The organism is Vibrio sp. RE88, from assembly GCF_013113835.1.
In the GTDB taxonomy this organism is placed as follows: Bacteria; Pseudomonadota; Gammaproteobacteria; order Enterobacterales; family Vibrionaceae; genus Vibrio.
Window position 1 is genome coordinate 288,358 of sequence record NZ_VTYQ01000007.1, and the last position, 57,212, is coordinate 345,569.

Genomic DNA, 57,212 nt, shown 5'->3' on the forward strand with positions numbered 1-57,212 from the left:
TGTAGAGGCTCCAGCATCAGCTTAAGGTGTTTTTCTCCCACCAGTTTCTGATGTAGCACTTTAAACTCGCCATCAAACAAGGGCTCAGGGAACGCTTGCCCCCATGGTCCACCAGCACGAAGCATCTCTGCGATGTGCATTGAAAACTCTTCCGGCTTCAATTCACCGTCAGACAAAATCACACCTTTGAGTGCGGCGTCGTCCAGCTCTTGTTTCACAGCCTCATCAAACAACTGAGCAAATCGTTCGAAGTTTTTTTCCATGATCGTCAGGCCAGCAGCCATGGCGTGACCACCAAACTTGAGGATCAGACCGGGATTTTGAGTATCAATACGATCGAGAGTGTCACGCATATGCAGGCCCGGAATCGAACGACATGAGCCCTTAATGCTCCCTTCGCCACCATCCGCGAAGGCAATCACAGGGCGATGGAATTTTTCTTTGATTCGAGATGCCAAAATGCCGATCACCCCTTGGTGCCAGTCACGCTGAAAAAGCACCAGCCCATGAGGCATATCCTTGTCACCAAACTGAAGACGCTCACAGAAAGCCATCGCTTCCTGCTTCATGCCTTCTTCAATTTCTTTACGCGTTTGGTTCAGGCCGTCCAGCTCACTCGCCATACGACGTGCAGCATGAATGTTGTTGGCCATCAAAAGCTCAACACCAAACGACATATCATCTAAACGACCAGCCGCGTTGATACGCGGCCCTAGTGCAAAACCGAAATCGGCAGCGACTAGTCGACGCGCATCTCGCTTTGCGACTTCAATCAATGCTTGAATGCCAGGTCGTGCTTTGCCAGCACGAATACGCTGCAGACCTTGGTGAACCAGAATGCGATTGTTTTCATCCAGAGGTACAACATCAGCAACCGTACCCAAAGCAACCAAATCGATCAGCTCCATCAGTTTAGGCTCTGCCATGCCCTGCTCGGCAAACCATCCCTGCTTTCTCATATGAACGCACAACGCCATCATGAGATAAAATGCCACTCCTACTCCAGCCAACGCTTTCGAAGGAAAAGCACACTCTTCGAGATTTGGGTTGACCATCGCATCGACGTTGGGTAACTCATGGCCCGGCAGGTGGTGGTCAGTAACTAATACTTTTAGCCCCTGCTCCTTGGCGTATCGCACACCATCAATTGAAGAAACGCCGTTATCGACCGTCATGATCACTTCAGCGCCAATCTCAATTGCCTGATCAACGACTTCAGGGCTAAGACCATAACCATCTTCAAAACGATTCGGCACCAAATAATCGACGTTATTGGAGCCTAGCATGCGTAATGCAATCACAGACAAGGCCGAACTGGTTGCCCCATCGGCGTCGAAATCTCCGACAACGATAATGCGTTTATTACCCTGAATAGCTTCAAATAGCAGTTCGACCGCGGCGTCAATCCCGTGCAGTTTTTGATAAGAATGCAAGGCACGAGCCGTCGTTTCTAACTGCTGAGCACTGGTGATACCACGTGAGATATAAATACGCTTAAGAAGTGGAGCAATGTCGGTGGATAGCAGACTGAGATCAACCTCAGGCCGGCGTTGGATTTCGATCATAGATTGGATTGAGCCTTGTTCTTGGGCAGGACGCCTGAATAGCGAACAAGTTAACAGATGAGAATCTTATATCAACCTAATTCATGACATAGGATTCTCATCACAAGATCGCTTGTCAGGCGCTCAAAACGTAACTCTGGAGATTAAGTTACGATTTTTGTGTTTGTTGCAGGCGTTGCAGCATCTGCTCTGGTGGTAAGTAGCCACCAACCATTTCACCGTTTGGTAGGAAAATCGCTGGCGTACCGCTGATACCTAACTCACGTCCAAGCGCGTAATGCTCTTTGATGATTTCCTGATACTTGGCGAAATCTTTGCTCTTCTCAGGGAATTCACGTTTTACCTTGCCGTTATGCATGGCAGCTTGTGGATCATCCGAACCCCAAATCGTTGCCATTTGATCCGCAACAGAACCCGTTGCGCCCTGACGTGGGTAAGCCATGTAACGAATAGTAATACCCAAGTCGTTGTAGTCTTTCATTTGGCTATGAAGACGCACACAGTAACCACAAGTAATATCCGTGAAAACAGTGATAACGTATTTCTCGTCTTTGGCCTTAAACTCGATCATGCTGTCTTTGAAGGTTTCAATTTTAGCCGCATTGATCGGTGCCTGACGCTTCGCCAACACATCTTCATACTGACCATTACCATCAAGCTTATAAAGTGTACCCGCTAAAAAGTATTCACCGTCTGGCGAAGCGAAAAGAATTCCGCCACTAGTCTGCACTTCGACTAAGCCATCGATCTCTGCAGGAACGACTTGTTTCACTTCCAATCCTAGCTTGCCAAAACGCTCTTCAAGCTGAGCTTTATCAAATTTTACTTCCGCTGCAGATACTGCCTGTGCTGCCACGAGCAGTGGTAACGTAAGTAGAGTCATTCGGCGTAGTACGCTCATTCAATTCACCTTATTTTTTAATATGATAAGAGATAATCCCTTATGCTCTTGGATGATGTTCACTGTGTAGCTGTTTTAGCCGTTCTGTCGCTACATGAGTATAAATTTGTGTCGTCGACAAGTCGCTGTGCCCGAGTAGCATCTGCACTACACGCAGATCGGCGCCGTAGTTGAGCAAGTGCGTCGCAAAAGCATGGCGCAATACGTGAGGCGACAACATCTCGGTATCGATACCAGCCAAAACCGCATAATGCTTGATACGGTACCAGAATGTCTGTCGCGTCATCTGGCGCGCTCTTTTACTCGGAAAGACGACATCGGATGTAGTTTCCCCAAGTAACTCAGACCTGCCTTGTTGGATAAAAGTTTCAATCCAATCAACCGCATTTTCGCCCATTGGCACCAAACGCTCTTTGCCGCCTTTACCTGTCACACGGACAACGCCCTGACGAAGGCTGACGTTTTCCATCGTCAAGCTGACCAACTCAGTCACACGCAAGCCTGTCGCATAGAGTAATTCCAACATGGCTTTATCACGCAGTTCCATCGCATCGTTTGGATCCGGTGCATTCAGTAGCGCTTCAACCTGCTCTTCGCTCAGGTCTTTGGGTAGCCTCTTAGGCAACTTAGGGCTGACCAATAAAGCACTAGGATCATCCGCTCGCACTTTTTCTCGATGCAGATACTGAAACAAGCGACGAATCGCAGACAGCATACGGGCTCGTGAGGTCTGCTTGTAACCCTGATCCATTAACCAACTTTGGTAGTCCTGTAAACCAGACAAGCTAATAAAATCGAGCCTGTAGTTATTTTCAGTCATCCACCGGAGTAGTTTGGATAGATCATTGCGATAAGATGCCAGCGTATTTTCCGACAACCCTCGCTCCAACCACATCGCATCCAGAAACTGCTCCACCATCCCCTGATCGGGCGACATCACTTCTGACACAGTAGTCCTCAACTTTATGATATGCGCTCAATGTAAGTGCCACGTAGCAATAAAGCCATAAAAATTGCCATTCGATATGGATATTCGCTGCAAAGCTCGCCATTTTGTGTTTAGAATTCGCTATTGATTCAAAATAATGAAAAAGAAAGTGATGAAAATTGGTCTGTTTTACGGTTCTACGACTTGCTACACAGAAATGGCAGCGGAGAAAATGCGTGCCATCATAGGTGAAGAGTTGGTGGATATCCGCAATGTCAAAGAAACGCCTCTGGCAGAGATGGCTGATTATGACTTTCTGATTTTAGGCATTTCAACTTGGGATTTCGGCGAAATTCAAGAAGACTGGAATGAGATATGGGATCAAATCGATGGTGTATCGCTAAATGGCAAAACCGTCGCATTGTACGGCTTAGGCGATCAAGAAGGCTATGGCGAATGGTATCTGGATGCAATGGGTATGTTGCACGACGAACTGAAGAAGACAGGTGCTAACCTGATTGGTTACTGGCCAAACGATGAAAGCTACGAGTTTGAAGCATCAAAGGCGCTGACCGAAGATGGTAGCCAATTTGTCGGTCTCGCTCTGGACGAAGATTCTCAGTATGAACTGAGCGACGAGCGTATCGCGACTTGGGTTGAACAAGTCTTGGTGGAATATCAGGAAACGCTATAAAAGCGGGATGCAGGAATGGGCTTCGCTCTACGGTTAACTGGATGAGCTAAAGTTGATCCACTTTGATTGAGCACTCAACTCCAGTTTTCCTGCAGCTCGTTCCCGAAGGACGCAGTTCGTTGTTATTGCTAAGAACGTAGCGCGTTTCGATACCTCACCCAATCAAACACCAAACCCGGATCAGTTTTACGCAGTGGAGCAATATATTGATGACCTGTGATTCTGGGTAAGGTGATTTTAGGGTAATGCTCTTGTATCGATTGGGTCAGTTCAGTGAGGGCTTGATATTGCTCATCGGTATACGCAACGTAGTCACAGCCTTCCAATTCAATACCAATTGAATAGTCGTTGCACTTTTCTCGACCTGCAAAACTTGAAACACCCGCATGCCACGCCCTTGCTGTAAACGGCACAAACTGCACCACCTCACCATCACGCCTTATCAGACAATGCGCAGAAACGCCCATCTGATGAATAACCTTAAAAAACGGATGCTCTTCAGCGTTCAGTTGCCCCGTAAAAAACTGCTCAATGTAAGGCCCGCCGAATTGGCCTGGTGGCAAGCTGATGTTATGTACCACCAGCAAGGAGATATCCGTTACATCGGTTCGTTGATCAAAAAAGGGAGACGGAACATGTCTGGCACCTTGATACCAACCGCTTTCATCAATCATGTTTGTCTCCTTTTGCTTACTAAGCTCTTGATTTTAGACTTTCAATGGTGAAATACCAGAATAATGGCTGAATTTCCCTCGCAGTCATCGTATCATGCGCACCTTATGTTCAACTGCCTATTAGATTTGCAATGAAAGAAACCCACAATAGCCAAGAACGTCTTGAATATTTGAAGCAGCATTTACCTCTGGAAATCTCTCGCTCCGTTACCGAAACCATAAAAGAAGATCTCGGTGGTACTTTAGATCCAGCCGCTGATATCACCGCAAGTCTAATCCCCGCTGATGCTCGCAACGAAGCCACCATCATTACCCGTGAACACGGCGTATTTTGTGGTCAAGCTTGGGCTGATGAGGTATTCAAGCAACTGGGTGGTGAAGTAAAGATTGAATGGCACGTGCAAGATGGCGATACAGTTGAACCTAATCAGGTACTTTGTCACCTTTCTGGTCCTTCACGCGCGTTACTAACCGGCGAACGTAATGCGATGAACTTTATCCAAACCTTATCAGGTTGTGCCACTATTACTGCAGAGTACGCAAAGCATCTCGAAGGCACAAATTGTCGACTATTGGACACCCGTAAAACCATCCCAGGCCTACGTAGCGCACTAAAGTACGCAGTTGCGTGTGGCGGTGGTTTCAATCACCGTATCGGTGTTTTCGATGCCTATCTAATTAAAGAAAATCACATTATTGCCAACGGCGGCATCGCTCAAACGATTAAGAACGCTAAGCAGTTGAACCCGGGTAAACCTGTTGAAGTTGAAACAGAAAGCTTAGAAGAACTGACTGAGGCCATTGAGGCCGGTGCTGACATCATCATGCTTGATAACTTCACTACCGACATGATGCGTGAAGCGGTAAGAATTAATGCTGGTCGCGCTGCGCTAGAAAACTCAGGTAATGTCACTCTAGAAACCCTGCGTGAATACGCTGAAACGGGGGTCGACTACATTTCTGTTGGCGCTCTCACCAAGCACGTCAAAGCCATGGACTTGTCGATGCGCTTTAAATAGTCCAATGAAATAGAGAAAAAGGGAGGCGATGCCTCTCTTTTTTCGTTTTGAAAGCCGTCCCTCTCCCGAGCATAAAGTGTCTCAGATCGACTTCACGTGAAACTCGCATGTGAAATACTAACTAATCACCACTTACCTACTCGACTCCCCACTTCACCAAAGTATTCTCAATCTTTCTCTAACAATTACTCTTCAGCGACTCAAATCGAACAGCGTTGGAGAGCAACATGACTTTATCCAGAGTCAATACACCACGAGGATTTACCCTGATAGAACTAATGATCGTTGTAGCGATCATCGGCATATTGTCTGCTTTTGCCGTACCTGCCTACCAAAACTACACCATGCGTGCCCATGCAAGCGATATGCTAAGTACCACTTCTTCAATGAAGACCGCTGTGGGGATATGCTTGTCAAATAATGCTTCAGCCGCTAGCTGCACTTCGGGCAGTAACGGCATACCCTCTCAGCAAAACTTCAACGGTTTCTACGTTTCAGCTCAGGCAAGCGGAGCTATTAGCATCATCAAAGCCGCATTGTCTGGAGCGAAAGGATCACTGCCGAGTAACGCCAGCGTAAGTCTGACTCCTGATGCTTCCAACAGCGGGCTATCGTGGACTGTTAGTTGCAGCGGCACAGACAGCCAAAACTGGTGCCCGAGTCACTAGCCATGAGTGAACTGCCCTTTTTGCTGAAAAAAGCAAATAAAATTAGTGAAGAACAAGCCCTGCAAGCAATATCAGCTACAGAAACCCGACAAATTGATGCGTATTCTGCTCTGCTAGAGATTAGTGACCTGACATCCAAACAGCTGACAGCAGCTATCAGTGAACTCTATGCTCTCCCCATCATGTCGTTAGATGACTTCGATTATCGAGCTTGTTGCGAGCAGGTCGGCCTTGGCGACTTAATTCGCAGCCACACGGCACTGCCACTAGAGGTAGAGCGACAACATCTTACTCTAGCGCTCGCCGATCCTTCCATTTCTGAGATAGAACAGGAATTTCGTTTTGCAACTGGCCTAGCAATCAAACTCGTATTGGCCGAGTTACCGACTTTAGCCCGCGCGATAAACAACCTATATGGAGCTCAAAGCGCCAGCGACGCTCTAGGCTACAAAGAGCTTAGCGTCCTAGACCTTGAACAGTTAGTCGAAACTGAAGAACATGAATTAATAGACAGTGAGGATCTCAATCACGATAGCTCGCCAATCAGTCGCTATATCCAGCAGATACTGCTGGATGCAGTACGTAAGCAAGCTTCTGATATCCATTTTGAACCTCATGAATCATGGTTTCGCGTCCGGTTTCGTTGTGATGGCTTGCTTGTTGAAGTGCAGCGACCTCCTCAGCAACTATGCCAAAGGTTAACCGCCAGACTCAAAATCCTCGCTAAGCTGGACATCGCCGAGCGCAGACTCCCGCAAGATGGTCGTATCACTCTCAATGTGACTCAAACTGATTCTATCGACATACGTGTATCGACTCTGCCTACCATATGGGGTGAAAAAATTGTCCTTAGATTGCTCGACAACAGAATGACCAGCTTTGACTTAAGCAGCCTTGGCTACAATCACATTCAAAGCGAAAGCTATCGTCAGGCGCTGACCAAGCCTCAGGGACTCATTCTGATCACTGGCCCCACGGGAAGCGGTAAGACTCTGTCTTTATACAGTGGACTTAACATCATCAATCAGAATGAGATTAACATCGCGACGGCAGAAGATCCCGTAGAGATTCACCTAACTGGAATCAATCAGGTGCAAATTCAACCTCAAATCGGCTTTGATTTCGCTCAGGCACTCAGAGCCTTTCTACGTCAGGACCCCGATGTGGTTATGGTGGGTGAAATTCGCGATCAAGAAACTGCCGAGATAGCCACCAAAGCGGCTCAAACAGGCCATTTAGTCCTTTCAACACTCCATACCAACTCAGCAGCAGAAGCTATTCTTCGCCTCCAGAATATGGGAATAGAAGCTTTCAACCTTGCTGCTTCTCTTAGCCTCATCATTGCCCAGCGTTTGATCAGGTGCCTATGCCCTCAATGCAAGCACCCAACAAAAAACCAGACTGCCTACTACGAGGCTTCTTCTGAAGGTTGTCAGGACTGCAACCAAGGCTACTCAGGACGAACTGGTATTTATGAGGTACTCACCGTAACACCTGAAATTGCACAAGCCGTCAATGAAGGCTCCACTGCACTCCAAATTGAGGACTTAGCGATACAACAAGGCATGCAAACATTACAGCACGCGGGCTTAGAAAAATTGGCCCAAGGTATCACCAGTCAGGCAGAACTGCAGCGCGTGCTGTTCTAGTAATCTACATGCAAGCCAAATTGAGACTGTATCAATGGCAAGGTATCAACACATCAGGTGCTCGAGTTAGAGGGAAGATACTGGCAGTGTGTGAAGCGCAGGTGATTGACCAACTTAATGAACGCAACGTTCAAGTACGCCTAATTCATCATCGTTCTCCTTCCAGCTATCAGCAAATCAAACACCGTATCAAAGCCCGTGACATCACCCGATTCACACGTCAGTGGTCAACGATGCTGATGTCCGGCTTGAACATTACTGCATCGCTTAAACTGATTGCGAAAAACACTTATTGCGCTGAAATGAAATCTGTCCTGTGGCAGATTCAACAACAACTCCAGTCTGGTCAATCTGTTTCGCAGTCGCTCAAGCAATCATCTCGATATTTTGATGATCTTTATCTGGATATTGTTCGAGTGGGAGAACAGACAGGGCGCCTTTCCGAATCCCTAGAACGGATTGCGAGTTATCGAGAAAAGTCACAACAGCTCAAGGCCAAAGTCCTGCGTGCCGCTATATACCCCAGCATAGTGGTCATGACGGCGTTAATTGTCGCATTCTTAATGCTCACCCAAGTTATTCCTGAATTTGAGAGCATGTTTGTTGGATACGGGGCACAGCTGCCTTGGTTCACTCAGCAAGTGCTGGCCTTATCTCAGACAACGCAACATCACAGCATCCACCTCACGATAGGCCTTATTCTCACGGCTCTGAGTATTACGCTTGGTTATCGCTGTTCGCGTCGATTTCGCTTTTGGCTTGATGAAATCAAAACCCACCTGCCGATTATTGGCAATGTCATAGTGAAAGCTTCGTTAGCTCGCTTCAGTCATACGCTTGCCATTAGCCTGAACTCTGGCTTACCCATCATTTCGTGCTTAAATACCGCGGCACGTACCACAGATAACCGTCACTATCAGCGAATTATCGAACAAGTCACACAGCAGGTAAGTACTGGGGTTGCCCTGAATACGGCAATGCGCCAGTCAGGCCACATCCCTGAGCTTCTATTGCAAATGATCATGATAGGGGAAGAGTCCGGCCAGCTTGATAAGATGCTCAACCAAATCGCCAATCAATATGAAGCAGACGTTGAATCCGTCATCGAGAACCTAGGCAAAGCTATCGAGCCCATACTCATCCTGCTACTTGGCGGGTTAGTGGGAAGTTTGGTGATCGCTATGTATCTGCCTATCTTTAACTTAATGAACATTATGGGATAGTATATCCGCCATTACTCAAATATGACGTGCACAACCAGCTGAATCATTTATGGATCTGTTTAATTATTACCCGTGGTTGTTTCCCACACTTGCTACTATTTTGGGCCTGATCATTGGCAGCTTTCTTAACGTAGTGATCCACCGTTTACCTCAAATGATGGAACGGGAATGGCGACATGAGTGTGCTGAAAGCTTCCCAGAATACGGTATCGAGCCTCCACACGGCACCTATAACCTCAGTGTTCCTCGCTCCACCTGCCCAAGCTGTAAAACGCAAATCCGTAACCTCGACAACATCCCGGTGGTGAGCTGGCTGCTTTTACGTGGTAAATGTCGTGCCTGCCAAGCAAAAATAAGCCCTCGCTACCCGCTGATCGAGCTGCTTTCAGGCGCAATGAGCTTTGCTATCGCTTATCAGTTTGAACTGAACGTCTTTAGCATCGCCCTGCTGTTTTTTACCTTTGTCCTGATTGCGGCAACATTCATTGATTTTGATACCATGCTGCTGCCAGACCAGCTTACCTTTCCGCTCATTTGGTCGGGTATTGCTCTTGCCTTATTCGGCTTCAGCCCAGTTTCCCTGCAAGACTCTGTTGTTGGCGCCATGGCTGGTTATTTGTGCTTATGGTCTGTCTACTGGGGCTTCAAGCTGCTCACTGGTAAAGAAGGCATGGGCTATGGGGATTTCAAACTTCTTGCCGCACTCGGGGCTTGGTTAGGTTGGCAGTACTTGCCAGTTGTCGTGTTACTCTCCTCATTAGTAGGTCTAGTCTTTGGCATCATTCAGCTGCGACTACAAAAGCAAGGGATTGATAAGGCTTTTCCATTCGGCCCTTATCTCGCCATCGCCGGATGGGTCAGTGCGATGTGGGGAGAAAGCATCATAAATTGGTACTTCACACAAATTTTGGGGATCTGATATGCCTTTTGTTGTCGGATTGACTGGCGGTATTGCCAGCGGAAAAACCACCGTCGCCAACCTTTTTCACAGCCAGTTTGGCATCGACATTGTTGACGCTGATGTCGTGGCTAGAGAAGTGGTTGAACCCGGAAGCGAAGGGTTAAAAGCCATTGAGACGCGTTGGGGGTCGGATATCTTACTGCCAGACGGAACATTAAACCGAGCTAAGCTTAGAGAAGTCATCTTTACCAATGAAGAAGAAAAAGCTTGGATCAATGGATTGCTTCACCCCATGATTCGCAAAAAAATGCAGGCTGATATCGCTAAGGTTACGTCGCCTTACGGTTTGCTGGTGATTCCGTTAATGGTCGAAAATAACCTGCAGAGCTTGGCAGATCGAGTCTTGGTCGTTGATGTAGACAAGCAAACCCAAATGCAGAGAACGGTGGAAAGAGACGGTGTTCCTCTGGAACAAGTAGAGTCAATCTTAGCTGCGCAAGCTAGCCGCACACAACGACTGGCAATCGCAGACGATGTGATTAAAAATAATGCAACAAACCAAGAACTTTTGCCTCAAATCACAGAATTACATCAAAAGTACCTAGAAATATGTAGGGAAAATCGGTGAGAATAAAGGAAGAAGAATCTAAGGCCGCATGTAATGACAACGCACTTTTTTGAACATCCATTAAATGAGAAAACTCGCATATATTTACGCGTTGAAGCTTTGCTGAATCAGTTAAGTGTTTCTTCTCAATTTAGTGATGACATGCAGCACTTGTTGTTCTTTCGTTCCCTGTTTGATCTGTTAGAAATCTTCGAACAAATACAGTTAAAAAGTGAACTGGCCAAAGACATTGAAAAACAGCGCTTAACCTATCGCTCATGGCTTGATGTCGAAGGGGTCGATCAGGACATGCTAAGTAACATCCTAGCTGAAGTCGATAATGTGCACAGCAAGTTGATGGCGGCAGAGCGTTTTGGTCAAAGCCTTAAAGAAGATCGTTTTCTCAGTGCTATACGCCAAAGGTTTAACTTACCCGGTGGATCATGCTGCTTTGACCTACCAGCCCTTCACCATTGGCTGCACTTACCTGTAGAGCAAAAAACCAGAGACACTAACCTCTGGTTGGATACACTTCAGCCCCTGACAGACGCTCTCAAGCTTTGGTTACGCCTAACTCGAGAAACAGGTCACTTCCAACCACAAGAAGCCACCGCGGGCTTCTACCAAAGTGATGCTGAGGAGGCCAATATTCTGCGCCTCGAAATTCCAATGCAATACGGTGTGTTCCCTATGATTTCCGGCCATAAGAATCGTTTTGCGATTAAATTCATCAACTTTGCTTCGGGACAGGCTTCCGTCGATAACATTCAGTTCCGTCTGGCAGTATGTAGCTAGCTGAGATAGCGCTATACTCGACCTGAGTTAAACATTTTCAGAGATAATCCCATGTCCAAAATTACCATCGTACCTTGCCCAAAATGCGGTACAGACGTCGAGTGGGGAGAACAAAGCCCTTACCGTCCATTCTGCAGTAAACAATGCCAAATGATCGACTTTGGTGAATGGGCCGATGAAGAGAACAGTATTCCAGGCGCACCGGATATGTCCGATTCTGATGGATGGTCTGAAGAGCAATATTAATTGAGGCGTACCATTTACGCAGGAATAGAGGGCCGATGTGAGAACATCGGCTCTTTTATTATCTAACGTAACGCTCAGGTTGTTTTATCAAGCGACTTGTAGCTCAGGACGTAGATATTTTTCTTTCTAACCTAGAAAGAGGGGTTGAGTTTGGCAGTAAATGAGCGCCGATAACAACGGTAGATAGGAAGTTATAAGCAACGAATAAAAAAGCGGAGGCCTTAAGGCCTCCGCTAATATTATGAGAACGCTAGTTATAGCATTACTTCTTAGCAAGCTTCTCTTTAATACGAGCTGACTTACCAGAACGCTCACGTAGGTAGTACAGTTTGGCACGACGTACTGCACCGCGGCGTTTAACTTCAATGCTATCAACCATTGGAGAGTGAGTTTGGAACGTACGCTCTACACCTTCACCGTTAGAAATCTTACGTACAGTGAATGCAGAATGTAGACCACGGTTACGAACACCGATTACAACGCCTTCAAAAGCCTGTAGACGCTCACGGTCACCTTCTTTTACCTTAACTTGAACAACAACTGTGTCACCAGGTGCAAAGTTAGGTAGGTCTTTTTTCATTTGCTCTTCTTCAAGAGCCTTGATGATGTTACTCATTTTCAATATTCCTAGAATAAACTGATACTAAATTTAATAGGTTACTTCGCGTTATGTTCTTTAATGAACTCAGCGAGTAATAATTCCTGTTCGTCAGTCAGAGCTAGGTTTTCCAGGAGCTCTGGTCTTCTTATCCAGGTACGGCCTAACGACTGCTTGAGTCGCCAGCGACGAATGTCCTTGTGGTTACCGGATTTCAGTACCGTCGGTACCTCTTCTCCATCTAACACTTCCGGACGCGTATAGTGCGGACAGTCCAATAAACCATTGGCAAAAGAATCTTCTTCTGCTGACGCAAAATCTCCCAGTACCCCCGGTATAAACCGAGATACCGAGTCGATTAGCGTCATGGCCGGAATCTCTCCACCCGTCATCACGAAATCTCCGATTGACCATTCTTCGTCAACCTCAGATTGGATGATACGCTCATCTACCCCTTCGTAGCGGCCGCAAATCAGAAGTAAATTCTCATTTGTTGCCAGCTCTTCCACCCCTTGCTGGTCGAGTTTACGACCTTGAGGTGATAGGTAAATAACTTTCGTCTTACCCGGTGAGGCTTGTTTAGCGGTATGGATAGCATCGCGCAAAGGCTGAACCATCATAAGCATACCTGGGCCACCACCGTAAGGTCTGTCATCGACAGTTCGATGCTTGTCGTGAGTGAAATCACGAGGATTCCAAGTCTCAATCGACAAGAGACCTTTCTTAACCGCTTGACCTGTTACTCCAAAATCAGTAACAGAACGGAACATTTCAGGAAATAGGCTAATTACGCCAACCCACATGTTTATCTCGCTCTGATAATTTGGAGTTTAGAATCCAGGATCCCAGTCAACTTCGATCCGTTGAGCTTCACGATCAATCAACTTGATCACTTGCTCTTCAAGGAACGGAATTAATCGTTCCTTTTGCCCAAAAGCATCTTTCAAATTTGCTTTAACCACCAAAACATCGTTGGAACCCGTTTCAAGCATGTCAGAGACAGTGCCTAAGTCATAACCTTTATCAGTTACAACCTGCATTCCAATCAAATCACGCCAGTAGAACTCATCTTCTGGCAATTCTGGCAGTACCGCAGGGTCAATTGCGATTTCAAAGTTAGTCAGTAATTGCGCGTCTTCGCGCACATCCAGACCTTCCAGCTTTACCACCAAACCTTTGTTATGGCGCTTCCAGCTTTCTACTTTTCGCTCAACCCACTCACCTTTTTGGTTAATAAACCAAGGTGCGTAATCAAATATGCTTTCGGTATTGTCTGTGTAGGAAAAAACTTTAAGCCAGCCACGAATGCCGTAAGTAGCACCAAACTTACCTACAACAATCTTCTCGCTGCTCATTGTTTCATTACCTTTCATCGACATAAGCTAATTACTACTTCTTAAATTAAGAATTAAGCCGCTTTTTGAGCGTCTTTAACTAGCTTAGCTACGCGGTCAGATAGAGATGCGCCTTGACCAACCCAGTGGTTAACGCGATCTAGGTCTAGACGTAGACCTTCTTCTTGACCTTTAGCCGTTGGGTTGAAGAAACCAACTTTCTCGATGAAACGGCCAGTTGCAGCATTGCGGCTGTCCGCTACTACGATTTGATAAAATGGACGCTTCTTAGCGCCGTGACGTGCCAAACGAATGGTTACCATGTCGTCCTCTTTGCTTTCTCAAAAATAAAATTAACCCCAGGAACTGCTTAATGAAAAACAGTTTGGGGTCTCGTGCCAAAATAAAGCTCCGGAATTTTACTCTTATTCCGGAGCAATGCAAGGTATTTAGCTACTTTTTCACCAACATAAAACGAGATCTAAGTTTGTGACCTAGCTAACACCTTGAAATTTTTATCGCAGGGGAATTTTAACGCCCAAATGGGTTGAAGCCACCGCCTCCACCCATACCGCCCATGCCACCCATCATGCCTTGCATGTTGCGCATCATGCCTTTCATTCCACCCTTCTGCATTTTCTTCATCATCTTCTGCATCTGAGTGAATTGCTTGAGCAGGCGGTTAACATCCTGAACCTGAGTACCAGAACCCGCAGCAATACGTTTCTTACGCGAGCCTTTAATCAACTCAGGACGTTGGCGTTCTTTCATGGTCATGGAATTGATGATGGCTTCCATTTGCTTAAACATCTTGTCGTCGACTTTGTCTTTGACGTTGTCTGGCAAATTGCTCATGCCTGGCAGCTTATCCATCATGCCCATCATGCCGCCCATGTTCTGCATCTGACCAAGTTGTTCACGGAAGTCTTCAAGGTCGAAGCCTTTCTTCTCTTTAAACTTCTTCGCCAGCTTCTCTGCTTTCTCAGTATCAACATTACGTTGTAGATCTTCGATAAGCGACAGTACGTCCCCCATACCAAGAATACGTGAAGCAACGCGATCAGGGTGGAATGGTTCTAGTGCATCGGTTTTCTCACCGACACCCAAGAATTTAATTGGTTTACCTGTGATATGACGAACCGAAAGTGCTGCACCACCACGTGCATCACCATCGACCTTGGTTAGGATCACACCCGTCAGTGGTAACGCATCGCCAAACGCTTTCGCTGTGTTTGCGGCATCCTGACCTGTCATTGCATCGACAACAAACAGAGTTTCAACAGGATCAATTGCAGAGTGAAGCTCTTGGATCTCACCCATCATCTGCTCATCAATCGCTAGGCGACCCGCTGTATCGACAAGAAGAACGTCATAGAATTTCTTCTTCGCATGGTCTATTGCAGCATTGGCAATATCAATCGGCTTTTGATCAGGCGAAGATGGGAAGAAATCGACACCAATGTCTGAAGCCAGCGTTTCTAGCTGTTTGATCGCCGCTGGGCGATAAACGTCCGCAGAGACAACTAAGACTTTTTTCTTGTCTCTCTCTTTTAACAGCTTAGAAAGCTTGCCAACCGAGGTAGTTTTACCCGCACCTTGCAAACCTGCCATAAGGATCACAGCTGGCGGCTGTGCCGCAAGGTTTAAAGCCTCATTGGATTCACCCATTACGGCTTCAAGTTCAGATTGAACAATCTTAATGAACTCTTGGCCAGGCGTTAGAGACTTAGATACCTCTACACCTACAGCACCTTCTTTTACGCGTTTAACAAAATCACGTACAACCGGAAGAGCTACGTCGGCTTCAAGCAGCGCCATGCGCACTTCACGCAAAGTGTCTTTTATATTGTCTTCGGTCAAACGACCTTTACCGCTGATATTCTTCAGCGTTTTGGATAATCGATCCGTTAAATTCTCAAACATCTTAGTCTCTTTACCTGAGCGACTCACAGTGTAGTCGCCCTAAAATGACGACAAATTATTGTGAGTATACCTTAGCCAGTCCTCGCTTTGCACTGCCGTGATAACATTTGATCTCTCCCGTGACACAAATCAGGGAGATAAGTCATAGCCCAAGCTGTTGATGCAAGGTATAATTTGTTAAAAATCCACCAGATCTTAGAGAAGAATGGACAACTTAATCGCCGTTGCTGCTGCAATACTCTATTTCTTAGCAATAGCAACCATAGTACCGGGGCTTGTACATCAAACAGGGATCCGAGCAAAAACTGTCTTGATCAGTGCTTTCTTAGCGCTCGCTTTTCATGCCTGGTTATTAAGTGATTTGATTATTGAAGGATCAGGGCAGAATTTGAGTATCCTCAATGTCGCTTCCTTGATCAGTTTTATTATTTCTCTGGTTTTAAGTCTGGCGATGCTACGAACACGACTGTGGTTTCTTCTGCCCGTGGTATATAGCTTTGCGGCAATCAACTTATCTGCAGCCGCTTTCTTACCCAGTACGTTTATTACTCATTTAGAGCAAGATCCAAAACTGCTGATCCACATTTCTCTGGCACTTTTCTCATACTCAACGCTGACCATTGGTGCTCTTTATGCTCTGCAACTGGCTTGGTTAGATCACAAATTAAAAACCAAAAAAGCCTTAGTGATTAACCCGAACCTACCACCATTGCTGATGGTCGAGCGACAACTCTTTAAGATCATCTTGGTTGGCAACCTGCTGCTAACCGGCACCTTGCTCACTGGCTTTATTTTTGTGCAAGATATGTTTGCTCAAGGAAAAGCGCACAAAGGCATCTTGTCCTTTATTGCCTGGGTGGTGTACTCCATTCTGCTCTGGGGTCACTATCAGAAAGGATGGCGGGGTCGGAAAGTGACTTGGTTTGCCGTTGCCGGAGCGACTTTGCTAACACTGGCTTATTTTGGCAGCCGCTTTGTTCGCGAGATCATTCTTAACTAATTGATATTCAAAGGTGCATAGACTGCACCTTTCTTTTACAATACTTCGCCCGATACCTGAGATTGACTTAGCGCTTTTGTTAGGTCATAAATTAATCAAACATCAAAAGGAAAAGATAAGTTTTGGACGACATATCAACGGGTCTCTTGTTTGCGCTACTCGCGTGTCTGATTGTTATTTCAGGATATTTCTCAGGTTCAGAAACCGGCATGATGGCTCTGAATCGCTACCGTCTCAAACACCTTGCGAATAATGGGCATAAAGGCGCTAAACGCGTCGAAAAGCTATTGGATCGCCCAGATCGTTTGATTGGTTTGATTCTCATTGGCAATAACCTCGTCAATATTCTCGCCTCAGCAATCGCGACTATTCTCGGAATGCGCTTATACGGTGATATCGGGGTTGCCATTGCAACGGGTGCGCTAACAATGGTGATCCTCGTTTTCGCAGAGGTAACACCAAAAACGCTGGCAGCACTCTACCCCGAGCGCGTTTCCTACGCGAGCAGTATCCTTCTCAGCATCTTGATGAAGTTACTGTCACCACTAGTGATGCTGGTTAACTTCATTACTAATGGCTTTATACGCTTGCTTGGCATTCGGGCTAATCACGGTGGTGATGATCATCTTAGTTCAGAAGAACTGCGTACAGTCGTTAACGAAGCCGGTAGCCTGATCCCAAGACGCCACCAGGATATGTTGATTTCCATCCTTGACCTTGAGCATGTCACCGTTAATGACATCATGGTGCCGAGAAACGAAATCACAGGCATCGATATTAATGATGACTGGAAGTCTATTGTCCGCCAGCTGACCCACTCTCCTCATGGTCGCGTCGTGTTATACCGCGACCAGATTGACGAAGTCGTCGGTATGCTGCGCTTACGTGAATCTTACCGACTGATGCTGGAAAAAAACGAGTTTAACAAAGAGACTCTACTCAGAGCCGCAGACGAAGTTTACTTTATTCCAGAAGGCACTCCGCTCAATATTCAGCTGTTGAAGTTTCAACGTAATAAAGAACGTATCGGACTTATCGTCAACGAATACGGTGACATCATAGGCTTGATTACACTGGAAGATATTCTTGAAGAGATTGTTGGCGAATTCACCACTTCGATTGCACCAAGTTTATCCGAAGAAATCACCCCACAAGGTGATGGCAGTTTCTTAATTGAGGGCAGTGCAAATATTCGCGATATCAACAAAGGGTTAATGTGGAAGCTACCAACTGACGGTCCTCGCACATTGAATGGTTTGATCCTTGAGCATTTAGAGGATATTCCTGAAAGCCACCTGAGCGTTCAAGTGTCAGGGCACCCAATGGAAATCGTCGAGTTAGAAGAGAACCGTATTAAGCTGGTCAAGGTGTTTCCAAGTAACGCCAAAGAAAGTTAATAAATAGCAGAACATAAAATAATAAAGCCTTGGCAATGCCAAGGCTTTTTTCTTTACTTAAGAAGTACTTACTCTTCGTTCATGCTGAACAGGCTTTCCATATTCAGACCCTGTTTGATCAGGATCTCTCTTAAACGGCGTAGGCCTTCAACCTGAATCTGACGAACACGTTCACGAGTTAGGTTAATTTCACGTCCTACTTCTTCCAGTGTTGACGGCTCGTAACCCAACAATCCAAAACGACGTGCTAAGACTTCTTTCTGCTTAGGATTCAGTTCATCCAGCCAATGGATCAATGAAGACTTGATATCATCGTCTTGAGTCGACACTTCAGGATCTGAGTTGTTCACATCTGGAATGATATCCAGCAGTGCTTTTTCACCATCACCACCGATAGGGGTATCTACAGAACTAATTCGTTCGTTGAGGCGTAGCATCTTGCTGACATCGTCGACTGGCTTGTCGAGTTGCGTAGCAATCTCTTCTGCCGTTGGTTCGTGGTCCAGCTTCTGTGATAGCTCACGAGCAGTACGCAGATAGATGTTCAGCTCTTTGACCACATGAATCGGCAAACGTATGGTGCGAGTTTGATTCATCAAAGCACGTTCAATCGTTTGGCGGATCCACCAAGTAGCATAGGTCGAGAATCGGAACCCTCTCTCTGGGTCAAACTTTTCAACCGCGCGAATCAAGCCCAAGTTGCCTTCTTCAATCAGATCAAGCAGAGCAAGCCCACGGTTGCTGTATCGACGGGAAATTTTCACCACTAAGCGAAGATTACTTTCAATCATACGTTTACGCGCAGCTTCGTCACCTCTTAGGGCACGGCGGGCGTACAAAACTTCTTCTTCTGCGGTGAGTAGTGGAGAGAAACCAATTTCTCCCAAGTAAAGTTGAGTGGCATCCAAGCTTTTCGTGGAAGCGTCAAACTCCTCTTTGACGTCCTCTGCTTGAGTGCGGTTGGCGGTAGTGAGTCCATTTGCCTGAACTGATTCCATTGTTGGTTCAAGTTCGAACTCTTCGACTTTCGTTGCTGTATTGCTGATACTCATAGCGCCTCCCCCTGGCGAGCTAGCAAGACATTACTACTTCTAATGTCGCTATTTACCTATTAAGTATTAGGGTAAGTAGCGTTTTGGATTCACTGACTTACCTTGATAGCGAATTTCAAAGTGTAGACGAACACTGTTGGTTCCAGAACTGCCCATCGTTGCGATTTTCTGGCCTGCTTTTACACTTTGTCCTTCGTGTACGAGCAACCGTTCATTATGCGCATAAGCACTGAGGTAGTTATCGTTATGTTTGATAATCACGAGATTACCATAACCGCGCAGCGCGTTACCCGAATAAACAACGGTGCCATTAGCTGTAGACGTTATCGGCTGACCTCGCTGTCCTGCAATGTCGATGCCTTTATTCCCTTGATCTCCAGCTGAGAAGTTTTTGATTACCCTCCCTTTGGTTGGCCATAACCATTTAGAGATTTTCTCATTCTTTGGTTTAGAGCTACTGACCGATTTGTTAACGTTTTGTTTACTTTTAGAACCAACATACTCCTTTGATTTTGATTGATCAACCTTCTTAACTGGATCTTTTTTAACCGATTTTTGTTTATTTTGCGCGCTTTGCGCGCTAATTGCTTGATTCGAGTTTTTACTCGATTTTACAGATGGTGTTGATGCCGCTGCGACAACAACAGGTGCAGATACCGCACCCGCGCCTGTACCACCGTACGCTGGTGGGTTATATGCAGGTTGCCAAAGTTTTAGTTTTTGACCAGGAAAGATGGTGTATGGCGCCGTTAAGCCATTGTAACGAATGATATCTTTTACATCTTTATCTGTGACGTACGCAATAAAGTAAAGCGTGTCACCTTTCTTGACCTGATAGTAACTGCCTCGATAGCTGCCACGTGAGATAGAGCTGTAGTCTTTGTTAAGACCTGAAACTGGCGCGGGGGAATGAGCAGCACATCCAATCAGTATGCTACTTAAGGCCACAACAGGAATAAACTTAGACCAACACTTCATAGTTAAGCAAGTTCACCAGCGATCAGGGGAACAAAACGTACATCTTCGATAATTTGGGATAAAAACTCATCGCCCTGACGGGTAATTTTCAGTAACTGCTGGACACCCTCACCGACTGGAATCACCAGAATACCTCCTTCCGAGAGCTGTTCAAGCAATACAGGAGGAACGGAAGCTGCTGCAGCGGTGACAATAATTGCGTCAAATGGTCCTTTCACGGCCCAGCCCTGCCACCCATCTCCATGTTTCGTCGACACATTGTAAATATCCAACTGCTTAAGGCGGCGCTTTGCTTCCCACTGGAGAGACTTGATGCGCTCTATCGAGTAAACATGTTCCACCAGCTGAGCCAGTACAGCCGTCTGATAACCAGAGCCCGTCCCCACCTCTAAGACTTTGCTTGTCGAGCGAAGTTCAAGCATTTCCGTCATCTTAGCAACAATATAGGGCTGAGAGATGGTCTGCCCCTGACCGATGGGTAACGCGTTGTTGTCATACGCTTGATGTACCATCGCCTGAGAAACAAACCGTTCTCGCGGCAAAGCATAAATTGCCTTGATCACGTTTTGATCCTGAATGCCGCTGGCGACCAGAAAGTCGATCAATCTATCGGCATGTGGATTCGTCATTCTTACTTGTCCTTCAACCAGTTATCCATACTGCGTAACGACTCATGAGCCGTCAGGTCTACTTGTAGCGGAGTCAGTGAAACAAAGCCCTGCTCGATGGCATAGAAATCCGTACCTTCTCCAGCGTCTTGCTCCTTGCCCGGAGGCCCTAACCAATAAATATCATGACCTCGAGGATCTTGCTGCTTGATCATCGCTTCCGCGTGATGGCGCGCACCTAACCGGGTGACACTGATACCTTTCAGCGCATCTGATGGCAGATCGGGAATATTGATATTTAATAATCGATTGGTTGGTATCGGAGTCGCAAGGTGCTGCTCGACAATATCTCTTGCGATATGAGCAGCCGTTGCAAAGTGAGTTTTACCAACCAAAGAAAAGGCTATCGACTGAACCCCAAGGAAATGCCCTTCCATTGCAGCGGCCACCGTACCGGAATAAAGCACATCATCGCCCAAGTTGGCACCGTGATTAATGCCCGTCAGAACCAAATCCGGAAGGTCATCTTTCATTAACTCATTTAGTGCAAAGTGCACACAATCGGTAGGTGTTCCCTGAACAGAATATATACCTGCCGATAACTCTTTGACACGCAGAGGCTGTTCAAGCGTGAGTGAGTTTGATGCACCAGAGCGATTTCGGTCAGGCGCCACAATGGTAATCTCGGCAAGATCGCCCAATGCTTCAGCCAGAGCATGAATCCCTTCAGCATGCACTCCATCATCGTTACTTAATAATATTTTCAGTGCTTTCTCACTCATTCGTAGCTGCGCTCCACTTCCTGTTCCTGAATCAACTCACGAATGATTGCGGTGGCGAAGCAGCCGGCATCCAAAGAGAATCGCAGTGTGATCGCGTCCTGCTCAACACTCCAAGAGAGACCCTGAGGTTTTAGCGCGACAGGACGGCGGTCATGACGCATACGATTTCCGCGAATCAGGGCCATCAAGTCAGGCTCCGCATCCAGGTGGGGCTGTTCCAAAGCCAGCGCCTTCTCTGTAGTAGGCAGAGCATTGTCACCCGCCATCGCTGCCGTTATCTGAGCATCGCCTTGCTTAACGGTCTCGTTAAGTTTTGTCAGTGCTTCTGATTCAGCAATGACAACCCCTTCAGAAGCTTGAATACAATCACCTTCAACAACCAGATTAAACACGTCTTGTTCAATGCGTTGTGACACTATATTGTTGAAGATCCACGAGCGTGCTGCCGAAAGATACAAGCTTCTTTTATTTTGGTTTCGAGTGCGCACATTCTCACGGCCCCAACGTCTTGCTTCATTGAGATTGTTACCGTTGTTCCCGAAACGCTGACTTCCAAAATAATTTGGAACACCGTGTTGGCGGATGGATTCCAGTCGCACAACTACATCTTCGACATCACTTACTTCTGTCAACGTGATGATAAAATCGTTTCCGATTGAGTCACCTGGGCGTAATTTTTTGTTGTGGCGGCTGGTTTCAACAATCTCAATACTTGGATGTTGACTGAGAAACGCTCTGAAATCAGGAGTATCCCCTTTAGGCAGGTGAACACTTAGCCACTGCTCAGTCACAGCATGACGATCTTTTAAACCAGCCCAGCTGACATCTTTCGATTTCACGCCGCAGGCTTTCGCCAGCTCATTCGCAACGAAGCTGGTGTTCTCTCCCGTCTTACGGATGCGCACCATCAGATGCTCTCCTTCGCCCGTAAAGGCAAAGCCAAGATCCTCGTTAACCTGAAAATGCTGCGGCTGGGCTTTCAACTTCCCCGTGGCTTGAGGTTTTCCATTCAAATAGGCAAGTGAAGATAGAATGTCAGTCATAATGTTACCGTTACCCCTTTAAGCGATAGTCACCAAGGCGTAGTTTTTATTGTTGTTTTATAAGTAATACGACCGCTTCGGTCGCAATACCTTCTTTGCGGCCAGTGAAACCAAGGCGCTCAGTCGTTGTCGCTTTGACATTCACATTGCCAATATCCGTTTCAAGATCTTGTGCAATCACTTCACACATCGCCGTGATATGCGGGGCCATTTTGGGTGCTTGAGCCATAATGGTGACGTCCGCATTTCCCAGTATATACCCTTGTTCTTTCACTCTGCGGTACACGTCGCGCAGCAAATCCCGGCTGTCCGCCCCTTTCCATTCATCATCGGTATCAGGAAAGTGACGACCAATATCACCCGCTGCAATGGCTCCGAGTAACGCGTCACATAGAGCATGCAGAGCAACATCTCCATCTGAGTGAGCGATCAGCCCCTGCTCATACGGTACAGAAACACCACCTATAATTACCGGACCTTCGCCACCAAATTTGTGAACGTCGAAGCCGTGACCAATACGAATCATGATTTATCCTTTATTACGATTAAGATAAAACTCTGCGAGCGCTAAATCTTCGGGCTGAGTAATTTTTATATTATCCGCCGAACCCTGTACCAGAGCTGGAGATTGCCCAGACCACTCCATCGCAGACGCTTCGTCAGTAATCGTAATACCTTTCAAAAGCGCCTCACTCAAGGCCGTGGTCAGCTGCTCAGTTTTAAACATTTGTGGAGTCAGTGCGTGCCACAGTGCTTCTCTATCTACAGTATGATCAATATTTTGACCTCTGTTTGCTCTTTTCATTGTGTCTCTGACGGGCGAAGCAAGAATACCTCCAACCTCATGCTGTAGTGACACCTCAATAAGCTTATCTAAATCTCGCTGTTTTACACATGGTCTGGCGGCGTCATGCACCATCACCCAGTCGGCAAGCTGATGGTCACAAACGAACTTCAGCCCAGACAATACGGAATCTGCTCGCTCCTTTCCTCCATCCACTTTTACCACCTGCGGGTTTTGAGCAATAGATAGCAGCGGAAAGTATGGATCACCGTCGGTAATCGATACGATGACTTTGTCTATTTTAGGGTGTTGCAGTAGTTTCTCGACGGTGTGCTCAAGGACGGCTTTATCGTTGATAGAGAGGTACTGCTTTGGGCGATCTGCCTGCATGCGGCTGCCAACACCAGCAGCAGGGACTATAGCGACAATGGAAGGGTTCACTTGTGTCATGCTTAGTTATCATCTCCGACAATGCGGTAAAACGTCTCACCTTCTTTGACCATTCCCAATTCATGGCGAGCACGCTCTTCGATAGCGTCTAGCCCTTGGCGAAGGTCATCAATTTCAGCAAACATTTCATTGTTTCGGTTCTGCAGATTGCCATTGACCTGATGCTGAACTTCAATTTCAGCATTGACCGACTGAAACTCAGAAATGCCATTTTTGCCCAGCCACAAGGTGTACTGCAGCCAGCCTAATAACAAGAGTAAAGTTAGGGCAAAAATTCGCATAAAATATTCTAAGAATGAGAGATATAGAAAGACCACATATATATCATAATGTCGCTTTTCAAGCGAGATTGACGCATGTGGTCTTTACAAAGATATTGATTAACTTCTGCGCTTACTGCATGAGTAAGAATGCAAACAAACCGAAGCCGAGGATCAATCGGTAAATCACGAAAGGTGTCATCCCCATTCTAGAGATCAGTTTCAGGAAGAAGTGAATACATACATAGGCGCTGATAAACGAGGTTACGATCCCTGTCAGCAAAACGCCTAGATGAATAGGGTCGCCACTGCTCACCAATTTTAGACCTAAATAACCACCAGCCAATAGAATAATAGGGATAGACATTAGGAAGGAAAATCTTGCGGCCGCTTCACGGGTAAAGCCCAGGTACAATGCTGCGGTAATCGTCGCGCCAGAACGAGAAGTGCCAGGAATCATGGCCAGTGCCTGAGCAACACCGATAAACAGTGCTTTCTTCCAATCTGCCTGATACTCATCGTCCGCGAGGCTTGAATGTTTATCGACATACCATAGCAATAAACCAAAAACGATGGTGGTGGTCGCAATCACCCAAGCACTGCGCAGATACAATTCTATAAAGTCTTTCATTAGCAAACCAAACACACACGCAGGAATGGTTGCAAGAATTATCATCCACGCCAGTTTTGCTTCTTTACTGCGATCGCCCTTAAAAATAGACGCAAAAAAGGCCGATAGTAACGACACCACTTCACTACGGAAATAGATCATGACGGCTGCCAACGTGCCAACATGCACTGCCACATCGAACGCTAAACCTTGATCTTCCCAACCCAATACTGCAGAAGGGAGGATTAAGTGCGCCGAGCTGGAAATAGGCAAAAACTCAGTAAGACCTTGAATTAAGGCCAGAATAAACGCTTCAAAATAACTCATTAGATACTCAATTATGTTTGGTAATCAAACCAGAGGTCGACTTTGTTTAAGGTTTCTGGATAAGACGATTCGAGCCAGATTTGGCGTATGGTTCGACCATCACCTGGTACACAAAGTTCAGTACACAGCTCATTAAGTGGCTCAATCACAAAACCGTATTTATAGATATCGCTACGAGGCAATTCTGGTGCTTGTTCGGAGACATGATGGCCAAACAAGATGATGTCCAGATCAACGGTTCGCGGCTGAAATTTCTGCGCATGTTCTTCGCGCCCCCATTTGAGCTCAATATGACGCAGTTGTCGTGAAAATTCCGTTAAACTTAATGGAGTTTTCATTTCTACGACAAGGTTATAGAAGGTATCCCCTTCAAACCCAACCGCTTCACACTCATAAATCGTAGACAATCGAAGATCCTGACCAAGATCAGACAACTCAAAAATCGCGGCTTCAATGTGTTTACGCCTTTCTACATTGGATCCTATTCCAATGTATGTGGTATTCATGCCACGCCTCGTTCGATGACCACTCCAACACCCGAAGCTTGTGGCACCGCACCAGGTTTGGTTAGGCGAATCTTGACCCATGGCACACTGAACTGCGTCATGATCAACTGAGCCACTTCTTCAGCCACGCGCTCGACAAGTAAAAAACGGCCAGATTCAATATGAGATAACACCGCTGAGCTGACTTGCGCATAGTCCAGCGCATCAACCACATCATCACTTTTACCTGCTGGTTGATTGTCATGAGCCATTTCAATATCCAAAACCAGCTTTTGTTTGATTTCCTGTTCCCAATCGTAAACGCCGATAGTGGTGATCACTTCTAACTGCTCGATAAATACTTTATCCATGCGCTTTGCTTCCTTTAGAGGTCGGATACCCAAATCAGGTAAAAAGTCGTACTATTTTTATCTCAAACGCCACGCAGTTGGTAGTTTGAGTATTCTAAGCACGATATGATATCAATTACTTGCCTAGCTAACATCTCTTTATAACGAGTAACTTTACTATGACGCCACTAGCACTTGTCATGATCATCTTTGCCTATCTATTGGGCTCGATCTCGAGTGCAGTTTTGATCTGTCGCGTACTCAGACTCCCTGACCCTCGTGGAGTCGGCTCTCACAATCCGGGGGCGACCAACGTGTTGAGAATTGGTGGTAAAAAGGCAGCCGCAGCAGTACTGCTGTGCGATATGCTCAAAGGGACTATTCCCGTCTGGGGTGGTTACTTCCTGAATATTGATCCGCTCATTCTTGGAGTAATTGCGATCGCAGCCTGTTTAGGCCATATGTATCCGATCTTTTTTCATTTTAAAGGTGGTAAAGGCGTTGCGACGGCCTTAGGCGCCATAGCCCCAATAGGGCTCGACTTAACAGCAATGATAATTGCGACATGGCTGCTGGTTGTACTGATTTTTCGTTACTCATCTCTGGCTGCCATCGTCACGGTACTGTTAGCCCCTTTATACACCTGGATGATCAAACCTCAATACACATTACCTGTCGCCATGCTATGTTGCCTGATTGTGTTCAGACACCACCAAAATATCAGACGCTTGTTTGAGGGAACGGAACCCAAAGTCGGAGAGAAAAAGAAAGGATTCAATAAAGCCTCATGATGAGGCCTTATTGTTGTTTAGCTGTATACTTTGGAAAGGAAATTCTGCAGCATTCCGGTAACAAATTCCGGCTGCTCTAGGTTAGCAATGTGACCGGCTTTAGGCACCTGAATAAGCTCAGAGCCGGTAATACAATCGTTCATTAAATACGATTCCAGTACCGGGCGAGGAATATCTTCTTGCCCCACAGCAATCAGCACAGGTAACGCAAACTTTTCAATATCTTCGATCTGGTCTCGACGGCCAAACACCATCCGCCCCATACGTGCGACTTCCGCAGCTTGCTGACCTTTCAGATTAGATAACTTCTCTCGAAACCCAGCCACTAAATCAGGCGACTCTTGCTGTGCATTTCGCGCAAAAAACATCGGAGTAACAATATCAACGATAGGCTCTGGCACCATCTGTGCGGCCGAAATAGTTTCCAACATAGTGAAGTATTTTTTGTGGGTCACTTCTGGTTCTAAACCGACAAACGTATCCATCATAACCAGAGATTTGACACGCTCAGGTGCTAGATTCACCACTTCACTGCCCCACATACCACCAACAGAAAGCCCGATAATCGAAAACTGCTCAACCTCTAGATGGTCCATTAACGCTATAATTTGCTGAGCATAATCCACCAGTGAATTGGTTGAAGCAGGGGCAAAGTCAGACTGACCATGAGCCCAAAAATCCGGCACTATGCAGCGATAGTTTTGACTCAATACTTCAATTTGAGGCGCCCACATTTCGCTGTCCCACAGGTAGCTGTGACCTAAAACAACAACTGGGCCTTGGCCAATATCCTGATACGCCATTTGATGGCCATCTACAGCAAATTTATTCACAGTTTTATCCATTGATAATATTTATAAAATCCAAGAGTATCATTAATGACAAAGTTAACACCTCGGATGTTTTCACTTTATCCGAGAAAAAGAAAAAGGCCGACTCTCAAGAGCGGCCTTATAGCAACAAGCAACCTATGCGATGGGTTCAAGCTGGTCGATCGGCCAACGTGGCGTCGCCTGAACCGATAAATCCGCCAGCTCACCATTTTTCAACCGTTGCATACCTGCGTACGCGATCATTGCGCCATTGTCGGTACAAAACTCGGTACGAGGGTAATAAACCTCACCGCCAATTTTCTGCGCAAGTTGTTCTAGGTCAGCACGTAATCGACGATTAGCACTCACGCCACCCGCTATTACGATACGTTTAAAGCCCGTTTGTTCTAGCGCTCGCTTACATTTAATCGTTAATGTAGCGCATACCGCTTCTTCAAACGCCAGTGCAATATCTGCACGAGTTTGTTCGTCGTCACCATTCGCTGCAATGGTATTAGCTGTGAATGTTTTCAGCCCAGAGAAGCTCATATCTAAGCCAGGTCTATCAGTCATAGGGCGAGGGAATTTAAACCGTCCTGGCGTGCCTTTTTCAGCCAACTTAGAAAGCAGTGGGCCGCCTGGATAATCCAATCCCATCAGCTTAGCCGTTTTATCAAATGCTTCTCCAGCCGCATCATCAATCGACTCACCAAGAATCTTATATTCACCAATGCCGTTCACTTCGACCATCATTGAGTGACCACCAGAAACCAAGACGGCGACAAATGGGAAGGGAGGAGGATTATCTTCTAGCATAGGCGCAAGAAGGTGGCCTTCCATATGATGGACAGGCACAGCAGGTACACCCCACGCATACGCCAAGCTACGACCAATAGTTGCACCAACAAGCAACGCACCAACCAAGCCCGGACCTGCGGTATACGCAACTCCATCAATATCCTTTGGCGTCAAGTTCGCTTCGGCCATTGCGGCTTTGATCAATGGGATCGTCTTCTTTACATGATCTCGTGAGGCAAGTTCAGGTACCACACCACCATAATCGGCATGGAGCTTAACCTGACTATATAGCTTATGAGAAAGCAGCCCTTTCTCATCATCGTAAATCGCGATGCCTGTTTCATCACATGAGGTTTCAATACCAATAATGCGCATGGTTTAACCTAGGTGTCTTAATCTCTGATTCAAAATTGGCGCAATCTTACCTCGGCTTGGCTTCGCAAACAAATTTTGTATACTGAATAGACTACAAAGGGCTTTACAAAGCCTATGTGATCGGATTAAAATTCCGCACCATTTTTGATCAAGCTGATTGTAGACCCAGCATTAAAGCTCGGTACTGTGAAGTCAGCATTAACGAATAACCCCTGAGGTGAAAGGCATATGCCAGTAGTTAAAGTACGTGAAAACGAACCGTTCGACGTTGCTCTACGTCGTTTCAAACGCTCTTGCGAAAAAGCAGGTATCCTTTCTGAAGTGCGTCGTCGTGAGCACTACGAAAAGCCAACTACAGTTCGCAAACGCGCTAAAGCAGCGGCTCAAAAGCGTCACGCTAAGAAGCTAGCTCGCGAAAACGCTCGTCGCGTTCGCCTGTACTAATAGCTAAGTCCAAAAGGATTCTAGTTATGGCTCTGATTGATACTCTCAAAGAAGAGCAAAAATTAGCGATGAAAGCCAAGGACAAACTGCGCCTTGGCACTATTCGTTTAGCTCTTTCCGCCATTAAGCAACGTGAAGTTGACGAACAGATTACTCTGGGCGACGACGATATTCTCGCTGTGCTGACGAAAATGGTTAAACAACGTCGCGATTCTGTCGCTCAATTCGAATCAGCAGGTCGACGAGATCTGGCTGACGCTGAGCAAGCTGAGATTGCTGTACTTGAGGACTTTATGCCTCAACCGCTAACTGATGAAGAAGTGGCTGCACTTATTGAGAGTGCTATTGCTGATTCAGGTGCTGCGGGCATGCAAGACATGGGTAAAGTAATGGGCGTGCTTAAGCCTCAAATTCAAGGGCGTGCAGATATGGGTAAAGTAAGTGGTTTAGTTCGCGCTAAGCTAGGTTAATTGCCCGACCCAAATTGCAGCAAGCCGTGCTATCCTCTGGAACGCACGGCTTGTTTGTATCTAGATTAGTCTTTTCTTTCTTTGTTAGGTTTTATGGCAGGACACATCCCCCGCAGTTTTATAGATGACCTACTGGCTCGACTCGATATCGTCGATATCATTGACGCTCGGGTAAAACTTAAGAAAAAAGGCAAAAACTACGGCGCCTGCTGCCCTTTCCACAACGAAAAAACACCTTCCTTTAGTGTTAGCCAAGAAAAGCAGTTTTATCACTGTTTCGGCTGTGGGGCACACGGCAATGCCATCGACTTCATGATGGAATATGAGCGCCTTCAATTCCCTGAGGCCATTGAAGAACTCGCCTCTTACCTTGGGATTGATGTGCCAAGAGAGCAGCGTCAGGGTGGCCGCTTTCCTTCCAATCAGCCTCAAGCAAATACCGAGCAAAAACGTAATCTCTACGATTTAATGACTGGGATTGCGCAGTTCTATCGAGACCAGCTCAAACTTTCTGGCAGTAAGGTCGCGATTGACTACCTTAAAGAGCGTGGTTTATCTGGTGAAATCGTTCAGAAGTTTAGCATCGGATATGTCGCTGATGAATGGGATCTGGTGCGGAAAAACTTTGGCCAGCAGAAACAAGCTCAAGATATGCTTGTATCAGGTGGGATGCTAATCGAGAACGACAAAGGCAACCGCTATGACCGCTTTCGCGGCCGGGTAATGTTCCCAATCCGTGATCGTCGAGGTCGAGTAATTGGTTTTGGTGGACGAGTCATTGGAGATGGTACACCAAAATACCTTAACTCTCCTGAAACACCTATTTTCCACAAAGGCAAGGAGCTGTACGGGCTCTACGAAGTAACCCAAGCATACCGTGAGCCTCCTCAGATTCTTGTCGTTGAAGGCTATATGGATGTGGTCGCGCTGGCGCAATATGGTGTCGATTATTCGGTGGCCTCACTTGGTACCTCTACGACCGGTGATCATATTCAACTGCTGTTTCGTCAAACCAATACCGTTGTGTGTTGCTATGATGGCGACCGCGCAGGTAAAGAGGCGGCTTGGCGTGCGCTAGAGAATGCACTGCAATACCTAAAAACAGGTAATACTCTGAAGTTTTTGTTTCTTCCTGATGGTGAAGACCCAGATAGCTATATCCGAAAATACGGCAAAGACGCCTTTGAGCAGCAAATGCATCAAGCCATTCCGCTTTCACGCTACCTATTTGAAAATTTAATCGAGATTCATCAGCTCAACTTAGGAAGCAATGAAGGTAAGTCGGCATTAAGAGCCCATGCCAGTAACTTGATTAATAAGATTCCAGATCCTTATTTCCAAGAGTTGCTGGAAAAGTTACTTGATGAGCGCACAGGGTTTGATAACCGACTGCGCCAACCGCGTAGAAAGACAAATGAAACCAGACCTCAGCCACATAAGGAGCTAAAGCGTACTCCAATGCGTGAGGTTATCGCTTTGCTTATTCAAAATCCGAGCTATGCTCAAATGGTACCTGACCTCTCAAGCGTGAAAGGCTTATCGGTACCGGGATTAAGTTTATTTGTTGAGGTGCTTGAATATTGTCATCACCACCCCAATGTAAACACAGGCCAGTTAACCGAACACTGGCGAAATACGAGCCATGACGCTCTACTGTCTCGCTTAGCCGGATGGGAAATCCCGCTCGACGAAGACAACGAACAAGATATATTTTTAGACTCGCTGGACAAAATACTGGCTCAGTGCGTCGAAAAGCAAATTGAAAATCTGCAGGCCAAAGAAAGAAGTGTCGGTTTATCAACCGAAGAAAGAAGGGAGCTACTAGCACTAATGCTAGATTTAAAAGCGTAACCCTGTTCGAATAGTCAGCAACAAATTAATTTGTTAATATGTGTGGTTTGCACTCGCATACTAATTCCTTCACCAGATACTAAGTTGGATACCGTCTATGGATCAAAATCCGCAGTCACAGCTAAAACAACTTGTCATTAAAGGCAAGGAACAAGGCTATCTGACCTACGCAGAAGTAAACGACCACCTGCCAGCAGAAATCGTAGATTCCGAGCAGGTCGAAGATATCATTCAGATGATCAACGACATGGGCATTCGAGTAGTGGAAACTGCTCCGGATGCTGATGATCTTGCGCTGAATGATGACGATACAATCACCGATGAAGATGCAGCTGAAGCTGCCGCTGCTGCGCTATCAAGCGTAGAGAATGAAATCGGCCGCACCACAGACCCAGTGCGTATGTACATGCGCGAAATGGGTACCGTAGAACTGCTGACTCGCGAAGGTGAGATCGATATTGCAAAGCGTATTGAAGATGGTATCAACCAAGTTCAAAATGCTGTTGCTGAGTATCCAGGAACCATCCCTTATATTCTTGAGCAGTTTGATAAGGTTCAGGCAGAAGAACTTCGCCTAACCGACCTTATCACAGGCTTCGTGGATCCAGACGCAGATGAAACGGCGGCACCAACAGCGACGCATATCGGTTCTGAGCTTGCAGAATCAGATCTTGAAGATGAAGATGCTGAAGAAGAAGACGCGGAAGAGTCTGAAGACGATGAAGAAGAGGAAGATACAGGTATCGATCCTGAGCTTGCTCTAGAGAAGTTCACGGCTTTACGTAACACTTTCCAGAACTACCAGCTTGCTTGTAACGAGTATGGCAACGAGAGCCCGAAAGCGACACTTGCGCATGAGATGGTTATAGACGTCTTCAAAGAGTTCCGTCTAACGCCTAAACAGTTTGACTACCTAGTTGAAGAGCTACGCACCTCAATGGAGCGTGTACGTACTCAAGAACGCCTGATCATGAAAGCGTCTGTTGAGTATGGCAAAATGCCAAAGAAATCGTTCATTACCCTATTCACGGGCAATGAGTCTAGCGAAGCTTGGTTAGACGAGATTCTCTCTTCAGATAAGCCGTATGCGGAAAAGATCCGTCGCAGCGAAGATGATATTCGTCGCTCAATCATGAAGCTAAAAGTGATTGAAGAAGAAACGTCGCTTACGGTTCAGAACATCAAAGACATCAGCCGTCGCATGTCTATCGGTGAAGCGAAAGCTCGCCGTGCGAAGAAAGAGATGGTAGAAGCAAACTTACGTCTGGTAATTTCTATTGCGAAGAAATACACCAACCGTGGCCTACAGTTCTTGGACCTGATCCAGGAAGGTAACATCGGTCTGATGAAAGCAGTAGATAAGTTTGAATACCGTCGTGGTTACAAGTTCTCGACTTACGCGACTTGGTGGATTCGTCAGGCGATCACTCGTTCGATTGCTGACCAAGCACGAACTATCCGTATCCCGGTTCACATGATCGAGACGATCAACAAACTTAACCGTATCTCTCGTCAAATGCTTCAGGAGATGGGTCGCGAGCCGTTACCGGAAGAACTTGCAGAACGCATGCAGATGCCGGAAGACAAAATCCGTAAAGTTCTGAAGATTGCTAAAGAGCCAATCTCAATGGAAACACCAATCGGTGATGACGAAGATTCGCATCTAGGTGATTTCATTGAAGATACGACGCTTGAGCTACCTCTTGATTCGGCTACTTCTACAAGTCTAAAGGTTGCAACGAAAGACGTTTTGGCTGGTTTAACACCTCGTGAAGCGAAAGTTCTGCGTATGCGTTTCGGTATCGATATGAATACTGACCACACGTTAGAAGAGGTTGGTAAGCAGTTTGACGTAACACGTGAGCGTATTCGTCAGATTGAAGCGAAAGCACTCCGTAAGCTTCGCCACCCTAGCCGCTCAGAGACTCTGCGTAGCTTCTTGGATGAGTAACCAAGCAAATTGATTAAAAGGCGAGCACCTGCTCGCCTTTTTTATTATTTATCGATTTAAGTGGATAAAATCTAAGCGCATTTACCCTAGATAGCGTCTAGACAGCTAGATCTGCATCCCCTATAATCATTGCCCTACACGGCCCCTTAGCTCAGTGGTTAGAGCAGTCGACTCATAATCGATTGGTCCGCAGTTCAAGTCTGCGAGGGGCCACCAAATACAAAAAAGCCTGATGAGGAAACTCATCAGGCTTTTTGCTTTCTCGATTTCTATTGCCTCAGAAACCTTTGGCCTTTTTGATCAAGTCGTAAGCATTTTGAATCTCTTGCGCCTTCTCTTTGGCTACATTCATCATTTCTGGCGGCAGACCTTTTGCCATGAGCTTATCAGGGTGATGCTCATTCATCAGCTTACGGTAAGCACGTTTAACTGTTTTTGTATCGGCACTACTGTCGACACCCAACAACTTGTATGCATCACTTAGTTGATCCGCAGTCGAGGCTTGTTGCCAACTGCCAGACTGATGGGAATGCCCACTGCCTGAGTGCCCTCCGAAGCCCCCTTGTTGAAAGCGAAACGCCGCTTCCTGCATACGCAAGCGCTGCTCTAGTTGGTCAGAAGAAAAGCCTAGCCCTTTCGCAACTTTATGTAGCACACTGCGCTCACTCGGATGAATATCACCATCCGCAAACGCTGCAGAGATTTGCAGTTCTAAGAAAAACTGCATTAAATCAAATCGACCACCGGACGAAATACGAACTCGCTCTAAAACAGTGTCTAATGGGAAGTCTGTTTCTTTACCCTCACGAAAAGCATTCTGCGCGGCGCGGCGTAACTCTCCATGCAGATTCATTCGTTCCATCATGGTGGTCGCGAGCTGAATTTCCTCACGAGTAACCTGCCCTTTAGCTTTCGCTACATGCCCCATTACCGCAAACGCAGCTTTAAAAAACTCTTCTTGTCGCTCAGCTTGACTAGGCCCACCACCAAAGCCTGAATTAAAACCAGCTTGACGTAACCGACGGGCTTTATCGAACTGGTGGCCTAAAAATAGACCGAATATCGCACCAAATGGTCCTCCCATCAGAAAACCAAAAAAAGTGCCGAGTATTTTGCCGAAAATATGCATTATGTGCTCTCAATCTCTGAATTTTTTCTTAGTAAAGCGGTCTGATAGTGCCGTAAGCGACAAATTCCTTTATTATAAGGACCGTTTTATTTTACATTCGGTCATCTATTCACCGGATATATCAAGTTCAACAGGATAGTAAAACTCGATGCCACGTTTTTCTCGCACCTTGTTAGCCACTTCTATTAGTGCCGCGTTTCTTATGCCTCAAGCTCAGGCTGAAGACACCCCTCTCGATCCTTCACAAGAGATGCCTTTCATTGGCGAATGCCAAACATTAGACCTTATTGACCAATGTCTGGTCAATGAAGAGGAGCCTGAAAACGCAAATCAACTGCCAATTAACGTTGAAGCCGACAGTTTAGAAGCCATCAATGGTGACAAAGCCACCTACAGTGGCAATGTTACTGTCGTTCAGGGCAAGAAACGTATGAAGGCCGATAATGTCACCTTGCATCAGCAAGATAACATTGTGGTGGCAGAAGGTAACGTGACATTCAGTGACGGCGAACTAAAAACCATATCAGATAAAGCTGTCAACAAACTTAACACTGAAGAAGTGACACTAGAGAACACTAACTATAAGTTCTTATGTGAGCCTGGCCGTGGCGAAGCCGTCTATGTTTCTAAAACGGGCAAAGCGGTGTATGAGATAGAGGATGGGACGATTACATCTTGTCCAGAAGGCGATAAATCATGGCGAATGAAGGCCTCAAGCATCGATATCGACCAGAACGAAGAAGAAGCTACCTTCTACAACCCTCGCTTCGAAATACTCAACGTGCCTGTTTTTTACCTGCCATTTTTAACAGTTCCGATTGGTGATACACGTAAAACCGGATTCTTATATCCAACTGTATCTTACGGCTCCAGTGATGGCTTTGAAATGGAAGTGCCGATTTACTGGAACTTGGCACCCAATTATGATTTGAAAACCACACTCAAGTACATGCAGGAACGTGGGACTCAGCTAAACAGTGAGTTTCGTTATCTTTCCGATCTCGGTTACAGCACATTAAAGTCAGAATATCTGCCAGATGATAAAAAATACCCAGCGCAAGGAGACCGATGGGGATTTCAGTGGCAACACAACGGTATTTTCCAAGAGAACTGGAAGTTTGAAGTCGATTATTCCAAAGTCAGTGATATAGCCTATTTTACAGATTTAGACTCTAGCGTTGGTAACCGTGAAGATGGCCAGCTGATTCAAGAAGCGCAAGCCACCTATCGTTCTTCCAACTGGGATGCCTCGATTCTAACTCGAGATTTTCAGGTCCTGACAACCAGTGGCAATACACCATATCGTCTTCTCCCTCAGCTTGAGTTCAATTATTACGCCCCAGAGCTGATGCGCTATCTAAATTTCGATGTCATCAGTCATGTTTCTCAATTTGATACCGATGATAGCTCTAAACCATCGGCGACACGTGTCCATGTAGAGCCTGGCTTAACTATTCCAATTGGTACCACTTGGGGCACTTGGACAACAGAAGCTCGAGTACTAGGTACCTACTACCAACAGGACTTAGATGGTCTTAACCTTGCTGACTTTAGTAACGATGGCTACAACTTAAAAGAATCCGCTTCTCGAGTGATTCCAGAGTTTAGAACTCATGCCGGTGTTGTGTTAGAAAGAGATACCGTTCTGCTTGATAACTACACTCAGACACTAGAGCCACAAGTCCAATATCTGTATGTTCCAGAAGAAGATCAAAGTGAAATCTACCTCTACGATACAACACTGCTGCAAACAGACTATTACGGACTATTTCGCAGTCGTAAATATAGCGGTGTCGATCGTATTGCCGCAGCCAACCAATTCAGCTACGGCGCCTCAACACGCTTCTTTGATGAGCAGTACAAAGAACGCCTAAATATCTCATTCGGTCAAATCTTCTACCTAGATAAAGACACCAAGAATTCAGCCCTAGACAACCAAGACAATAAGTCTAACTATTCTGCTTGGGCAGTGGAGATGGACTTCAACTACGATGATTATCTCTTCTACCATGGTGGTATCCAGTACGATATTGATACCAGTGAAGTTCAGCTTGGTAACAGCACACTTGAATACCGATTCTCAGGCGGCTTTATCCAGGGCAACTATCGCTACGTGACTCGAAGCTACATAGAAAGTACGCTTGGCGATAGTATTGGCGACTTAGATACGATTACAGAAGACGGCATTTCTCAGGCAGGAGTATTAGCTGGGTATCAAATCTCACGAAAATGGCGCGCCAGCGCTCAATATTTCTATGATTTGACCACCGATGAATCACTTGAATGGCTCGCTGGCCTCAGCTATACCTCAGATTGTTGGTATATTGGCTTTAACTATAGTAATCAACTCCGTAGTTGGAGCCCGGATTTCTCCAGCTACCCAAACTCTACACCAACGTATGAAAACAACTTCAGCTTTAATTTTGGTATTATTGGCTTCGGTACTGCTATAGGCTCAGACTCTGGTGTTACAGGGTCTGATACTGCAAATAGCTCTTTAGGTTACGGGCGCCCGTTCTTCTTAAACAACTAATTTAAAAGCCTGTGGTCTAACACCACAGGCTAAATATTCTCACAGGAAATTTAATGAAACTTTGGAAGCAAACCTTGCTTGGACTGATTGCAGCCAGCCAGCTTTCTTTTGTACAAGCCGAGCCTGTCGAACTGGATAAGGTAGCGATTATTGTTAATAGCGGCGTGGTATTGCAAAGTGATATCGAGACTTCGCTTAAAACCATTCGTGCGAATGCGAAAAAGAACAACCAGTCCCTTCCAGATGAAGCGACTCTACGTGAGCAAGTCACAGAAAAGCTGATTGTCGACACCATCCAGCAGCAAGAAGCGGAACGAATTGGCGTTCGCATAGACGACAACCGTCTAAACGAAGCGATTGACGAGATAGCTAAAAACAACAACCAAACACTTGAGCAGTTGAACACCTCGATTACAGAAGAAGGGCTAAGCTACGCTCAATTTCGTAAACAAGTACGTAAAGAAATTGCCGCAAATGAAGCGCGTAATGCGTTAGTTCGTCGTCGTATAAATATTTTGCCTGCTGAGGTCGATAACCTTGCGAATATCCTAGCCAAAGAAACCAACGCGACCGTGCAATACAAAATTGGCCACATCCAGCTACGTGTTAACGATGGGGACGATAAAGCTGCCATCGAAGAGAAAGCCAATCAGATCGTTAAAGAGCTCAACCAAGGTTCTGATTTCAGCACTATGGCTTACACCTACTCAAAAGGTCCTAAAGCTCTACAAGGTGGTGATTGGGGATGGATGCGCAAAGAAGAAATGCCAACCATCTTCGCCGATCAAATCAATTTGCAGAATAAGGGCAGTATTATCGGCCCATTTCGCAGCGGTGTCGGCTTTCATATCCTAAAAATTGAAGATGTGAAGGGGCTAGAGACGGTTGCGGTCACTGAGGTGAATGCCCGTCATATTCTGATTAAACCAACCGTGATCCTTAGTGATGAAGGCGTACAAAAAGAGCTTCTAGATATTACTCAACGTATTCAATCAGGTAAGGCTACCTTTGCAGAAATGGCCCAGCAATACAGCCAAGACCCAGGCTCTGCTGCCCAACAAGGTGAACTGGGTTACCAAACTTCTGATCTTTATGTACCTGAATTCAAACATCAGGTCGACACACTACCTGTCGGTCAAATCAGTGAACCATTCAAAACCGTACACGGTTGGCACATTGTTGAGGTGATGGATAGACGTGAGGTTGACCGCACTGATTCAGCACTAAAGAACAAAGCGTATCGAATTATCTTTAACCGTAAATTCAACGAAGAGGCCAGCGCTTGGCTGCAGGAAATCCGTGCCAGTGCATTTGTTGAAGTGGTCAAGGAAGAACAGGATGACAATTAAGCGCATCGTTGTAACCGCAGGCGAACCGGCAGGTATCGGCCCAGATCTGGTCCTCGCCCTTTCTAAGCAAAGCTGGCCACACCAAATTGTGGTCAGTGCGGATAAGGGTTTGCTGGAGCAACGCGCTAAACAACTCGATATCGAGGTACAACTTATTGATTATGATGCAGCAGCGCTTCCTACCCCTCAGAAAGCTGGTTCGTTAGTTGTCGATCATATAGCGCTTAATGTCCCTGCGACTGCAGGTCAGCTCGATGAGAAAAATGGCCACTATGTATTAGAAACACTAGAAAGAGCCGCTTTGGGCTGTATGAATGGTGAGTTTGATGCTATTGTCACCGGCCCTGTGCACAAAGGCGTAATTAATCGTGCTGGCGTCGCGTTTAGTGGCCATACAGAGTTCTTTGCTGACAAATCAAATACGCCATTGGTGGTGATGATGTTGGCTACCGAAGGACTCAGAGTTGCTTTGGTGACGACTCATATTCCATTGGCTTACGTTTCTAAAGCAGTAACCGAAGATAGGCTAAAGAAAATAGCGCATATTCTCCATCAGGATTTGGTTGAGAAGTTTGCTATTTCATCACCTAAAATATATGTCTGTGGATTGAACCCACATGCTGGAGAGGATGGATGTCTGGGTCGGGAAGAAATTGACACCATCACGCCAACACTGGAAAAGCTGCGCCAGGAAGACGGTATTGATCTTGTCGGGCCACTCCCTGCTGATACGATTTTTAACGAAAAGTATCTCACCGAGGCGGATGCCATATTAGGCATGTACCACGACCAGGTGCTTCCAGTGCTAAAATACAAAGGTTTCGGTCGTTCAGTGAACATAACTCTGGGCCTACCATTTATCAGGACATCCGTGGATCACGGCACTGCATTGGACCTTGCAGGGACAGGTGATGCAGACACAGGAAGTTTTACAACGGCATTGACTCACGCTATTGAGCTTGTCGATAAGAAAACCAGTTAACTTGAGAACACTATGAGAAACGATGTCCATTTAGGGCACAAAGCACGTAAACGCTTTGGTCAAAACTTCTTAAACGATCCATACATCATTGATGGTATTGTCTCTGCGATCAATCCTAAACCAGGCCAGAACTTGGTTGAGATTGGTCCTGGCCTAGGTGCAATTACAGAACCAGTTGGTCGAGAAGTGGATAAGTTCACTGTGATTGAGCTTGACCGTGATTTGGCTGAGCGCTTAAGAACTCACCCAGAATTAGCTGAAAAGCTAACCATTCACGAAGGCGATGCCATGCGTTTCGACTTCACTCAGTTGGTGAAGCCTAACAACAGATTACGCATTTTTGGTAACCTGCCATACAACATCTCTACTCCATTGATGTTCCACCTCTTTGAATACCATAAAGATATTCAAGATATGCACTTTATGCTGCAGAAAGAAGTGGTTAACCGTTTAGCAGCAGGCCCAGGCACAAAAGCTTACGGCCGCCTAACCGTCATGGCACAATACTATTGTAAGGTGGTCCCAGTACTGGAAGTTCCACCGACGGCGTTCGTTCCGCCACCAAAGGTCGACTCTGCTGTTGTTCGCCTGGTCCCTTACGAGACGTTACCTTATCCAGCGACAAGTCTTAACTGGTTGGATCGCGTTTGTCGTGACGGCTTCAACCAAAGACGTAAAACAGTTCGAAACTGTTATAAATCTTTGGTCAATGCTGAGACTCTAGAACAACTTGGCATCAACCCAGGAATGCGCCCAGAGAACTTAACATTGGAGCAATTTGTCGACTTAGCCAACTGGTTGGACGCAAACCACAAATAATCTTCATATAATTAGAGTTGTAACCTATTGGTCTACAACTCTAATTTTTTGACTTGTACGCAGGAGTCTACATGGAAGCTAACCCTTGTATTAAAGTTCAAGTTCATACCAAGTACATCTCAGAGCAGTCTCAGCCTGATTCAAAACGCTACGTCTTCGCTTACGTCATCACAATAAAGAACCTCAGCAATCAAACCGTCCAACTCATTAGTCGTCGCTGGCTGATTACTGATGCCAATGGCAAGCAGATGACGGTGGAAGGTGATGGCGTGGTTGGTCAACAGCCATTCATTCCGGGCAGTGATGAATATACTTACAGCAGCGGTACCGCTCTAGAAACGCCAGTCGGTGTAATGCAAGGCCAATACATTCTCCTCGATGAAAAAGGCCGCGAGTTTAGCACCGAAATAGAACCTTTCAGACTCGCTCTACCGAATATTCTCAACTAATACCCACACAGGAATTTTTGTGTCTAATTACATCGTCGGTGATATTCAAGGCTGCTTTGATGAGCTCAAGCTGTTACTCAAACAAGCGAACTTCAACCCTCAATCTGATACGCTCTGGGTCGCTGGCGATCTGGTTGCCCGAGGGCCAAAATCGCTAGAAACACTACGCTTTATCAAAGATCTTGGCCAATCAACCAAAGTGGTTTTAGGTAATCATGACCTGCATTTACTCGCCGTCTCAATGGGTATACATAAAGTTAAGAACAAAGATAAGACGGCTCCTATCTTTGAGGCTGACGACAAAGAAGAGCTACTCAACTGGCTCCGGCAGCAACCCCTTCTCGCTGAACATGATGAGTTCGTTATGTGCCATGCGGGCATTTCACCGCAGTGGTCGCTTGATGTCGCTAGAAACAGTGCCAGAGAAGTTGAAACCGTTTTACAGAGCAACGAATGGCATTGGCTGATCAAAAACATGTACGATAATCAACCCGACTCATGGTCTGACAAGCTCGAAGGCATTGAGCGCTACCGTTACATCATTAACGCCTTCACGCGAATGCGCTTCTGCTTTTCCGACGGAAGGTTAGACATGGCTTGTAAGCGCCCACCAAAAGACGTCCAAGATAGTCATTTAACGCCATGGTTTGAACTTAACAATCGTATTCCGCTAAATAAGACAGTGTTGTTTGGCCACTGGGCTGCATTGGAAGGTTATACCGGCAAGGATGTCATTGGATTAGATACCGGTTGTGTGTGGGGTGGCAGCTTGACGATGTTAAGATGGGAAGATAAGACGTTTTTTACACAAAATTCGCTAGAGAGCTAGAGAGCTAACAACAATCAGCTACTCCAGCTCATAAACTGTTAGCTAATCTGCTAGCCCTGTCGCTCTATAACAACAAATCGCATATCGTACGCATTTTTTTCATCCGCTGCGTAGCTTTCAGAATGGCTTTCTTTAAACATATCTCCCCAAGACGGAAATTGGGTATCGCCTTCTATTTGGGCATCGATATAAGTCACGTAGAGCTTATCCGCTTGAGGAAGGCATGCTTTATAAATCGCGCCGCCACCAATGATCATCACTTCTTCCACCTCACCAGCAGCTTGTATGGCGTCATCAATGGAGGTCACTGTCGTGACGCCTTCAATGGCTAAGTTAGCATCACGACTGATCACAATGTTCTGACGGCCTGGGAGTGGTCGACCAATCGACTCGTACGTCTTACGCCCCATAACAACAGGCTTGCCCATAGTACAACGTTTGAACCAAGCAAAATCTGCGGGCAGATGCCACGGCATTTGATTGTCTTTACCAATTACTCGATCTTTTGCCATGGCGGCGATCATACTGATGATCATTGCTGATGCTCCTTTAAACGTCTCAGACTATCGGTTTCCGGCGATAGAATAACAATCCCGGCATGGCTAAGCCAACCGCTAATCCCGCAATTATAAACATTGCTTTAAGGAAGTTTTCCGCCAGCATCGCGACTAACTCATGGCTGTATCCTCTATGGTTGAGTTCCACTAAGGCAATCATCGCCTTAAAGGCAAATACACCTGGAACCATAGGAATCAACGCTGCTACGGTGAACACTTTAGGATGAGCGAGAAAACGATGTGACCAGTGAATACCAACGACACTAACCAACATCGCGGCAAAAAAGGTGGCCCATTCGATAGGGATACCAAAATGCATCATCAAGTAGCGTGAACCATGACCAATTGCCCCCCCGATTGCACAATAGACCAAGGCTTTTTGGGGGACGTTAAAAACTAAAGCAAAGCCCACAGCAGGAATCGCGGCAAACAGCATGTCGTTGAGCAAAGCAGCCAACAATTCAATCCACATCACAGCACCCACCCCCAGACACCAACTAGACTCATAGCCGCGACGATACCAAGACAGGTTGCTAAGGTAAGCAGGCTTGCCATAACAAAGCGAGCAATGCCCATATTGATATAGCCTTTGAGCATATCAGCGACAGAATTAATTAGAGGGAATCCTGGCACCAGCATAAGTACCGAAGAGGCCATTACCAAAAACGGTGAATTACCTAACCCATAAATTACCGCTTGTGCTGACACAACGGTTGTAACAAACGCTGTCGCGGCAAAGTTCATCAAGGGGTTAAAGTGGCGATGGCCGATTTCCTGCCTGACTATCATCCCGATCGAAGAAGCGATGAATGTCATAGCAAAGACCACCCAATCCCCTCCAGCTAGACGACTAAATGCAGCGCAAGATAAGCCGATCATCACTACGACTAGCCAACGGTTGTAACGTTCGGGATTAATTCTTTCCAGCTTATGCTGAGCCAAGGCATGGTCTATGATGCCTCTTTCAAGCATGATGCAAATCCGTTGTATCTGAGTGATAACCCGCATGTTTATCCCGCGATCAGGGCTACGGCGCGCAGTGGTAATACAGTGCTCCTGATACACAGTCGTCACCACTAATGAGCTGGCAGACAAAGAAACTTCCACTTCATCCATGCCACTTGCCAGCCCAATACGTCGGGTAATATCCCCGACCAATGTACTCTCAGCTCCGTGAGCAAGCAGCATTTGACCAGCTTGTGCAATTAGACGAGAGGCACTGCGTTGTTTTGAGACCATCAATCAATCCTACTCCTTTAGCATCTCGCTATTGTGGCGAATTACACTCACGATTGATTTGATTTAAATACAAAAAAACCGCAATGCTCTAAACATTGCGGCTTTCAATCAACTCAGCGATTATTCGCGGACGTAAACAACGTGCCCGTCGTCTTCTTCATCGTCCCAATCATCCCAGTCATCGTCGTCTTCAGTAATGACGTCTTTGCCTGACATCGCATCTTTATGGTAATCATCCCACATGAAGTCAACTTTCTCTTCCTCAGAGATCTCTTCTTCTTCACGAGGCAGATTTTCCATAAAGTCAGCCAGCTTATAACAAAGCTCTTTAGTTCCTTGCTTATTCACCGCAGAGATCTTGTAGTAATCCTCTTCCCAACCTAGAGCGTCAAGAATGTTCTGGATCACTTCGTTCGCTTCATCTTCAGGCATCAAATCAACCTTGTTGAAGATCAGCCAACGCGGCTTGTCTGCTAACTTCTCGCTATACTGCTCGAGCTCATCAATGATGGTTAACGCATTCTGCACAGGATCACTTTGATCAATCGGCATGATATCGATCATATGCAGTAGAACTCGACAACGCTCCAGATGCTTCAAGAAGCGAATACCAAGGCCAGCACCATCCGCAGCACCTTCGATCAATCCAGGAATATCCGCGACAACAAAGCTCTTTTCAGGTACGACACTGACTACACCCAAGCTAGGGATCAAAGTCGTAAATGGATAGTCAGCTACTTTTGGCTTAGCCGCTGATACCGAGCGAATAAAGGTTGATTTACCTGCATTCGGCAAACCAAGCATACCCACATCAGCAAGCAGTAGTAGCTCTAAGCGAACTTCACGGATTTCGCCTTTGGTACCCAACGTCTTTTGACGTGGTGCACGGTTGACTGACGATTTAAAACGCGTGTTACCTAAGCCGTGCCAGCCACCTTTTGCGACCATGATTTTTTTGCCATGCTCAGCAACTTCCGCCACGATTTCATTGGTGTGAATATCCACAGCGCGAGTACCAACAGGCACACGTAGAACTTTGTCTTTACCACGTTTACCAGTACAGTTACCGCCACGGCCATTTTCACCACGTTCTGCTTCATAGAAGCGCTGGAAACGATAATCAATTAGCGTGTTAAGGTTTTCGTCAGCTTGGATATAAACATCGCCGCCATCTCCACCGTCACCACCGTCCGGACCACCTTTCGCAACGAATTTCTCTCGCCAGAAACTCACCACACCGTTACCGCCGTCTCCGGCCTGAACTTTAACTACCGCTTCATCAACGAATTTCATCTCTTACTCCGCCCAATTGCTACATCACGTAGCTGCGTTGCAAATATCATCTCACTGGCCGTGTTTCAGCAAGTGAATGATATAAATTCTAGCAGATCCCAATTTCAGATCGATCACCTAAAATCCCAGATCGTTCTGCTACTCAGGAATATATAATGAGGGACTTTTTACAAAGTGCCTTAGTATCGATTCCATCTCGCTACAAATAAAAAACCCCGCCGAATCGGCAGGGCTTTTGAATTCAGCTAGAAGCCTAAATTCTTAATCTCAGCGAGGATTACTCAGCTTCGATGCTTACGAATTTACGGTTCTTAGGACCTTTCACTTCGAACTTCACTTTACCTTCAGTAAGAGCGAATAGAGTGTGGTCTTTACCGATACCAACGTTAGTACCAGCGTGGAACTTAGTACCACGTTGACGAACGATGATGTTACCTGCAAGAACAGACTCACCACCGAAACGCTTAACACCCAGACGTTTACTTTCTGAATCGCGGCCGTTACGAGTAGAACCACCAGCTTTTTTGTGTGCCATTGTTAAACTCTCCTATAAATTAAGCGTTGATACCAGTGATCTTCACTTCAGTGAACCACTGACGGTGACCCTGTTGCTTACGAGAGTGCTTACGACGACGGAACTTAACGACTTTAACTTTGTCGCCACGACCGTGTTGTACAACTTCAGCAACTACTTTGCCGCCCTCTACTAGAGGAGCGCCAACTTGAACGTCTTCGCCGTTAGCAACAAGAAGAACTTTATCAAATTCAACAGTTGCACCAGTTTCTACGTCTAATTTCTCTAAACGAAGAGTTTGACCTTCGCTTACACGGTGTTGTTTACCACCAGATTGGAAAACAGCGTACATATCTTACTCCGCTTTTTCCGCACAGCCTTATGCTTATTTAATGAGCATCATGGGTGTGCGCTAAACTAATCATCAATAGGGCGCAGATTCTACAGAAGAGATGTCCCTATGACAAGCCATATTTTGAAAAAATTGGCGAAAAGCTAATCGCCAGATAAAAGTGCGGCAATCATGCCCTTTAGCCATGTATTAATCAACGTTTTTTAGTGTATTATTCAGCAATTAAATCAGATAAGAAGACCTTACTAGTTCTAACTTCAGCCGGATTTACAATGGATTTTAAAGCTATCCAAGCGCTAACTGCCGATGACATGGCAAAAGTGAATGAAACAATTCATGCTCAACTCAACTCAGACGTATCTTTAATCAACCAATTAGGTTTTTACATCATTAGTGGTGGTGGTAAGCGCATACGTCCCCTTTTAGCTGTGCTGTCAGCTCGTGCTCTGGATTACCAGGGTCAGGCGCACACCACAGCAGCAGCGTTTATTGAATTTATTCACACCGCGACACTGCTACACGATGATGTCGTTGACGAATCCGATATGCGTCGCGGAAAAGCAACTGCCAATGCTGCTTTCGGTAATGCGGCCAGCGTATTGGTTGGTGACTTTATCTATACGCGCTCTTTTCAGATGATGACTGAGCTAGGATCCATGAAGATCCTTAAGTTGATGAGTGATGCGGTCAACATCATCGCTGAAGGTGAAGTTCAACAGTTAATGAACTGTAATGACCCTGACACCACTGAAGAGAGCTACATGCAGGTTATCTATTCTAAGACTGCACGTCTGTTTGAGGCCGCAACTCAAATTGGCGCCATTCTTAACGATGCCCCATCGGAAGTAGAAACCGCTCTACAAAACTACGGTAAATATTTGGGTACCGCATTCCAGTTGATCGACGATGTCATGGACTACACGTCTGATGGCGATGAAATGGGCAAAAATGTTGGTGACGATCTTGCTGAAGGTAAACCAACGCTGCCGCTGCTCTATGCGATGCAACATGGTACGCCTGAGCAAACCCAGATGATTCGTGAGGCGATTGAAAAAGCCAACGGTATGGAAAAGCTCGATGCCATTATGGAAGCCATGGAACAGACAGGTTCTTTGGAATACACCCGCCAGAAAGCGTATCAAGAAGCCGATAAAGCCATTGCAGAATTATCTGTCCTCAGCGAGTCTCCTTATAAGGAAGCCCTCGTAACACTGGCGCATATGTCAGTACATCGCTCGAAATAACGTTCATACGTAACAACGGGAACCCTAAAGTTCCCGTTGATTCCAGCCCAGCAAATCGAAGGTCTATTGACTCTGCTATTACTAACTCCGAGCTAGGTCTGATGCTGCACTTTTGTTAGTAATAAGTCTTCCCCGCTCTTTCAACCTAGCAGTAAATGACCAACACGGGCAAGCATTCCGTACATTTTGCGACCAATCGTATTGTTCGTTCAAGCAAGTTTCCACTGTTACACCCGAAATTAGCAACACGCTGCCATTTATTATTGGATCACGAAAGCGTCATCACTCGTTCATAAATCTCTCACTCCACTGACCTCAAACTGCAATCAAACCGACCTAATCTCGGTTTGAAAATCGTAGAACCGAGGACAATATGGAAGTTTCGAGCCCTTTTCGTTTACCACGTAAGACACCTTTTGGTTTAGGAGAAAACTTAGCCGAGTGGGCCACTGGTCTGCATAAGCTTGATCAGTATTACGCGCAAAGGCCAACAGGCTGTGATAGCAAAGCGTTTCTACGATTTACGCTAGAGATCCTCGGTATTGATTATCAGGTAGTCAAAGGCTCTTTGACGCATATTCCTACTCAAGGGGCAACAGTGGTCGTCGCCAATCATCCTCTTGGTTGCGTAGAGGGTGTGATCCTGGCAGAGCTACTGCTGCATGTCAGAGACGATGTACAGATATTGGCAAACCAGTATTTAAAAACCGTCCCTGAGCTGGATAAGCTGTTTATCGGTGTCGATGTATTTGAAGGCCAGAACGCTCATAAAGCAAACCTGAAAGCGCTTCGCCAAGCACATCATCATTTAGATCAAGGTGGGCTATTGCTCCTTTTCCCTGCAGGGGAAGTCTCCCAGCTGGTTGATCGTAAGACTCAACGTATCGAGGATAAGGAATGGAGCCGTTCGGTGAGCAGCTTAGTGCGTAAGGCCAAAGCGAGTACCATACCAATGTTTATCGATGGTCAAAACTCCAAGCGCTTCTATATGGCTGGCAAAGTGCACCCTCTACTAAGAACCTTGATGCTTGGCCGCGAACTACTCAATAAAACCCAACAGCCGATCAATATATCTATCGGGTCAGCAATCAAATTTAAAGAAGTCAACGGCCTAACAGATGCGCAAATTGTTAACTACCTTCGCCTGAATACCTACTTATTACAAAACAAAACTTTAACTGGTGGGCACAGCGAAGAGTTAGAGTCTAACCCTTTACCTGTCGCACATGCTTTACCTGTTCAAGATCTTAAAACGGACCTTACCAAGCTGCCAGCTGGGCATCACTTATTGACCAGTGGTGAGTTTGATGTCTACTGCACCGACGCCGAACATATTCCTTCATTACTGCATGAAATAGGCAGGCTGAGAGAGAATAACTTTCGCAAAGTGGGTGAAGGCACAGGCCTTGCTTTGGACATCGACGAATTTGATCGTTACTACAAGCATTTGTTTATCTGGGACAGAGATAATGAATGCCTAGTTGGCGCCTATCGCCTTGGATTAATCGATGAGCTTATGCAGCATAAGGGACTGTCCGGTCTTTATTCGAGAACCCTGTTCCATTATGGCGAAGACTTTCTCAACACCATGGGCAAATCGATTGAAATGGGTCGCTCGGTGATTGATGAACGGTATCAAAAAAGTATGGGTGCTCTGCTCTTGCTCTGGAAAGGGATCGCCACTTTCGTCCACCACAACCCAAGCTATACGCATTTGTTTGGCCCTGTCAGTATCAGTAACGATTACAGTGAGCAAGCGAGACAACTGCTTGCCGATACCATGACTCTCCATCATTACGACTCAGAGAAAGCCGAATACGTGACACCATCGAATCCTCTGCCAGTTCAGCCCAAAAACTGGAATACTAGCATGCTGGCCGCGTTGGGCGACCTTCAGCTATTGTCGCGAGTGATTGCACGTATTGATGACGGCAAAGGGGTCCCCGTATTGTTGCGTCAATACTTAGGTCTTAATGGTAAGTTAGTCTCATTCAATGTCGATCCATCTTTTAACAATGCATTGGATGGGTTGATCATGGTTGATCTTCAGCAAGTACCTGTCAAAACACTAGCCCGTTACATGGGCACTTCTCAAGCCCAGCAGTACCTAGCGCATCACACCCCTTAACTTGATTTAACAACAACGAAAATGCTGCGTGACTTACGCAGCACTTTTGCTATCCAGAGAATTCACTTGATTTAAAATAAATCTCAAAGCGATCTTTCACACCATAACTCATTAACAAAGCAACAATCTTTCATAGCTGCTGAAAAGCCGACTTTTATATCGATTGACCAAGATTATGCCAATCAAAAATCCATTGACGGAACTATCATCTAACTGAAATCTAGGGGTAACGATAATCACAATAACAAGGAAGTAACCTCCATCATGATGCCATCTCATAAAACCATTCGCTCTACAGTTACTGGCGCCATCGCGTTGCTATTAGGTTTAGCGTCTGTCACCAGTTTCGCCGCAGAAAAAGTCTATCGACTCAAGCTAGCTGAAACTTGGGGACCAAATACTCCAATTCTAGGTGATGCCACGAAGAACATGGCTCAGTTAGCAGAGGAGATGTCTAACGGTCGCCTTAAGATTCGCATAGACTCTGCCAATAAACACAAAGCGCCATTGGGTATTTTCGATATGGTCAAGTCAGGTCAGTACGACCTTGGGCACTCCAGTTCGTATTATTGGAAAGGTAAAGTACCTAATACACTGTATTTCTCTTCCATGCCCTTCGGGATGATCACGACCGAGCAATACGCTTGGTTTTATCGTGGTGGTGGTATGGAGTTGATGGAAAAAGTCTACGCACCGCATAACTTACTTTCCTTCCCTGGTGGCAACTCCGATATTCAGATGGGCGGCTGGTTTAAAAAAGAAATCAATTCCGTTGAAGACCTAAAAGGTTTAAAAATTCGTATTCCTGGATTTGCCGGAGAAGTGATGGCACGAGTCGGAGCAAAACCGACCAACATCGCACCGGGTGAACTGTATACCTCCCTTGAACGAGGCACCATTGATGCGCTTGAATGGGTAGGCCCTGCTTTCGATCTGCGGATGGGCTTTCAAAAAATCGCCCCTTATTACTACACCGCGTGGCACGAACCTGGCTCTGAAACTCAATTCTTGGTCAACAAGAAAACGTGGGACAGATTACCTAAAGATCTTCAATCGATCCTAGAAACAGCTTTCAGGGTAGCGGCATTTGATATGTACACACAGGCACTCGATGCTAATGCCAACAGCTGGGCAACCATGACTCAAGAATATCCTGATATCAAGGTTCGAGACTTCCCACCGCAAGTCCTCGAGGCAATGCAGAAAGCCACACAGGAGTTGCTTGAGGAACAAGCGAGTAGCGATCCACTGGCAAAACAGATCATCGAATCTCAGCGTCAATATTTAGCCAAAGTCCGAGCGTGGACTGAAATTTCAGCCAAGGCCTACCTAGATTCAAACTAAGCAACTTCTAGGCAGAGGCTCCAAGTCTCTGCCTTTCGCTCTTTATCTACTACTCCATCGAGAGCATCTAACCTTATTCCACAAGACTAAAACCAGAAAATGTCACGCGGCAATGCTCTCTGATTTGCTACCACCTTTACCAGAGCCGGAAAACAAAGCAACGCTCAAAGCGTCTCTAAATGACGTAATTCCGCAGCTTGAGCAACACTAATGGCTGGGAGCATAATGAAAAATTGAGTTTGGTTGTTCTCTGAAGCCACACTAATCTGGCCATCATAAGCACGTACGATTGATTGCGTGATCGATAAACCCAGCCCCGCCCCAACACTACCTGTATTTTGACGTGACTTATCAACCCGATAAAAACGCTCAAACAAATACGGTAAATAGGGTCTGGGTATCGTCTCTCCTGCATTCGCGATCGTGATGCACACTTGTCCTCCTTTCTGCGTGACCTTAATAGAGATCACAGTCTCGTCATACGCATGTCGAATTGCGTTCGAGAGCACATTTCCCACTGCCCGATCAAACATATTGCGATCCATAAACAACATAGCTTGACCCGAAGTGGTGATGGTCAAGGCAGAGTCTTCCGCCCAGATGTCAAAGTACTCGATTAAGCGCTCAATCTGCTCCTCAACAGCGAAGGTTTCATTGTGCCGATGGATGAGCTTGTTCTCCGCTTTCGCGATGTACAACAAATCATTGATGGTTTTGGTAATGCGGTTTAACTCTTCAAGCGTAGAGGCGATGGCTTCTTGATATTCCTCCGACGTACGACACGCGCCCAATATCACTTGGTTTTGGGTCGTAATATTGGTCAGAGGCGTTTTAAGTTCATGGGCAATATCAGAAGAAAATTCACTCAAACGATGAAAGCCCATTTGCAAACGATCCAACATCGCATTGTGCTTAGCGGCCAGTTCATGCAGCTCAACTGGCAGACTCTCAGGATCAATACGAATATCCAATTGCTCTGGTGTGATATGTTGAATGTGCTTGTTTAAGGTCACAATCGGCTTCAAGCCTCTGTTTACGATTACTCGGCTAAACAATGTAGACGCGATAAATGCAAAGCCTAAAGACCAGAATAAGATCCAGCCAAGTTTACTTAAGAACAGCCGATGATGGTTGATGCTCATGCCGATCACAACAATGGCACCTTTGTTTTTAAACGCAAAAGCTCGAATATCTAATGAACTTTCACGCCATTCGATAGCATTGTTTCGATCTAAGATCTGCGGAGAACTCAGCGTTAAAGACAAGCCATCAGGGATAGAGAGTGTCGAATTCTTATAAGTCAGGGTTTTATCTTTATATGCCCACATATAAGCAGAACTATTGTCGATAATAAGGTAAGCAGACTCAGGTGAGACCAGCATCGTCTTTTCTATCGCGTTATATTTGGTCACGATGTCGCTGTAATCTTGATTAAAGAAATGACGCTCGATGGTGTAATAGAGAATAAATGCTAATGCTAGATACACAGCCAATGTCGTACCGACAAACATCAGCACAAGTTTATTTTGCATGGATAAGCTGGCGGGTAATTTAAGCATCAAGCGCTTCCAACTTATAGCCCATTCCTCTAACGGTATGAATCAAAGACGTCTCAAACGGTTTGTCCACCTTTTGGCGCAATCGCTTAATGGCAACGTCGATAACATTGGTGTCACTGTCAAAATTCATATCCCACACCAATGAAGCAATAGTAGTGCGTGAGAGAATTTGTCCCTCTTTACGCATTAGAAGTTCAAGTAGAGCGTACTCTTTCGCTGTTAACGTCATGGATTGCCCACTTCGCGTCGCGACTCGCTTGATCATATCCAGCTTTAGATCGGCAATTTGAAGTGTTTGCGGCGAGGTTAGCACTCGAGAGGAAGTATGATGACGAAATACGTTTTGTATTCGCGCTAACAGTTCAGCAAACGCGTAGGGTTTAACCACATAATCATTGGCACCGAGCTCAAAACCGCGAACTCGATCTTCAATCTGCTCTTTGGCTGTCAGCATAATGACTGGGGTATGAATATCACTACTGCGTAAAGTATTGAGCACTTGCCAACCGTCCAGCTTGGGTAACATGATGTCGAGAAGAATCAGGTCATAGAGCTCACTGGTTGCGTGATACAGCCCATCAACACCATCTTGCACCCAATCAACCACGTAGCCAGACTCCACCAGCCCTTTTTGCAAGTATTCCCCTGCTTTGACTTCATCTTCTACAATCAGTAATTTCAATGTCTACCCTCTATCTCAGTGAATTGCGCGCAGCGTCGACAAGCGTAAAAGAGTACGATGTCGATGACATCATACTCTTCTCATTGGAGCTTGTTATCGATTGCTATCGCGCTCTGCGTAGTTCACTTTGACATTCACAATGCCCAAATATTCCAATTGACCGTTTTCATTCATGCGCTCTTGTACTGTGACAAAACCGCCATCTTGAAGATGTGTACTATTGTTCGCAACATCGAAACTCAAGAGGCTGATGTTCAGCTTTTTATCGAGCTCGCGAGACGACATACCTTTTAACGCGTTTAGCTCAACCAAAGCTTGTTGATAGGCAGCATCTGAAGTTGCGGCTGGCTCTACAGAAATGGTCTTCATCTCTTCTCGGTTAATGTATCTACCGCCATTGAAAGTAGGTTGAGCAAATACTGATGTGCTAGTGATTGCTAGTGTTGTTACAAGGAGAGCGGTTTTCAGTGCTTTCATATTGATGACCTTTGAGTATGTTTGTTTTCAATGGCTTCATTATTCAACAACACACCTGACATCAACCTATCTCGAAGATGACATTTTTGTCATACACCCAGAGCGCCTAGGTCCATAACCGTGATACAAAACCAATGAACACCTATTACTCAGCTTGCGAGTGAGCATTGACGGGATATTCCACTAGCATTTATGGCAGATATAAAAAAGCGAAGTCATATGACTTCGCTTTAGGCTTTCGCTAGTTGTATAGCGCGCTATCAACAAATGTAATCACATCTTGCGTGGCTTACTCTACCGTTACTGCTTTAGCCAAGTTACGTGGTTGATCCACATCCGTACCTTTGATCAGCGCAACATAGTAGGACAGCAACTGCATTGGAATCGTGTAGTAGATTGGCGCAGTGATGTCGCTGACGTGAGGCATCGTGATGATCTTCATCGTCTCATCGGCTTCAAAGCCTGCGTCTGCATCCGCAAATACATACAGCAAACCACCACGTGCACGTACTTCTTCAATATTCGACTTAAGTTTTTCAAGCAGTTCATTGCTCGGTGCGACAACAACTACCGGCATGTCCGCATCAATCAGCGCAAGAGGGCCATGCTTCAATTCACCCGCCGCATAAGCTTCTGCGTGAATGTAAGAGATCTCTTTCAGTTTCAACGAAGCTTCCATGGCAATCGGGTAAAATTCACCACGACCAAGGAACAAGGTGTGATGCTTATCAGCAAAATCTTCCGCCAGAGCTTCAATATCTTTCTCAAACGATAGTGCAGAGTTGATCTGTTTTGGCAGCGCATGCAGTGCTTCAACGATCTCTTTTTCTTTCTCTTTGCTTACACGGTTTTGCTGCTTACCGAGCGCCGTCACTAGCATTAACAGTGCTGAAAGCTGAGTTGTGAAAGCTTTCGTTGATGCAACACCAATTTCCACGCCAGCACGTGTCATGAAAGCAAAATCAGACTCACGAACTAACGACGATCCTGCAACGTTACAAATCGTCATTGCCGCCATGTAGCCTTTCTCTTTAGCCAGACGAAGGGCTGCCAAAGTATCAGCCGTTTCACCTGATTGAGACAGAGTGATCAGCAGGCTGTTTGGACGAGTCACAAATTTGCGGTATCGGAACTCAGACGCAATTTCAACATCGCAACTTACGCCTGCAATGTCTTCAAACCAGTAACGCGCAGTCATTCCGGCATTGTAAGACGTACCACACGCGACGATCTGTACATGCTCAACTTTACTCAAGATTTCTGCCGCATTAACACCAATAGCTTCGGTGACGACTGAATCCGATGTTAGGCGTCCTTCCATTGTGTTAATTAAAGCCGTTGGTTGTTCGTAGATTTCTTTTTGCATGAAGTGACGGTACTTACCTTTATCACCCGCATCGTGCTCTGCATTTGACTCAATGATTTCACGCTCAACACGTTCACCAGAAAGATCAAACACGTTCACTTCACGACGAGTAATTTCAGCCACATCGCCTTCTTCCAGGTACATAAAGCGACGGGTCACATTTAGCAATGCAAGCTGATCTGAAGCGAGGAAGTTTTCACCGACACCGAAACCAATAACGATCGGGCTGCCAGAGCGAGCAACAACAATGCGTGAAGGATCTTTGCGATCAACAGCAACTGTACCGTAAGCGCCTTCAAGTTGCTTGGCTGTTTTCTGAACCGCCTCAAGTAATGAGTCAGCAGTGCGTAGCTCCCACTCAACCATATGAGCAATGACTTCAGTGTCCGTTTGGGAGTCAAATACATAGCCACGAGACTTTAGCAGCTCACGCAGCTCTTCGTGATTTTCAATGATGCCATTATGCACAACAGCAATATCACCTGACATGTGCGGGTGCGCGTTAGCCTCTGAAGGCTCACCGTGGGTTGCCCAACGCGTGTGTGCGATACCTGTCCCACCGACCACTTCCGCTGCGTCCACAGCGTCCGCCAGTTCCTGAACTTTACCCAGGCGACGAAGGCGAGTCAGATTAGAATCACCATCAACTACAGCAACACCTGCAGAGTCATAACCACGGTATTCAAGGCGGCGTAAGCCTTCCACCAGAATTTCAGCCACATCTCGTTGTGCTACTGCACCGACGATTCCACACATATTTGTATCTCCGTTTCGGTATCCCTTCCCCATCTGAGGTACGCAATCTAGACAGCAAGCAAAAAAAGCCAAATTGACGGGATTAAATTGATTAAATTGTTTTAAATAGCTTTATACGCAAATAACTTTCACATCATGAGATTCAATTTGCTGTTTGAACTCAGGATTCAAGTCTTTGTTAGTAATTAAGATATCGATGGAACTCCAAGCCAGCTCGAGATTTGGAATCTTACGACCAATTTTTTCAGATTCGACCATCACAATGACTTCACGTGACACTTCAGCCATCACTTTACTTAGGCCGACCAATTCATTAAATGTTGTCGTACCTCGCTCTAAGTCAACGCCATCAGCACCAATAAATAGCTGGTCAAAGTCATATGAGCGTAGTACCGACTCAGCGACTTGTCCTTGAAAAGACTCAGAATGAGCATCCCAAGTCCCGCCCGTCATCAATAAAGTAGGCTCACTTTCAAGCTCATTAAGCGCGTTCGCCACATTGAGTGAGTTGGTCATCACAACCAAACCACGCATACCATCCAGTTGCTTGATCAATGAAGCGGTTGTACTACCACTGTCGATCACAATGCGATTGTGCTCGCGGATCAGCTTGGCGGCCGCTTGGGCGAGCTCATTCTTACGAATCGAAACATTTTCGCTCAATTCATCGCTGACGACTTCTTTTGGTAATGCGATAGCACCTCCATAGCGACGCAATAATTGGCCATTTTTCTCTAAAGAGGCAAGATCCTTTCGAATTGTGACTTCAGAAGTCTCAAATTGGAGAGACAAAGACTCAACACTGACCTCACCTTTTTCATTTACCAAATTAGAAATTGCGTGTCTTCTTAGTTGCGTGTTTCGTTTCGACATCTTAATTTCATTTAATAAGTTTCGTTGTGAAAGAAATTATAGTCAAACCGAAACTTTAAAGTCCATTTATTTTGAACCAAAAAATAAAAAATAGCGGCAAAACCTTGTCCTAAGACAATTCTTAAACAGTGATATTGGCGTGAATCAGTGGTAGAATTCGCCACCGAAAAGAAAAAAAATTACAGAATTGACCGTTATTTTTTTGCAACTAACCGCATATATCCTAGGTTAGTCACAGAAATGCTGAGTATTATCCAGACAGTTTGGTCATAAAATGACTAAACTTGTTGAAAGACTTTCAGTTCTGAAGTCGACGACAACATTGATGTTCTCTTGTATATAGAAGGCTCGAAATGCCAGGCGGGAACCCTCGACTTCAGCGAGATAAATGACTTTCAGATTGTAACTATTATTGACCGGAGAATATCTTCCATGAAAAAGACCAAAATCGTATGTACGATTGGCCCTAAAACTGAATCTGTAGAGAAGCTAACTGAACTCGTAAATGCAGGCATGAACGTAATGCGCCTAAACTTCTCTCACGGTGACTACCAAGAGCACGGCACTCGTATTGCGAACTTCCGTAAAGTAATGGAAGAGTCTGGTAAGCAACTGGCTATCCTTTTAGATACTAAAGGTCCAGAGATCCGTACTATCAAGCTAGAAAATGGCGACGATGTTGATCTGGTTGCTGGTCAGGAGTTCACTTTCACAACTGACACTTCAGTTGTGGGCGACAAAGACAAAGTAGCGGTAACTTACGCAGGTTTCGCAGCAGACCTTAACGTTGGTAACACTATCCTAGTGGACGACGGTCTGATCGAAATGGAAGTACTGGCTACTTCAGAAACTGAAGTGAAATGTAAGGTACTGAACAACGGCGCACTAGGCGAAAACAAAGGTGTTAACCTACCTGGCGTTTCAGTAAACCTACCTGCCCTATCTGAAAAAGATAAAAACGACCTTAAGTTTGGTTGTGAGCAAGGCGTTGACTTCGTTGCAGCTTCTTTCATCCGTAAAGCGTCTGACGTGAAAGAAATCCGCGAAGTACTTGCGGCTAACGGCGGTGAAAATATCCACATCATCTCTAAGATCGAAAACCAAGAAGGTGTTGATAACTTCGATGAGATCCTAGAGCTGTCTGACGGTATCATGGTTGCTCGTGGTGACCTAGGTGTTGAAATCCCAGCGGAAGAAGTGATCTTCGCTCAGAAGATGATGATCGAGAAATGTAACCGTGCACGTAAGATGGTTATCACAGCAACTCAAATGCTTGATTCTATGATCAACAACCCACGTCCTACTCGTGCAGAAGCTGGTGACGTTGCGAACGCAGTGATGGACGGTACTGATGCTGTAATGCTTTCTGGTGAAACAGCCAAAGGTAAGTACCCA

General features: G+C 45.9%; 60 protein-coding genes and 1 tRNA gene (2 of these 61 only partly in view). 27 read left to right on the forward strand and 34 right to left on the reverse strand.

Translation table 11 applies throughout. The features are described 5' to 3' along the window. From recJ to xerD, 3 genes are all read right to left on the reverse strand, one after another. Positions 1–1,565 carry the 5' portion of a single-stranded-DNA-specific exonuclease RecJ gene (gene recJ / locus F0265_RS17850; RefSeq protein WP_171749890.1) on the reverse strand. The gene continues 172 nt to the left of window position 1, outside the view, so only the first 1,565 of its 1,737 coding nucleotides appear in the window; its start codon is at positions 1,563–1,565; its stop codon lies beyond the left edge, outside the window. Between the two features lie 148 nt (positions 1,566–1,713). Further along, complete coding sequence (locus F0265_RS17855; protein ID WP_006958128.1) at positions 1,714–2,466, reverse strand: thioredoxin fold domain-containing protein; 753 nt, start codon at positions 2,464–2,466, stop codon at positions 1,714–1,716. A gap of 40 nt (positions 2,467–2,506) precedes the next feature. Then, positions 2,507–3,403 carry a site-specific tyrosine recombinase XerD gene (xerD, locus tag F0265_RS17860; protein ID WP_171749936.1) on the reverse strand — a complete coding sequence of 299 codons (897 nt, stop codon included), beginning with the start codon at positions 3,401–3,403 and terminating at the stop codon, positions 2,507–2,509. A gap of 163 nt (positions 3,404–3,566) precedes the next feature. On the opposite strand from xerD, the gene fldB reads away from it, so the two are divergent. Beyond that, entirely contained in the window at positions 3,567–4,088 is a 522-nt protein-coding gene (gene fldB / locus F0265_RS17865; RefSeq protein ID WP_171749937.1) for a flavodoxin FldB, read from the forward strand. A gap of 128 nt (positions 4,089–4,216) precedes the next feature. Here fldB and ampD read toward each other — a convergent pair whose 3' ends face one another. Then, the gene (gene ampD, locus F0265_RS17870; protein WP_171749891.1) at positions 4,217–4,762 is read right to left on the reverse strand and encodes a 1,6-anhydro-N-acetylmuramyl-L-alanine amidase AmpD; all 546 of its coding nucleotides are present in this window, start codon (positions 4,760–4,762) and stop codon (positions 4,217–4,219) included. A 131-nt stretch (positions 4,763–4,893) separates the two neighbouring features. On the opposite strand from ampD, the gene nadC reads away from it, so the two are divergent. From nadC to yacG, 8 genes are all read left to right on the forward strand, one after another. Further along, entirely contained in the window at positions 4,894–5,781 is an 888-nt protein-coding gene (gene nadC / locus F0265_RS17875) for a carboxylating nicotinate-nucleotide diphosphorylase (protein WP_171749892.1), read from the forward strand. A 227-nt stretch (positions 5,782–6,008) separates the two neighbouring features. Further along, entirely contained in the window at positions 6,009–6,449 is a 441-nt protein-coding gene (locus F0265_RS17880) for a prepilin-type N-terminal cleavage/methylation domain-containing protein (RefSeq protein WP_171749893.1), read from the forward strand. A 2-nt stretch (positions 6,450–6,451) separates the two neighbouring features. After that, positions 6,452–8,098, forward strand: a complete 1,647-nt coding sequence (gene pilB, locus F0265_RS17885) for a type IV-A pilus assembly ATPase PilB (protein ID WP_171749894.1) — start codon at positions 6,452–6,454, stop codon at positions 8,096–8,098. 8 nt (positions 8,099–8,106) lie between these two features. Continuing rightward, positions 8,107–9,321 (forward strand): type II secretion system F family protein, encoded by a 1,215-nt coding sequence (locus F0265_RS17890; RefSeq protein WP_253809500.1) that lies wholly within the window; start codon positions 8,107–8,109, stop codon positions 9,319–9,321. Between the two features lie 49 nt (positions 9,322–9,370). Then, the gene (locus F0265_RS17895) at positions 9,371–10,240 is read left to right on the forward strand and encodes an A24 family peptidase (protein ID WP_171749895.1); all 870 of its coding nucleotides are present in this window, start codon (positions 9,371–9,373) and stop codon (positions 10,238–10,240) included. Between the two features lies 1 nt (position 10,241). Beyond that, positions 10,242–10,850 carry a dephospho-CoA kinase gene (gene coaE / locus F0265_RS17900; RefSeq protein ID WP_171749896.1) on the forward strand — a complete coding sequence of 203 codons (609 nt, stop codon included), beginning with the start codon at positions 10,242–10,244 and terminating at the stop codon, positions 10,848–10,850. A gap of 33 nt (positions 10,851–10,883) precedes the next feature. Then, entirely contained in the window at positions 10,884–11,624 is a 741-nt protein-coding gene (gene zapD, locus F0265_RS17905) for a cell division protein ZapD (protein WP_171749897.1), read from the forward strand. 51 nt (positions 11,625–11,675) lie between these two features. Continuing rightward, a complete protein-coding gene (gene yacG / locus F0265_RS17910) occupies positions 11,676–11,870 on the forward strand; it encodes a DNA gyrase inhibitor YacG (RefSeq protein WP_019277521.1) in 195 nt (64 codons plus the stop codon). A gap of 262 nt (positions 11,871–12,132) precedes the next feature. Here yacG and rplS read toward each other — a convergent pair whose 3' ends face one another. The 5 genes from rplS to ffh form a co-directional block, all read right to left on the reverse strand. Beyond that, positions 12,133–12,486 (reverse strand): 50S ribosomal protein L19, encoded by a 354-nt coding sequence (gene rplS / locus F0265_RS17915; protein WP_006958143.1) that lies wholly within the window; start codon positions 12,484–12,486, stop codon positions 12,133–12,135. A gap of 41 nt (positions 12,487–12,527) precedes the next feature. Beyond that, positions 12,528–13,271, reverse strand: coding sequence for a tRNA (guanosine(37)-N1)-methyltransferase TrmD (gene trmD / locus F0265_RS17920; RefSeq protein WP_006958144.1), 744 nt, complete (start codon positions 13,269–13,271; stop codon positions 12,528–12,530). A 27-nt stretch (positions 13,272–13,298) separates the two neighbouring features. Next, entirely contained in the window at positions 13,299–13,847 is a 549-nt protein-coding gene (gene rimM / locus F0265_RS17925; protein ID WP_029236289.1) for a ribosome maturation factor RimM, read from the reverse strand. 29 nt (positions 13,848–13,876) lie between these two features. Then, on the reverse strand, positions 13,877–14,125 hold the full coding sequence (rpsP, locus tag F0265_RS17930; protein WP_005438039.1) for a 30S ribosomal protein S16: 249 nt from the start codon (positions 14,123–14,125) through the stop codon (positions 13,877–13,879). Positions 14,126–14,333: 208 nt separating this feature from the next. After that, positions 14,334–15,725: a signal recognition particle protein gene (gene ffh / locus F0265_RS17935; RefSeq protein ID WP_021458280.1), complete on the reverse strand. Its 1,392-nt coding sequence runs from the start codon at positions 15,723–15,725 to the stop codon at positions 14,334–14,336. Between the two features lie 205 nt (positions 15,726–15,930). Here ffh and F0265_RS17940 point away from each other — a divergent pair, with 205 nt between their 5' ends. Together F0265_RS17940 and F0265_RS17945 are read left to right on the forward strand one after the other, a co-directional pair. Continuing rightward, positions 15,931–16,725, forward strand: a complete 795-nt coding sequence (locus F0265_RS17940; RefSeq protein ID WP_038164050.1) for an inner membrane protein YpjD — start codon at positions 15,931–15,933, stop codon at positions 16,723–16,725. 122 nt (positions 16,726–16,847) lie between these two features. Then, positions 16,848–18,122 carry a CNNM domain-containing protein gene (locus tag F0265_RS17945; RefSeq protein WP_006958148.1) on the forward strand — a complete coding sequence of 425 codons (1,275 nt, stop codon included), beginning with the start codon at positions 16,848–16,850 and terminating at the stop codon, positions 18,120–18,122. A 68-nt stretch (positions 18,123–18,190) separates the two neighbouring features. On the opposite strand, the gene rpoS is transcribed toward F0265_RS17945, so the two are convergent. The 11 genes from rpoS to folB form a co-directional block, all read right to left on the reverse strand. Further along, entirely contained in the window at positions 18,191–19,174 is a 984-nt protein-coding gene (gene rpoS, locus F0265_RS17950; RefSeq protein WP_171749898.1) for an RNA polymerase sigma factor RpoS, read from the reverse strand. Positions 19,175–19,240: 66 nt separating this feature from the next. After that, positions 19,241–20,152, reverse strand: a complete 912-nt coding sequence (nlpD, locus tag F0265_RS17955) for a murein hydrolase activator NlpD (RefSeq protein ID WP_171749899.1) — start codon at positions 20,150–20,152, stop codon at positions 19,241–19,243. Positions 20,153–20,154: 2 nt separating this feature from the next. Beyond that, the gene (locus tag F0265_RS17960; RefSeq protein WP_171749900.1) at positions 20,155–20,781 is read right to left on the reverse strand and encodes a protein-L-isoaspartate(D-aspartate) O-methyltransferase; all 627 of its coding nucleotides are present in this window, start codon (positions 20,779–20,781) and stop codon (positions 20,155–20,157) included. Positions 20,782–20,783: 2 nt separating this feature from the next. After that, a complete protein-coding gene (gene surE, locus F0265_RS17965) occupies positions 20,784–21,527 on the reverse strand; it encodes a 5'/3'-nucleotidase SurE (RefSeq protein WP_029236288.1) in 744 nt (247 codons plus the stop codon). A gap of 11 nt (positions 21,528–21,538) precedes the next feature. Then, positions 21,539–22,585, reverse strand: a complete 1,047-nt coding sequence (gene truD / locus F0265_RS17970) for a tRNA pseudouridine(13) synthase TruD (RefSeq protein WP_171749901.1) — start codon at positions 22,583–22,585, stop codon at positions 21,539–21,541. 46 nt (positions 22,586–22,631) lie between these two features. Beyond that, a complete protein-coding gene (ispF, locus tag F0265_RS17975; RefSeq protein WP_019277514.1) occupies positions 22,632–23,111 on the reverse strand; it encodes a 2-C-methyl-D-erythritol 2,4-cyclodiphosphate synthase in 480 nt (159 codons plus the stop codon). Between the two features lie 3 nt (positions 23,112–23,114). Then, a complete protein-coding gene (gene ispD, locus F0265_RS17980) occupies positions 23,115–23,819 on the reverse strand; it encodes a 2-C-methyl-D-erythritol 4-phosphate cytidylyltransferase (RefSeq protein ID WP_171749902.1) in 705 nt (234 codons plus the stop codon). A 2-nt stretch (positions 23,820–23,821) separates the two neighbouring features. Then, on the reverse strand, positions 23,822–24,100 hold the full coding sequence (gene ftsB / locus F0265_RS17985) for a cell division protein FtsB (RefSeq protein ID WP_019277512.1): 279 nt from the start codon (positions 24,098–24,100) through the stop codon (positions 23,822–23,824). Positions 24,101–24,212: 112 nt separating this feature from the next. Next, complete coding sequence (locus F0265_RS17990; protein ID WP_038509614.1) at positions 24,213–25,016, reverse strand: undecaprenyl-diphosphate phosphatase; 804 nt, start codon at positions 25,014–25,016, stop codon at positions 24,213–24,215. Positions 25,017–25,027: 11 nt separating this feature from the next. Beyond that, positions 25,028–25,522 (reverse strand): 2-amino-4-hydroxy-6-hydroxymethyldihydropteridine diphosphokinase, encoded by a 495-nt coding sequence (gene folK, locus F0265_RS17995; protein WP_171749903.1) that lies wholly within the window; start codon positions 25,520–25,522, stop codon positions 25,028–25,030. Continuing rightward, complete coding sequence (gene folB / locus F0265_RS18000) at positions 25,519–25,872, reverse strand: dihydroneopterin aldolase (protein ID WP_171749904.1); 354 nt, start codon at positions 25,870–25,872, stop codon at positions 25,519–25,521. The genes folK and folB overlap by 4 nt, the downstream gene beginning before the upstream one ends. A gap of 158 nt (positions 25,873–26,030) precedes the next feature. Here folB and plsY point away from each other — a divergent pair, with 158 nt between their 5' ends. Beyond that, on the forward strand, positions 26,031–26,642 hold the full coding sequence (plsY, locus tag F0265_RS18005) for a glycerol-3-phosphate 1-O-acyltransferase PlsY (protein WP_171749905.1): 612 nt from the start codon (positions 26,031–26,033) through the stop codon (positions 26,640–26,642). A gap of 17 nt (positions 26,643–26,659) precedes the next feature. Here the strand turns inward: plsY and F0265_RS18010 are convergent, their stop codons facing one another. Further along, a complete protein-coding gene (locus F0265_RS18010; protein WP_171749906.1) occupies positions 26,660–27,475 on the reverse strand; it encodes an alpha/beta fold hydrolase in 816 nt (271 codons plus the stop codon). A 135-nt stretch (positions 27,476–27,610) separates the two neighbouring features. After that, complete coding sequence (gene tsaD / locus F0265_RS18015) at positions 27,611–28,627, reverse strand: tRNA (adenosine(37)-N6)-threonylcarbamoyltransferase complex transferase subunit TsaD (RefSeq protein ID WP_006958176.1); 1,017 nt, start codon at positions 28,625–28,627, stop codon at positions 27,611–27,613. A gap of 228 nt (positions 28,628–28,855) precedes the next feature. On the opposite strand from tsaD, the gene rpsU reads away from it, so the two are divergent. The 5 genes from rpsU (at position 28,856) to F0265_RS18040 (ending at position 33,559) form a co-directional block, all read left to right on the forward strand. Continuing rightward, positions 28,856–29,071 (forward strand): 30S ribosomal protein S21, encoded by a 216-nt coding sequence (rpsU, locus tag F0265_RS18020; protein ID WP_001145625.1) that lies wholly within the window; start codon positions 28,856–28,858, stop codon positions 29,069–29,071. A gap of 26 nt (positions 29,072–29,097) precedes the next feature. Then, on the forward strand, positions 29,098–29,541 hold the full coding sequence (locus F0265_RS18025) for a GatB/YqeY domain-containing protein (RefSeq protein WP_171749907.1): 444 nt from the start codon (positions 29,098–29,100) through the stop codon (positions 29,539–29,541). A gap of 93 nt (positions 29,542–29,634) precedes the next feature. Continuing rightward, positions 29,635–31,392: a DNA primase gene (dnaG, locus tag F0265_RS18030; RefSeq protein ID WP_171749908.1), complete on the forward strand. Its 1,758-nt coding sequence runs from the start codon at positions 29,635–29,637 to the stop codon at positions 31,390–31,392. A 97-nt stretch (positions 31,393–31,489) separates the two neighbouring features. After that, positions 31,490–33,343 carry an RNA polymerase sigma factor RpoD gene (gene rpoD / locus F0265_RS18035; protein ID WP_006958179.1) on the forward strand — a complete coding sequence of 618 codons (1,854 nt, stop codon included), beginning with the start codon at positions 31,490–31,492 and terminating at the stop codon, positions 33,341–33,343. A 140-nt stretch (positions 33,344–33,483) separates the two neighbouring features. Beyond that, positions 33,484–33,559: transfer RNA gene (locus F0265_RS18040), tRNA-Ile, on the forward strand. A 61-nt stretch (positions 33,560–33,620) separates the two neighbouring features. Here F0265_RS18040 and djlA read toward each other — a convergent pair. After that, positions 33,621–34,472, reverse strand: coding sequence for a co-chaperone DjlA (djlA, locus tag F0265_RS18045; RefSeq protein ID WP_171749909.1), 852 nt, complete (start codon positions 34,470–34,472; stop codon positions 33,621–33,623). A gap of 148 nt (positions 34,473–34,620) precedes the next feature. Here djlA and lptD point away from each other — a divergent pair, with 148 nt between their 5' ends. The 6 genes from lptD (at position 34,621) to apaH (ending at position 41,433) form a co-directional block, all read left to right on the forward strand. Next, positions 34,621–37,005 carry an LPS assembly protein LptD gene (gene lptD / locus F0265_RS18050; RefSeq protein WP_171749910.1) on the forward strand — a complete coding sequence of 795 codons (2,385 nt, stop codon included), beginning with the start codon at positions 34,621–34,623 and terminating at the stop codon, positions 37,003–37,005. A gap of 53 nt (positions 37,006–37,058) precedes the next feature. Next, a complete protein-coding gene (gene surA / locus F0265_RS18055; protein ID WP_171749911.1) occupies positions 37,059–38,354 on the forward strand; it encodes a peptidylprolyl isomerase SurA in 1,296 nt (431 codons plus the stop codon). Then, complete coding sequence (pdxA, locus tag F0265_RS18060) at positions 38,344–39,336, forward strand: 4-hydroxythreonine-4-phosphate dehydrogenase PdxA (RefSeq protein ID WP_171749912.1); 993 nt, start codon at positions 38,344–38,346, stop codon at positions 39,334–39,336. The genes surA and pdxA overlap by 11 nt, the downstream gene beginning before the upstream one ends. A gap of 12 nt (positions 39,337–39,348) precedes the next feature. Continuing rightward, positions 39,349–40,155 (forward strand): 16S rRNA (adenine(1518)-N(6)/adenine(1519)-N(6))-dimethyltransferase RsmA, encoded by an 807-nt coding sequence (rsmA, locus tag F0265_RS18065; RefSeq protein ID WP_065741152.1) that lies wholly within the window; start codon positions 39,349–39,351, stop codon positions 40,153–40,155. 71 nt (positions 40,156–40,226) lie between these two features. Further along, positions 40,227–40,604, forward strand: coding sequence for a Co2+/Mg2+ efflux protein ApaG (gene apaG / locus F0265_RS18070; RefSeq protein ID WP_006958185.1), 378 nt, complete (start codon positions 40,227–40,229; stop codon positions 40,602–40,604). Between the two features lie 19 nt (positions 40,605–40,623). Further along, a complete protein-coding gene (gene apaH / locus F0265_RS18075; RefSeq protein WP_171749913.1) occupies positions 40,624–41,433 on the forward strand; it encodes a bis(5'-nucleosyl)-tetraphosphatase (symmetrical) ApaH in 810 nt (269 codons plus the stop codon). 50 nt (positions 41,434–41,483) lie between these two features. Here the strand turns inward: apaH and folA are convergent, their stop codons facing one another. The 6 genes from folA to rplU form a co-directional block, all read right to left on the reverse strand. After that, entirely contained in the window at positions 41,484–41,969 is a 486-nt protein-coding gene (folA, locus tag F0265_RS18080) for a type 3 dihydrofolate reductase (protein WP_171749914.1), read from the reverse strand. Between the two features lie 22 nt (positions 41,970–41,991). Continuing rightward, entirely contained in the window at positions 41,992–42,462 is a 471-nt protein-coding gene (locus F0265_RS18085) for a threonine/serine exporter family protein (RefSeq protein ID WP_171749939.1), read from the reverse strand. Further along, positions 42,462–43,229 (reverse strand): threonine/serine exporter ThrE family protein, encoded by a 768-nt coding sequence (locus F0265_RS18090; protein ID WP_171749915.1) that lies wholly within the window; start codon positions 43,227–43,229, stop codon positions 42,462–42,464. Before F0265_RS18090 ends, F0265_RS18085 begins: the two co-directional genes overlap by 1 nt. Before the next feature lie 120 nt (positions 43,230–43,349). After that, the gene (cgtA, locus tag F0265_RS18095) at positions 43,350–44,522 is read right to left on the reverse strand and encodes an Obg family GTPase CgtA (RefSeq protein ID WP_171749916.1); all 1,173 of its coding nucleotides are present in this window, start codon (positions 44,520–44,522) and stop codon (positions 43,350–43,352) included. 277 nt (positions 44,523–44,799) lie between these two features. Next, on the reverse strand, positions 44,800–45,057 hold the full coding sequence (gene rpmA / locus F0265_RS18100) for a 50S ribosomal protein L27 (RefSeq protein WP_004409945.1): 258 nt from the start codon (positions 45,055–45,057) through the stop codon (positions 44,800–44,802). Positions 45,058–45,076: 19 nt separating this feature from the next. Further along, complete coding sequence (rplU, locus tag F0265_RS18105) at positions 45,077–45,388, reverse strand: 50S ribosomal protein L21 (RefSeq protein WP_006958203.1); 312 nt, start codon at positions 45,386–45,388, stop codon at positions 45,077–45,079. A gap of 272 nt (positions 45,389–45,660) precedes the next feature. Between rplU and ispB the strand changes: the two genes are divergently transcribed. The 3 genes from ispB to F0265_RS18120 all read left to right on the forward strand — a co-directional run bounded on the left by ispB (position 45,661) and on the right by F0265_RS18120 (position 50,104). After that, complete coding sequence (ispB, locus tag F0265_RS18110) at positions 45,661–46,632, forward strand: octaprenyl diphosphate synthase (protein WP_171749917.1); 972 nt, start codon at positions 45,661–45,663, stop codon at positions 46,630–46,632. A 373-nt stretch (positions 46,633–47,005) separates the two neighbouring features. Then, a complete protein-coding gene (locus tag F0265_RS18115) occupies positions 47,006–48,760 on the forward strand; it encodes a lysophospholipid acyltransferase family protein (RefSeq protein WP_171749918.1) in 1,755 nt (584 codons plus the stop codon). A gap of 264 nt (positions 48,761–49,024) precedes the next feature. Then, positions 49,025–50,104: a TRAP transporter substrate-binding protein gene (locus F0265_RS18120; RefSeq protein ID WP_171749919.1), complete on the forward strand. Its 1,080-nt coding sequence runs from the start codon at positions 49,025–49,027 to the stop codon at positions 50,102–50,104. 164 nt (positions 50,105–50,268) lie between these two features. Here F0265_RS18120 and F0265_RS18125 read toward each other — a convergent pair whose 3' ends face one another. From F0265_RS18125 to F0265_RS18145, 5 genes are all read right to left on the reverse strand, one after another. Beyond that, positions 50,269–51,663 (reverse strand): heavy metal sensor histidine kinase, encoded by a 1,395-nt coding sequence (locus F0265_RS18125; protein WP_171749920.1) that lies wholly within the window; start codon positions 51,661–51,663, stop codon positions 50,269–50,271. After that, a complete protein-coding gene (locus F0265_RS18130; protein WP_064488064.1) occupies positions 51,656–52,345 on the reverse strand; it encodes a heavy metal response regulator transcription factor in 690 nt (229 codons plus the stop codon). Before F0265_RS18130 ends, F0265_RS18125 begins: the two co-directional genes overlap by 8 nt. Before the next feature lie 93 nt (positions 52,346–52,438). Further along, positions 52,439–52,822 carry a DUF3316 domain-containing protein gene (locus F0265_RS18135; protein ID WP_171749921.1) on the reverse strand — a complete coding sequence of 128 codons (384 nt, stop codon included), beginning with the start codon at positions 52,820–52,822 and terminating at the stop codon, positions 52,439–52,441. A gap of 289 nt (positions 52,823–53,111) precedes the next feature. Beyond that, the gene (glmS, locus tag F0265_RS18140) at positions 53,112–54,944 is read right to left on the reverse strand and encodes a glutamine--fructose-6-phosphate transaminase (isomerizing) (RefSeq protein WP_171749922.1); all 1,833 of its coding nucleotides are present in this window, start codon (positions 54,942–54,944) and stop codon (positions 53,112–53,114) included. Between the two features lie 111 nt (positions 54,945–55,055). Beyond that, positions 55,056–55,817 carry a DeoR/GlpR family DNA-binding transcription regulator gene (locus F0265_RS18145; RefSeq protein ID WP_021456706.1) on the reverse strand — a complete coding sequence of 254 codons (762 nt, stop codon included), beginning with the start codon at positions 55,815–55,817 and terminating at the stop codon, positions 55,056–55,058. 432 nt (positions 55,818–56,249) lie between these two features. Between F0265_RS18145 and pykF the strand changes: the two genes are divergently transcribed. Continuing rightward, on the forward strand, positions 56,250–57,212 hold the 5' portion of the coding sequence (pykF, locus tag F0265_RS18150; protein ID WP_006958219.1) for a pyruvate kinase PykF. 450 nt of this gene lie beyond the right edge of the window; the window shows 963 of its 1,413 coding nt (coding positions 1–963); its start codon is at positions 56,250–56,252; its stop codon lies beyond the right edge, outside the window.

Excerpts from the sequence above, each read along its gene's own strand:
- cgtA (WP_171749916.1), bottom strand. The coding sequence starts at position 44,522 with ATGAAATTCGTTGATGAAGCGGTAGTTAAAGTTCAGGCCGGAGACGGC.
- rpsP (WP_005438039.1), bottom strand. The coding sequence starts at position 14,125 with ATGGTAACCATTCGTTTGGCACGTCACGGCGCTAAGAAGCGTCCATTT.
- ffh (WP_021458280.1), bottom strand. The coding sequence starts at position 15,725 with ATGTTTGAGAATTTAACGGATCGATTATCCAAAACGCTGAAGAATATC.
- ampD (WP_171749891.1), bottom strand. The coding sequence starts at position 4,762 with ATGATTGATGAAAGCGGTTGGTATCAAGGTGCCAGACATGTTCCGTCT.
- ftsB (WP_019277512.1), bottom strand. The coding sequence starts at position 24,100 with ATGCGAATTTTTGCCCTAACTTTACTCTTGTTATTAGGCTGGCTGCAG.
- pdxA (WP_171749912.1), top strand. The coding sequence starts at position 38,344 with ATGACAATTAAGCGCATCGTTGTAACCGCAGGCGAACCGGCAGGTATC.
- pilB (WP_171749894.1), top strand. The coding sequence starts at position 6,452 with ATGAGTGAACTGCCCTTTTTGCTGAAAAAAGCAAATAAAATTAGTGAA.
- trmD (WP_006958144.1), bottom strand. The coding sequence starts at position 13,271 with ATGTGGGTTGGCGTAATTAGCCTATTTCCTGAAATGTTCCGTTCTGTT.
- dnaG (WP_171749908.1), top strand. The coding sequence starts at position 29,635 with ATGGCAGGACACATCCCCCGCAGTTTTATAGATGACCTACTGGCTCGA.
- F0265_RS18145 (WP_021456706.1), bottom strand. The coding sequence starts at position 55,817 with ATGTCGAAACGAAACACGCAACTAAGAAGACACGCAATTTCTAATTTG.
- lptD (WP_171749910.1), top strand. The coding sequence starts at position 34,621 with ATGCCACGTTTTTCTCGCACCTTGTTAGCCACTTCTATTAGTGCCGCG.
- folB (WP_171749904.1), bottom strand. The coding sequence starts at position 25,872 with ATGGATAAAGTATTTATCGAGCAGTTAGAAGTGATCACCACTATCGGC.
- rpoS (WP_171749898.1), bottom strand. The coding sequence starts at position 19,174 with ATGAGTATCAGCAATACAGCAACGAAAGTCGAAGAGTTCGAACTTGAA.
- F0265_RS18135 (WP_171749921.1), bottom strand. The coding sequence starts at position 52,822 with ATGAAAGCACTGAAAACCGCTCTCCTTGTAACAACACTAGCAATCACT.
- F0265_RS17940 (WP_038164050.1), top strand. The coding sequence starts at position 15,931 with ATGGACAACTTAATCGCCGTTGCTGCTGCAATACTCTATTTCTTAGCA.
- rpsU (WP_001145625.1), top strand. The coding sequence starts at position 28,856 with ATGCCAGTAGTTAAAGTACGTGAAAACGAACCGTTCGACGTTGCTCTA.
- xerD (WP_171749936.1), bottom strand. The coding sequence starts at position 3,403 with ATGTCGCCCGATCAGGGGATGGTGGAGCAGTTTCTGGATGCGATGTGG.
- zapD (WP_171749897.1), top strand. The coding sequence starts at position 10,884 with ATGACAACGCACTTTTTTGAACATCCATTAAATGAGAAAACTCGCATA.
- folK (WP_171749903.1), bottom strand. The coding sequence starts at position 25,522 with ATGAATACCACATACATTGGAATAGGATCCAATGTAGAAAGGCGTAAA.
- F0265_RS17880 (WP_171749893.1), top strand. The coding sequence starts at position 6,009 with ATGACTTTATCCAGAGTCAATACACCACGAGGATTTACCCTGATAGAA.
- F0265_RS17890 (WP_253809500.1), top strand. The coding sequence starts at position 8,107 with ATGCAAGCCAAATTGAGACTGTATCAATGGCAAGGTATCAACACATCA.
- rplU (WP_006958203.1), bottom strand. The coding sequence starts at position 45,388 with ATGTACGCTGTTTTCCAATCTGGTGGTAAACAACACCGTGTAAGCGAA.
- F0265_RS18025 (WP_171749907.1), top strand. The coding sequence starts at position 29,098 with ATGGCTCTGATTGATACTCTCAAAGAAGAGCAAAAATTAGCGATGAAA.
- ispD (WP_171749902.1), bottom strand. The coding sequence starts at position 23,819 with ATGACACAAGTGAACCCTTCCATTGTCGCTATAGTCCCTGCTGCTGGT.
- F0265_RS18115 (WP_171749918.1), top strand. The coding sequence starts at position 47,006 with ATGGAAGTTTCGAGCCCTTTTCGTTTACCACGTAAGACACCTTTTGGT.
- fldB (WP_171749937.1), top strand. The coding sequence starts at position 3,567 with ATGAAAATTGGTCTGTTTTACGGTTCTACGACTTGCTACACAGAAATG.
- rpoD (WP_006958179.1), top strand. The coding sequence starts at position 31,490 with ATGGATCAAAATCCGCAGTCACAGCTAAAACAACTTGTCATTAAAGGC.
- surA (WP_171749911.1), top strand. The coding sequence starts at position 37,059 with ATGAAACTTTGGAAGCAAACCTTGCTTGGACTGATTGCAGCCAGCCAG.
- ispF (WP_019277514.1), bottom strand. The coding sequence starts at position 23,111 with ATGATTCGTATTGGTCACGGCTTCGACGTTCACAAATTTGGTGGCGAA.
- F0265_RS18125 (WP_171749920.1), bottom strand. The coding sequence starts at position 51,663 with ATGCTTAAATTACCCGCCAGCTTATCCATGCAAAATAAACTTGTGCTG.
- djlA (WP_171749909.1), bottom strand. The coding sequence starts at position 34,472 with ATGCATATTTTCGGCAAAATACTCGGCACTTTTTTTGGTTTTCTGATG.
- nadC (WP_171749892.1), top strand. The coding sequence starts at position 4,894 with ATGAAAGAAACCCACAATAGCCAAGAACGTCTTGAATATTTGAAGCAG.
- rsmA (WP_065741152.1), top strand. The coding sequence starts at position 39,349 with ATGAGAAACGATGTCCATTTAGGGCACAAAGCACGTAAACGCTTTGGT.
- plsY (WP_171749905.1), top strand. The coding sequence starts at position 26,031 with ATGACGCCACTAGCACTTGTCATGATCATCTTTGCCTATCTATTGGGC.
- tsaD (WP_006958176.1), bottom strand. The coding sequence starts at position 28,627 with ATGCGCATTATTGGTATTGAAACCTCATGTGATGAAACAGGCATCGCG.
- ispB (WP_171749917.1), top strand. The coding sequence starts at position 45,661 with ATGGATTTTAAAGCTATCCAAGCGCTAACTGCCGATGACATGGCAAAA.
- truD (WP_171749901.1), bottom strand. The coding sequence starts at position 22,585 with ATGACTGACATTCTATCTTCACTTGCCTATTTGAATGGAAAACCTCAA.
- coaE (WP_171749896.1), top strand. The coding sequence starts at position 10,242 with ATGCCTTTTGTTGTCGGATTGACTGGCGGTATTGCCAGCGGAAAAACC.
- F0265_RS18085 (WP_171749939.1), bottom strand. The coding sequence starts at position 42,462 with ATGTGGATTGAATTGTTGGCTGCTTTGCTCAACGACATGCTGTTTGCC.
- folA (WP_171749914.1), bottom strand. The coding sequence starts at position 41,969 with ATGATCATCAGTATGATCGCCGCCATGGCAAAAGATCGAGTAATTGGT.
- rplS (WP_006958143.1), bottom strand. The coding sequence starts at position 12,486 with ATGAGTAACATCATCAAGGCTCTTGAAGAAGAGCAAATGAAAAAAGAC.
- F0265_RS17960 (WP_171749900.1), bottom strand. The coding sequence starts at position 20,781 with ATGACGAATCCACATGCCGATAGATTGATCGACTTTCTGGTCGCCAGC.
- F0265_RS18090 (WP_171749915.1), bottom strand. The coding sequence starts at position 43,229 with ATGGTCTCAAAACAACGCAGTGCCTCTCGTCTAATTGCACAAGCTGGT.
- F0265_RS17895 (WP_171749895.1), top strand. The coding sequence starts at position 9,371 with ATGGATCTGTTTAATTATTACCCGTGGTTGTTTCCCACACTTGCTACT.
- nlpD (WP_171749899.1), bottom strand. The coding sequence starts at position 20,152 with ATGAAGTGTTGGTCTAAGTTTATTCCTGTTGTGGCCTTAAGTAGCATA.
- F0265_RS17990 (WP_038509614.1), bottom strand. The coding sequence starts at position 25,016 with ATGAGTTATTTTGAAGCGTTTATTCTGGCCTTAATTCAAGGTCTTACT.
- yacG (WP_019277521.1), top strand. The coding sequence starts at position 11,676 with ATGTCCAAAATTACCATCGTACCTTGCCCAAAATGCGGTACAGACGTC.
- rimM (WP_029236289.1), bottom strand. The coding sequence starts at position 13,847 with ATGTCGATGAAAGGTAATGAAACAATGAGCAGCGAGAAGATTGTTGTA.
- F0265_RS18120 (WP_171749919.1), top strand. The coding sequence starts at position 49,025 with ATGATGCCATCTCATAAAACCATTCGCTCTACAGTTACTGGCGCCATC.
- apaG (WP_006958185.1), top strand. The coding sequence starts at position 40,227 with ATGGAAGCTAACCCTTGTATTAAAGTTCAAGTTCATACCAAGTACATC.
- rpmA (WP_004409945.1), bottom strand. The coding sequence starts at position 45,057 with ATGGCACACAAAAAAGCTGGTGGTTCTACTCGTAACGGCCGCGATTCA.
- glmS (WP_171749922.1), bottom strand. The coding sequence starts at position 54,944 with ATGTGTGGAATCGTCGGTGCAGTAGCACAACGAGATGTGGCTGAAATT.
- F0265_RS17855 (WP_006958128.1), bottom strand. The coding sequence starts at position 2,466 with ATGAGCGTACTACGCCGAATGACTCTACTTACGTTACCACTGCTCGTG.